The following is a 46,691-nucleotide window of genomic DNA, read 5'->3' as shown; positions in this document are numbered from 1 at the left end:
ATAGCGGGGGTGGCGGGTGATGTCGTATTTCTCGCTGAAAAACGGCCTTACGCCACGCACCTGCAAAATACACTTGCCTCCATCCATCGTTGCAATTTCGTCTTGGCTCATCAGCTCCTTTCCGAGTTTTTGGTAGTTCAGTCCGTGGGAGGTCTGCGCGCCCCGGTTCTCGCTCTGGTTGTAGCTGTCAATGGTTTCCTTGCCCAGCACCTCCGCGATCTCCTTGGCGTTCTTGCCCCTGCCACTAAGGAACAGTGTACAGTCGCAGTTGTCGGAAATGATTTCCGCCGCGTCCTTGTAAATGGCCTTTAGCTGCGACTGGCTCTGCAAAATAATAGAAGCCGAGATCTCCCGGCTTCGGATGGTGGCGATCAGCTTATCAAAGTTTGGAATCTGGCCGATGTTGGCAAACTCGTCCAGAATCAGCCGCACATGGACGGGCAGCCGCCCGCCGTATTTGTCATCGGCCCGGTCACACAAAAGGTTGATAAGCTGGCTTTGCACCATTGCCAGAATGAAATTAAAGGTCGTGTCCGTGTCCGACATAATCAGGAACAGGGCCGTTTTTTTGTCCCCGATGGTGTCAAGTTCCAGTTCGTCGTCCTCCATCAGCTCCCGCACCTCCCGGATGTCAAAGGGCGCTAATCTGGCTCCGCAGCTTATCAAAATGGAGCTGCGGGTCTTGCCTGCCGACAGCAGGAATTTACGGTACTGACGCACCGCAAAATGTTCCGGATCTTTTTCTTCCAGCCGTTCAAACATCTGGTCTACCGGGGATTGAAATTCCGGGTCGTCCTCGCGGGCTTCACTGGTATTTATCATTTCAAGCAGCGTAGTGAAATTCATTTCATCGTCCGGCGCTTCGTACCAGATATAGCCAATGAGGGCCGAATACAGCAGGCGTTCCGATTTGATCCAAAAATCCTCGGCGCTCTTTTCGCCCTCGCCCTTGGTGTTGCAGATCAGCGTGTTTACCAGCTTCAAAATGTCCTTTTCCGAATGGATGTAGCGAAACGGGTTGTAGCGCATACTCTTGGAAAAGTTGATGGTATTCAGCACTTTCACCCGGTAGCCGCACCGCACAAGGAGCTGGCCCACCTCGCCGATCAGACTTCCTTTTGGGTCTGTGATTACGAATGAGGTCGGGTAGTCCTTGGACACGCACTGCATAAGGTTGGGCTTCACAAAGAACCGGGTCTTGCCGCTGCCGGAACCGCCGATCACCAGCACATTTTTATTCCGGGCGGTCTTGGGGTCTTTGGGCCGGTTGTTCATGGTGAGGCGTTCCGTCTGGGTCAGGAGGATGTTGTTGTCAAACACCGGGTCGATGTACGGGGCTATATCTTTGGGGCCGCCCCATGAAGCGTTTTGTCAAGTGCTTTTTTGAGTTATTGACGCAAATTATCGTGAAAGTGCGAAAGTGCAAAGTGCAAAGGGTCTGCGTTTTGCACTTTCAGCTTGCGGGTTCGGGTGGTTGCTTCTTCTTGATGAAGTTATACCATTGACCGCCGACACGCCTTGCGCCTAAAATGCCGCCCATGTTGCGCTTGGCGTTCTGTACCGTCCTTTCGGATATTCCGGCTTCGGCTGCGGCTTTCTCTATGTCCTCGCTGGCAAGCTCTTTCCCGTCTGCCAACAGGTCAAGTATCAGCCGTTCAGCCTGTTCGGTCTTGGTGGCGGTGTTCCCACCCGCGCCGGACAGCAGCTCGTCAGCGGTGATGTCGTATTCGCCTATCCACGAAAAGCCCGTTTCCGGGTCAAGGCAAAAGGCTACGGGCTTTCCCTCCGGCGCAAGGGAAGATTTGTCATGGACGATAACGCGCACATTCGATTCTCGCTTTACGCGCCCAATAAGAAGCACGCTCCGGGCGGCTGCGCGGAAGTCAATAGAACCTAAACCCCGGTATGCGCTCTGTCCTCCGGCGGCTTTGTTCAGGTGTCCGATAAGGATAATAGCGCACCCGGTACGCTCGGCAACTTCGGCAAGGCGGCGAAAAATGGGGCGCACCTCGTTTGCCTTGTTCATGTCGGCTTTGTCGCCCATATACGCCTGTATGGGGTCAAGGATAATCAGACGCGCTCCATTCTGCATGATTGCTTTCTCTATGCGCTCGTCGGACAGGGTAAGCTCCCGTTTTGCTTCATCAATCACAAGTACGCGGTCAAGGTCGGCTTCTGCTTCCATCAAGCGGGGCTTGACGGTATCGCCCAGCCCGTCCTCGGCGGTCTGGTAAATCACTTGGAATGGCGGCAAGGGCTTCATTCCCGGCAGTGTTCCCCCGGTGGTGCAGGCGGCGGCAAGGCGCAGGGCAAAGGTGGTCTTTCCCTCACCGGGGTTGCCTTGCACAATGGTTACTTTCCCGAAAGGGATATACGGCTCCCATAGCCATTCGACGGTCTGTGTGTCAACCTCGCTCATGCGGATAATCTCAACCGTTTCTTCCTGCGGCGGCTCTTTCAGTCCATAGACCGCTTCGCGGAGATACTTCCCGTCTGTGATTTCTCCCCTGCGCGTCTGTACCTCATTCCAGTCTTTGAAAAGAGGGATAAGGCGGTGGACGGTCAAGCCCTCCGGCATAAGCTCCACAAGGCGGCTGCAAGCGTCGTTTCCGGCTTGGTCGCTATCAAGGCAGAGATAGACGGTCTGAATGTCTGGACGGTCAGAGAGGAAACGCAGCAGGGCTTTTTCTCCCACGCCGCCCAGTGCAAGGTAGCTTTGTTTCTGCCATTCCTTTTTGAACAGGCAGAGGAAAGATAACAGGTCTATCGGGGCTTCAAAAACAAACAATCTTTCGCCCTCGCCCCGGTAGCAGAAGTTAAAGGCTTTGTCGCTGCCTTTCACATCAAGCCGGAAGTTTCCCGCCGTTCCCTTGCTGTGGGCGTAGCGCGGTATTCCGTCCTCGTCCCGCCCCACAAATACGGCGTTGTGGTGGGCTGCATCCTCGTAAATATCGCCGCTGGCAAAGAAAAAGCCCGACACATCTTCATCAATGCGGCGGGCGGCTGTGAGGTAGTTCCTCGCTGTGCGGTTGTCGGTGCTGCGGGGTGGCAGTCGGAAGTCAGAAAAGGACGCGGGGATTGGTCTGTCCGGCGGCGGGGCTGCGCCTTTTTCTCCTGTCAGCATCTCAACGGCTTCGGTAAAGCTCTTTCCGTAAAACTCCATGACAAAATCAATGGGTGCGCCGCCCTTGCTCTGGCTGTGGCGATACCATTTGTTTCCCCGGACGGTCAAGCTGTTGTGCCGCTTCCAGCGGTATTCGTTTCCGGCGCGGATAAGCTGCTCGCCCTGTGATTGCAGGAAAGAAACAAGGTCGGCTTGGTTGGCGCGGTCTATCTGTTCTTGGGTGTAATACATAAAAGTTCAACTCCTTTCAGCGGTCTATATCGTGCCGCTTGGTGCGGCTCTGCGTCTGCTCCGGCTGGTCGGCGCGGAGTGCAATATCCACGCACCTGCGGATTTTTTGAAGCTCGGCAACCTCGGCGCGGGTAGCTTTCAGTTTGGTGTAGTCGGTATCTCTCTGCTCTTTGAGGTCGGCGTATTCCTGTTTCCATTTGGAGATAGGCAGCGTCTTTATATCCGTCAGATTTGCATGGAGATAGCGGCTTGCTGCGTTCCATAGGGTCAGCTCGGCGCGGTGGGCTTCCTCATACTTATCCCGTTTGTTCGTCCAGCCATTTTTCAACTTTTTCAGTTCGGCATGAATGGGCTTGTACTGCAAATAATTCTCGCCATTCTCTATCAGCTTTTGCAGTTCTTTCATGCGCTGCTCGGCGGTTTTCATTCCCTCCCGGATAGCGTCGGCCTGTTCGCTGACAGAGGAAAGGGCTGCGTCCAACTCGTCAAGGGTAGAGATACCATGCTCGGAAAGATAGTTGACCGCTGCCGCTATGGTTTTCAGTTCATCGGCTGTGTGCTGTTGTTGCCAACGCTGCGAATACTTCCGGCTCTTTTCTCTCTGAACGCTCAAATACTTCATCAACAGATTTGCAAGGTTGGGAGATTGCGGCGGCTGCTTCGGGGCGGTTTCCCACACTTTGAACAGGTCGGCAATCCATTCTTTGAGCTTCCCAATCTGCGCCCGGATTTCCCGGATAAGGCGGTTTGTCTTTTGAATACTGCGGTTCAGTGCGCCTTTCTCGGTGGCGATACCTTTCTTCTCCATCTGGCAAGCCGCCACGCCCATGTGGACGGTGGGCAGCTCGTCTATGCCGCGCTCGGCGTTGCTGCGGTGGTCGATACGCTCCGGGCTTCCGGCACGCTCAAGATAGTCGTTTGAAATATCAGCCCATGCCTTGCGCCAAACAAGCGCATTCTCTTGGCTGTTCCAGCCCGTGAGGTCAACCTTGTGCGTCTTATATCTGCCGCTTGGCAAGCGGATACGCTCGCCGTTTTCGTCAAGGTCATATTCCTTTTTGGACTTTGCCGCCCACGCGCCGTGCTCGTCAAGTGGTCGCATAGTCAGCATGATATGACAATGGGGATTGCCGCTGTCGGTGTCGTGAATGGCAAAGTCAACGCACATTCCTCTGGAAACAAATTGAGAGGAACAGTATTCCCGGACAAGCCGGATCTGTTCCTCTCTGGATAATTCTATGGGGAGCGCCGCGTCAATCTCACGCGCAAGCTGGGCGTTCCCGGCTTTCTCGTAAAGCTCCACGCTGTTCCACAAGGTTGAACGGTCAGAGAATGAGGGCGGGGCATGGGGCGGCAGCATGATTTCTGTATGGACAACGCCGCCTTTGCGGGTGTAGTCATGGGTCATTCCGTCCCATTCGTTTGTCAGCTTTTCGCCGCTTCGGTAGGCGGCTGCGGCAACGGCTGATTTGCCTTTTCCTCGGCTCACAATGCCGATGTTCCAATGATAAATGGCTATGGGTATCACCTCCCGGATAGGATAATAAAACCCACAAAAATGGTACAGACGCCAACGGCGGGTGTACTGTTTTTGTGGGTGTGCAGGGATAGCCGCGAAGCGGCGCAAGGGGTGCAGCCCCTTGTTGCGGCAAAGCCGCCATATCGGAGCGCGGGGAAATCTCCCTGTGCGGAGATAAAGCCCTCGGCAGAGCGCACACGCCCGCAAGGGTGTATAAGTGCGCCCTTTGTTCCAAAGGGATTTATTCGGCGTTCCCGCTTTCGGCTCGTTTTTTCAGATATTCCCGCGCTGGTTCACTCGTCAATGCAAGCTGGAGAAGTGCTGCGGCTTCCTCGTCGGTCATGTTCTTTGCTTCCGGCACAATGCTTTCAAAGACCGCGCCCCGGACGATAAGGCGGTGGCTGCGTGTCCGGCGTTCCTCTTTGGATAACTTCTGACGCAACATCTTTTCCCGGTTCTCAAACTGCCGGATTTTCTTCTTTCCGTCCTCAATCTCGGCTTGCAGCTCCTCGCGGGTTTTCTCTCTTGGCTTTGTCATGGTTGGTCGCTCCTTTCTGCTTCTAAATGTAACATACGGGCAACCGATTAAATCAGTTGCCCGTATGTTTGGTTATTCTACATTAACATATTCGCTATTTAAAATTGGTACATCTTTTAGCTCTATGCACTTCCAATATGGGTTATTACGATGTTCCAAAGTAAAGCTCCGTCGAAGTATTAACCAGCCCTCATAATCCCCTGTACCATTCAAAGTATATTCCCCCGCGTATTGTTCAGCATCTGTGGCTTTAACGGCAAATGTGAACTCGCCCGACACCGAGGTTTCCGTGGTTTCTAAAAGGGTATGGTCTAACAGCTTATAATCTTCAATCCGATAGCTATTGTCCGACGGAAGGTTTTCCAAATATTCCCCGTAAGTATTTTCTACGAAAGTAATCCCAGCTTCTTCTGCTCCCTCGTCAGTTTCTGCACTAACCCAAATATTTCGGTAATCTTCTTTCGCTTTGATTTTAATGTTGTTGCATTGTGCAATATATGGTTTCTGCGAATAATCAACTTTTGCGGTATTGCCCCTGCCAATTATAACGACATCACCGCTAACAAAATGCAGCACTATATCCTCATTAAATTCGGCTTGCACCATATCGCCAACATTGAATAGATTTTCGTCGGTATTTGCATTATATATATTCTCCTTTGTAATCTCGACGAGAACAGATCGTGGAGAGAACACCTCAACAACTTTGGCCTCAGTAAAAAGCATTACGATACCGCCATTGTTTCCAGCCTCGTTGTAATCATTTGGTCTTAACAAATACATACCACTAATAATAAGGCACAGGCAAGCTACCGCAGCTCCCCACTTAATCCAACCCGGCTTTCTCGCTTTCTTTTTATAGTTGAGGGCTTCGTCAATGTATTTGCTGTCAAGCTCGCTCATGGCCTCGGAAAACTTCTTAGAGTTCATACGAATACCTCTCTTTCTGCTAAATAGCTTTTCATTTTCTGACGGATACGGGTCAGCCGGACGGAGATATTTTTCTCCGAAAGCCCTACAAACTCGGCTATGTCCTTGCAGCTATCGGAAAACCAGTAGCGGCGCATGAAGATAACGCGGTTTTCGAGGGTCAGCGTGTCCAAAAATTCCCCAATGATACGGGCTAATTCTCTGGCCTCAATCTCTGCTTCTACTGTGTTAGGGGCTGCTATGCAGGCTTCGATTTCCTCCATAGCAATCGTGTAATGGCTGCTTCGTTTTGCTGCTTCCTTTCTGTAATAAATCTTCAATGAAATGTTCCGAACTATTTTACAGATATAAGTCAGCAGTGGATTGGGGCGCGCCGGGGGAATCGCGTTCCATGCGCCTAAATAGGCATCGTTTACACATTCTTCCGCATCTTGCCTGCTCCCTACGATATGGTAGGAAAGATTGTGGAAGTCTTTTCCGTATTTTGTGTCCAGTTCCCGTATGCCTTGTTCTGAACGCGCGAAAAACAATTCAATGATATTTTCATCTGTTATCATCACATCGCCTCCTTTCCGGCTTCACCTATATACTACGGTTTTAGCTGCAAATACTACATCAAATCTCAAACTTTTTCAAAAAAATTATATCACACTTTTTTGAATAGTGCGTGACAAGTTATCGGTATGTGCTTTCGCTGCTTTGCTGGCGGCTCTCCGGCGTTCCTCGCTGTATGGGGCGGTCAGACGGAAAGAGAAACGCCCCTTGCGGATTTCAAACTCCATGCAGCCCGTGTCCGGGTCTGCGTCGGTCTGGCGGCACTGGTCGGGGTGCTGTCCGGCATAGGCGGCAAGCCGCTTCTTTAAGTCGGTGTTGTGGGTGCGGATATGGATTAGCGGGTCTTTCTCGTCAAACCAAATATCGGTGGTCTTTTCCTGCTTCGTAAGCCCTGTTCTCATAAACTCTCCTTTCTGCGCCCCTGTTACGCAATAGGGGCATTTTTCGGGTGTTTTTCCCGGCTCTTGACTTGGGGAAAATAAGGATTTTCAAATAGAAACCGCCCGGACAGGGAATGGTTCGTCAGGGCGGCTGTTATCGCAAGATTTCTGTTTTTTCCGGCTCTTGACCGTCAGACGCGGATAAACGTGAGCTGTCGGCAAGCACCAGTTTGAGCAGCTTGTCGCGGAATGTTTCTGTGCTGCTGTGATTGAAAAATAACTCCGCAACAATGGTCTGCCCGTTCCTCTGGGTCGTGATGATACTGTCGGGGGTCTGTTCTGCCATAGGCGGCTCCTTTCTTTGGGCGCAAAAGAGGGATTTCCCGTAGTTCGGAAAATCCCTCTTGGTTGACGGTTATTCTGTTTTACTGTGCGGGCTGTGCGGCTGCCTGTGCCTTTCGCCTTGCCCGGTATTCCCTCGCTTTCATGCGGTCATACTCCCGCTGCTTTTCAAGGTTTCTCGCCCGGTACTCCCTTGAATACTGCCGGTGGTAGGCGCGGCTCTTTTCCTTTTTGGCTTCCTCGATTTCCTCCCGCATTTGCCGGATTTCCTGCTCGGTCGGCTCTGCAAGCTGTGTCACTTCATTCTCAAACTTGCCAATATAATTGAAATATATGCTGATGTGCTGGATTGCGTATCTCGCCCTTTTCTGGTCGCGCTCATGCACTTCAATCCGGCTGATAAACTCGTTGAGAATGGCGGGGGTCAGGTCGGTAAAGGCGGCATGGCGTTCCGTCAGCTTCAAAAACTTCTGCGCCCGTCCTCCCGCGTTCTCGTAAGCGGATAGCTGCTCTTGGAGCGTGGCAAGCTCCGCTTTCAGCGCGTAGTATTCTTCCGAATACTTCTGCGACATCTGCTCATAACGGTCTTGCGGGATCGTGCCGAGGGCGTTGTCCTCATAGAGCTTATTCAGCACCTTGTCAATCTGTTCAAGGCGCGTCGTGATTTGCGGAATACGCTTCTGCTGCTTTTTGGTCTGGTCGGTCTGCTGCATGGCAAGGTTCTTTTTCACTAAGGCTTCAAACTCCGCCCGGTTGCTGATAGAATAGTCCTCGATTTTCTTCAGCACTTCCGCGATGGTCTGCATGAGCAAATCCGCGTCCATGATGTGCGGGGAATGGCATTTGGGGTTCTTGGCTTTCCCCTTGTGGTACTCGCTGCAAAAAGCAACGTGCCGCTTGCCGCCGTTCCGATAATCTATGCGAATGTGCATTTTTGCGCCGCAGTCTTTACAGAAAAGCAAGCCGGACAGAGGGTGGATTTCCCCGTCCCCGTTGGGGCGTTTGACGGGTGCGTTTTCCAAAATCCGCTGTACGGTTTCAAAATCGCTGCGGCTGATAATCGGCTCATGCACATTTTCTGTGATGTGCCACTGGCTCCGGTCTACATAGTGGTTATGTTTATCCCGGAAATGCTTTGTGGTCTTGAAGTTGACCACATCGCCGCAATACTCCTGCCGTGTGAGGATATTGGTCAAGGTGGCTTTGTTCCACTTGCAGCGGTTATCCTCGTTGAGTGTCTTATTTTTACAGGTTCCCCGCCCCCGGTCTTTCATATAGAAAGTGGGGGTAGGGATTTGCTCGTTTTTCAGATGCACGGCGATTTGGTTTCGGTTCTTCCCGCCGATAAACAGACGGAAAATCAAACGGACAACCTCGGCGGCTTCTTCGTCGATTATCCAAAAATCCTTGTTGTCCGGGTCTTTGACATAACCGTAAGGGGCTTCGGTGACAATCGGCTTTCCGCTCATGCCTTTGGTCTTAATGCCTGTTTTCACTTTCTTGCTGATGTCCTTTGCGTACCACTCCGACATGATGTTGATAAAGGGCGCGAACTCCAGCGTGTCGGGCTTCTCGCTGTCTATCCCGTTGTTGACCGCGATAAAACGCACATTGTTCCGTCTGAATATCTCCATCGCGTTGCCGACTTGGAGATAGTCACGCCCCCAGCGGGTAAGGTCTTTCATAATGCAGACACCGATTTTCCCGTTTTCCACATCGTCCATCATGCGGGAGTAGGCGGAACGGTCAAAAAACCTGCCGCTTTCGTCATCGTCAATGTAGTGCCGGATATTGGTTAGGTGCTGCCCTCTGGCATAGTTCTCCAAAAATATTTTTTGGTTCTGTATGCTGTTGCTCTCGCCGCCGTCCCTGTCCTCGTCGCCCACGGAAAGGCGGGAGTAAAGGGCTGTAATTTTGCTATAATCAGTCATGTGCATAACCTCCTGTGCGTCCATGTATGTGTCATTTACACTTAAAATTATGCACTCCAACGGGCGCTGCCGTACTCGACACCCCGGCGGTATTTCTTGGCGTTCTTGCTCTTGCAGTACACCATCAGGCGCAATGCCACCGCACCGGCCACGCCCACCGCCAGATCGAACAGGTGGAAGCTGGGGGCGGCGCTTTCAAAGGCAAGGGAAAAGCCGTCCGCAAGGTGCAGCAGTTTTTCCGACAAGTCCGCCCCAGCCGCCAGCCGGTAGGTCTGTCCCAGCTTGCCGAACAGGTAAACAAACAGCAGGTAGGGCAGGTTGGCAATTATCAGTTTTTTCATTTCCGGCTTCATCGTGACAGCCCCCTTTCCTTGATTTTCTCCTTGGCCTGCTGGCTGCTTCTGGCCGCTGTCTTTCCTTTCAGGACGGCAAGGGTCTTTCGGATGGAGGGGCGTTCCTGCTGTTTGAGCTTCTTGGCCGTAAACTCCTTAAACGCCTGTTCCAGATTGTCCGCCTGCTTGGATTTGAAGATCACGATATACCGGGGCGGATGGGTAGTGCGGTCTTTCCGCAAGGTAAAATCAATGTCGTATTTCTTGGCGCAGGGCTTAAATAAGCCAATGTTGGCGTCGGTGATCTCAATGTTGGACAGGGCGGAACCGTCCTTTTTGAGCTGCCGTAAGCTCTGCTGGCCGTGATGGGCCTTGCCCGTCCCTTTCTGCCGGGCGGCCAGATATTTTCGGATGGCCGCTTGCAGCACTTGGGCGGTGAGCTTGCCCGTCTTAACCGCTAACGCTATGGTTTTCTGGTCTACTTCTTCCTGCAACTGCTATCCCTCCTTGGAAAGTCAGCAGGCAGGCGGATGGCTTAAATCCGCACCCGCAGGCCGGAGAGGTCGTCGGCATGGATTCCCACCAGATACCAGTTCTCGGCCATTTCAATGCGGGTCGGCCTCCATCTGCCGCCCACCATCACATCAAAAGTTTCTCCGCAGTGCAGGCCGCCGTAATAGTCCGCAAGGTCAAAGCGGATGTCGTAGCGGTCTGTCTGCTCGTCAAAAATCAAAGCACCCTGTTTCATAGGGCCGTCCTCCTTTCAGATTTTGCCTGTGTTCATGTCGTGGGCCACCAGCGCCGTGTAATAGCCGTTGATGGTGCTTGGGGCGTTGAACAGAACCGCCAGCAGGTATTTTTTGATGTTCCGTATTTCCGTGGTGTTTTTGCTGATACAGTCAAAGACAAACTCAATGTGAGAACTGTTCAGCTTCATCAGCTTGGATTTCACCAGCTCGGCGGGGTAATCGTCCCCGGCAATGCGGATAGTCTTTCGGGCGCTGCATACGGTTTCCACCAGCAAGTCCACAATCTCGTCCAGCATATCCCGGTCAATCCCCTTGGCGTACTGGCAAAGGTGTTCATACTCAATGTTGTCCTTGATGATCTCCCGATAAATCTCTACGGCGCTCTGTGATTTCGCTCCCGTTCCTTTCCGTTCCGGCGGCGCAGCCGCTTCTTCCCCCAAAGGAGAGGGAGGGGAAAGGATAGGAATGGAATCGGTATTTGATCCATCCGTAATTGATTTCTCTTTACTTGATCTATCTTTATTTAATTGCGTTGGTTTTTCCTGCGTAGGCTTTTCCTGCGTTGGATTATCCAATGTTGGATTTTCCAATGTAGGCGAATCCGGCACAGGCTGGGGCTGTTCGTAAATGATGTAATCCGCCCCACGCAGGCGGCCTTGGCTGTCACGCTCACGGGAACGCACGATATAGCCCGCCTGTTCCAGCTCCTTAACCGCCGCCCGGATCGCGTCGATCTGCTCCCGGTTGATAAGGGACAAGCCTTTCAGCGTAAAATCCCAATCCTCCGGCAAGGACAGCATTTGCGACAGCAACCCCTTGGCTTTCAGGGACAAGTCCTTGTTCCGCAGGTGGTGGTTGGACATCACCGTGTAGCCCCGGTTTTTCTCCACTCGAAAAACTGCCATCTCGTCGTCCACTCCTTTCACTTGAAATTTCACCGCGCCGTCAAGGGCGGTGCGCTTGCCCGGCTGGTAGGGACATTCCTCATACACACAAAACTGGTACTTCCAGTGCGGGCGGTAGAAACGGCAGGTGCCGCAGTCCTCCGGCGCTCCGGCCTCGCCGCTGTCAAAATGATCTGCGCCCGGCCTCGTCTGCATGAGCTGTTCAAAGGCCCGGTCGCTGCCGGAAGTAAAGTACATAGGCGGTCGCCTCCTTTCTGGTTTTGGGCAAAAGAAAAGCCGCAGACTTTTTCAAAATCTGCGGCACAGCCCATAAGAAAAGGACACTGTTTTCACAATGTCCTTTTCAATCAACTATTTACTTTTTTGTGTTCCCACACTCCATATCAATGACTACCGAAACCGTGATATAGTCCTCAATGCGCTTATTGCGGAACTTATCACCCTCGGCGTCAAACACCACATGGCGGGAAAAGTGCCTAAATCTAAGGATTTCTACAAGGTTCCTCTTTGTAGCAACACTATTGTCTCCACATGCGACGTCATCGGAAAGAGATCGACCGGTACGATCGTCCGCACCTGATATCCCTCATGTGTCAGATGCCGCAGATCCCGTGCCTGCGTTGACGGATTGCACGAGATATACACAATCCGATCCGGATTTAACCGGCATAACGACTTCAGGAAACGCTCATCCGCACCAGCCCGCGGCGGATCCATAAACACGACATCGTAAGCCTGCCCTTCCCGCGCTGCCTGTTCCATAAACAAACCCGCATCCGCTTCGACAAACCAAGCATTGCGCAGATGGTTCATGCGCGCGTTTTCAATCGCATTTGTGACCGATACCGGATTGACTTCTACGCCGACGACCTCCTTGGCCGCCTTCGCCGCGACCAGGCTGATCGACCCGATTCCGCAATACGCGTCCAGCACCCGTTCCTTGCCGGTCAGATTGGCCAGCTCCATCGCTTTCCCATAGAGGACCTCGGTTTGGACTGAGTTAATTTGATAAAACGACTTCGCGGCGATCGAAAACTTCAGTCCGCAAAGCTCGTCCTGGATTTTTCCGGTCCCCACGAGCACTCGCTCCTGCGATCCCAGAACGACGCTGGTATTGCGGGAATTCACGTTCATGACGATAGTCGTAATTTCCGGATGCCGCTGACGCAGCCGCTGAATCAGCTGCTTGCGGGCCGGAAAGATCGGCGAAGCGCAGACCAGACACACCAGCACCTCGCGGCTCACATGCCCGACGCGAATCAAACAATGCCGGACCAACCCTGTACGCTGATCCTCATCATACGGTTCGATCCGCAATTCCGTCATCAGCTCGCATACCGTGGCGAGAATTTTCTCTGCGATCGGATCCTGGATCCAGCATGACGAATACGCGACCAGCTGATGGCTGTCCTCCTCATAAATCCCGGCGATGACTTTTCCTTTTTTACTGAGCGAAAACGTCGCGATCACCTTGTTGCGGTAAGCCCACGGTTCTGCCATGCCCAAAACATCATGCACCCGGCCATACCGCCCTAAAAGCTGCTGGACCTTTTCCTTTTTCCAGTCCAGCTGGGCAGGATAATCGACATGCTGGAGCTGACATCCGCCGCAGCGGTCAAACACCCGGCAGCGCGGTTTCACCCGCAGCGGACTGTCCGTCAGCCGAACCGCGGATACGACTCGAACGCCCCTTCCCCGTGTATATTCCAATTCAACTTCCTCGCCGGGAAGCAGATTCTCGATCAAAACCTTTTCGTCTTTTATTTTAACAAGCCCTTTGCCGGAAGCATCAAGCTGAATGCACTTTGTCCGAACTGAAGAGATCGGATCCTTTTTCTTTTCTTTCATTTCTATCACCGGTACCATCATATCATAAAATGACCGCAGACGGCAGTGCTTTGTTTCTGACCACTGCATTGCGGGCATGGTATTTTCACAAAGAAAGTGCTATCATGAGCTTAGAGATGAACTGATTCATCCCGGGCAAGAGAAAAGGAGGGTTTCGCATGAATCAAGAACAACTGAACCGAATGCATTCCGCCAAAGGCTTTATCGCCGCTCTGGACCAAAGTGGAGGAAGTACGCCGAAAGCCCTTCGGCTGTATGGAATCGAGGAAGATCAGTACAACGGCGAGGAAGCGATGTTCGATCTGATCCATCAGATGCGCTCACGAATCATCACCAGTCCGGCTTTCACCAGCGAGCATATCCTGGCGGCTATCCTGTTTGAAATGACGATGGACCGCCAGATTGAAGGCCAGTACACCGCCGACTATCTATGGGAAAAGAAAGGCATTCTGCCAATTCTCAAGGTTGACAAAGGTCTGGCTCCGTTAGAGAACGACGTTCAGCTGATGAAGCCGATCGGCAATCTGAAGGGATTGCTGGAGAGAGCAGGCCAGCGGCATATCTTCGGCACAAAGATGCGCTCCGTGATCAAAGGTGCAAATCCGGACGGCATCCGCGCGATTGTTGATCAACAATTTGAAATCGGCCTGGAAATCGCGAAAGCCGGCTTCGTTCCGATTTTGGAACCGGAAGTCGACATTACCCTGCCGGACAAGGAAAAATGCGAGATCCTGCTGAAAGCCGAAATTGAGCGTCATCTGAAAACACTCGAAGCGGATGTCCGCTTAATGTTTAAGCTTTCAATCCCGACGCTTGATGGTTTCTACAGCGATCTGATGAATGATCCGCATGTCGTCCGCGTCGTCGCGTTGTCCGGCGGCTACTCCCGCAAGGAAGCCAACGAAAAACTGGCGCGCAACCCCGGCTTAATCGCCAGCTTCTCCCGGGCGTTGACCGAAGGTCTTAAGGCGCAGCAGACTGATGACGAATTCAACGCGCTGCTGCAGGAATCGATCCAGACAATTTACGACGCCTCCATCCAATAGACAAACGAAGCTTAACCTCTGCAAACAGGACGGATATGGGAAATTCCCGGATTCCGCCCTGTTTTTTCAATTCTTTCCCTCGTTCTTTTGCCTCTGTTTGTTTTACTTTCTACCGGGAAGCCGGGCATTTCGATATTTTTTTCCAGTCTTCGTGCTTATAATTTAAAGCATCACGTAAAGGAGAAAACTATGCGATTACAAGACAAAGTAGTATTGGTTACCGCTTCGACGCGGGGCATCGGCTTAGCGACGGTGCAGGCGTGCGCGAAGGAAGGCGCAATTGTTTACATGGCCGCGCGGAATTTAGAACGGGCCAGCCAGCGGGCTGAGGAATTGAACGCGATGGGCTACCGCGTCCGCACCGTTTATAACGATGCGACCGATTTAGAATCCTACCGCACAATGATCGAAGAAGTCGTCAAGCTGGAAGGCCGGATCGACGTGCTGGTCAACAATTTCGGCACCTCGGATCCCAAGACGGATTTAGACATTGAGCACACGCGCTGGGAGGATTTCCAGGCCACGGTCGATATCAATCTGGCCAGCGTTTTCGTCAGCAGCCAGGCAGTCATTCCGCACATGAAGAAACAAGGCGGCGGCAGCATCGTCAACATCAGCTCCATCGGCGGGCTGACGCCGGATATCGCACGGATCGGTTATGCCGTCAGCAAGGACGCGATCATCTACTTATCAAAAAATATCGCCGTGCAGACCGCCCGCAGCAACATCCGCGTCAACGTAGTCTGCCCGGGCCAGACCGCAACCGATGCCGTAATGAACAACATGTCCAAGGAATTCCAGGATTTCTTCCTGCGGCATACGCCGATCCAGCGCATGGGCAAACCGGAGGAAATCGCGGCAGCCGTGGTTTATTTCGCCAGCGATGATGCGGCCTACACGACCGGTCAGGTCATGGCGGTGCATGGCGGATTCGGCTTGCCGACACCGGTCTATGCCGACATGATCGATTTGAGCGCTGACCGAAAACACTGATCCGAACGTACAATAATAAAAAACGCTGAAGCCGTGCAGGAGTAATCCTGTTCACCTCAGCGTTTTCTTTTCAATTCGAGTATGCGCTTAATTCATTAACACGGCTTCGGCAAGGCCAGAATCTGTTCCCGCAGCAGACGATAGCGTTTCGTTGTTTCCGGGCACATCTGCGCCTCGCGCACATCGCTGCCAAACGCACCGCGGCTGATCAAAATCAATGGCGGGAACTGGATGCGTTTGAACACCGCGCCCTGCATTGTCCGCAGCACCCATTCCAGATCCTGAACAAAAGCTTGCGGCTCATCCAGCCCATAGTATCGCAGCCACCGTCCGATCTCGCTGGTCTGCAGCCGCCCCTGCAAATAATCGTCCATGATTTCCTCAACCCGGCCGCCTGGATATTCCGTCAGCTGGTTAATGAGCCAGTCGTGATAAAACCACTTCATCGGATCGCGCTGGTCATCTTTCAGCTCGGCTGACGGCGGGAATTCCCAGATCAGGCGGTCACCGTCCATTTCCGGAAGCAGGTTAGCCGGAATGATCTCGCGGCCAAACGCCGCATTAATTTGCTTCGCCAGGTCAAACAGCTGGACCTTCGTGCAGTCGGCAATCGGCGACAGTGCGCCGATCGCGTCGCCATACAGCGTGCAGTACCCCAGCGCCGCTTCCACCTTATTACCATTGTTGACGATCACGCCGCCTTCCATTGAAGCAAAGCTTGACAACAAATGACCGCGCAGCCGGGCCTGAATATTTTCCAGCGCCAGCCCTTCCGCCTGCGGATAGCCATAGTCCTGCAGCGTATCGACCGTCGCGTCGACGATCTTTTCAATGCTGCCTTCGCGGATCAAAATCCCCAGGCGTTCCGCCAGCGCCTTCGCGTTGTTTTTCGTCGTCAGGCTGTTATACCGGCTGGCCATGTTGTAGCCGACAACCCGCTGAGCGCCCAGCGCGTAAACCAGAAGCGCCGAAGTGATGCTGCTGTCAAGCCCGCCGGACAAACCGACGATCCATTTCATCTTCGGTGAAAACATCTGCTTGTCAAACTCCCGGATCGCGCTGACCAACGCGCGCATCAGCTTGGTTTCCGGCTGGCGTGTAAGAACTTCGCGCTCATGCAGGCCGACGATCCGGCACTCCGGCTCAAACTGATCGTTCAGCGAAAGCTGGCGTTCACCCTGTTCATCATAAATCGTGCTGTCGCCGTCAAACACCATTACATTTTTGCCGTTGTTCTGCATCCCGCAGGCATTGACATAAACCAGCGGCACAAAGGCTCCCTGCGCCGAAGCGGCATGCTGGCGCACCCGTTTATCCCGCGAGCGTTCTTTATTCAGCGTCCAGGGGGAGCAGGACAGATTCACGATCAGATCGACGTCCTGCTTTAAATAGGCGTCCGTCACATCCAGCGCATAATCCTCGCTCCACAGATCCTCGCAAATCTCAACGCCGATCCGCCAGGTCTTTCCGTCTTTCTCAAACAGAAACGGCCGCAGTCCTTCCTCAACCGGTGTTTGATTCCGCATTGCGATTTCCATTCCGGACAGAAAATATCGGGAATCGTCGAACACCCGGTAATCCGGATTGAGATGCTTGATATACATCCCATCCAAACTGCTGTTTTCCCGTTTCACCCACTGACCGTCAGCACAGAAATAAGCGGCGTTGTAGCGCACCGGGCGTCCGTCACGCCCACGCTGGGCCTGGCCGATCGGCCGGGTTCCCAGATTGCCGTAGAGGATACCGATCCCCTGTGACAGCGCCAGTAGCTCGTCATTCAGACTTTCCAGATACGCGCACCAATCCTGATCCAGCCATTTGTCCTGCAGACAGTAGCCGCTCAGCGCCATCTCCGGAAAGACGATCAGATCTGCTTTCTCCGCTTTCGCCTGTACGATCATTTCACGCATGGCCGCCAGATTTTCCGTCGGCTGGCCCTGTTTAACGTTAATTTGTCCTAACGCGATTTTCATGTTTCTGCCCCCGCTGCTTCTTTTTTAACAGATCGTTCCGCCGGTAATCTTCACGTCTTCCTGATGCTCGATCATCGCTTCGATCGCCACGATCAGACCCTTTACGATCGTATCCAGCTCCATCGACGGCATGCCTTTTTTTGTCGCCGCCTGCGATGGCAGATACGGAATGTGAATGAAACCGGAGCGTTTGCCCGGAAATTCCGTCTCGATCAAATAACGTACGCCATAGGTCACGTGGTTGCAAACAAACGTCCCGGCGCTGTTGGATACGGAAGCCGGAATTCCAGCCTCCTGCATCGCTTTGACCATCGCCTTGATCGGCAGCGTAACAAAATACGCGTCCGGCCCTTCCGGATAAATCGGTTCGTCCACCGGCTGGTTGCCCGCGTTATCCGCGATCCGGCAGTCGTCGACATTAATGCCGACACGCTCCACTGTGATATCCGGCCGGCCGCCGGCCTGACCGATCGAAAGAATCATATCCGGGTCTTCCTTCCGGATCGCTTCCCGGATCACGGCCAGCGATTGATGAACAACCGTTGGGATTTCCAGCTTGACGATCTGCGCACCGCCAATAACCTCCGGCAGCCGTTTTACCGACTCAATGGCCGGATTGATTTTCTCACCGCCAAACGGATCAAAACCTGTCACTAATATTTTCATCACAACGTCCTCCTTTTTATTTATCCGCGGACCAGGGGAATCCGCTTGCGCCCTTTCCCCTGATCTTAATTTATTAAGCTTAGAAAGCCAATACGAGCATCAGCACGACGTGAACGACGATCATGACCAGCGCCATCGGCAGCTGCGCCTTGATCACCGTGTATTTGTTTTTCGTTTCGAGTACTGCCGCCGGCACGATATTGAAGTTCGCCGCCATCGGTGTCATCAGGGTGCCGCAGAAACCGGCCGTCATTCCCAGGGCACCGACGATTGCCGGATCTCCGCCCTGCAGGATCACAAACGGAACGCCAATCCCCACGGTGATGACGGAGAACGCCGCAAACGCATTGCCCATAACCATCGTAAACAGAACCATCCCGGCGACATAAACGATCACGCCCAATACCACGCTGCCCTGCGGCACAACATTCGCCATAATGCTGGAAATCACCGCTCCGACGCCAGCCTCCGTAAAGACGGATCCCAACGCCCCTAACAGCTGCGGCAGCAGGCTCGCCGCACCGACCGTCATCAATAACCGTGCCGTATCGTCACGCGTTTCCGCGAACTTCGGCCGGGTGATCGCCACACCGATCAAGTACGCCAGGATCGAAGCCAGACCGATCGCCAGCGCCGATGGGAAGGTCACGCCGCCCTCCGCAACTTTGAATTTCAGCTGCGCTAAAATCACCGTGATCACCGCTAAGATTCCACCCGCGATGGCCCATTGTACCGCTTGCCGCTGAGCGCGTTTCTTTTCCTCCGACGGCAGCTTTCTCGCCAGGATTCCTTTCACAGCCGCCAAGATCACACACACAGCCGCGGGAATCATGCCCCATAACATCGGAAAAGAAATTACCGGCGTCTTATCTGAAAATTTCAGCATTGACAAAGCCAGGGCAACAACGCCGATCGTGATCGCCGGCAGGAAAATCTTATTGCCCAGCTTGTCCGCCTGCGCCTTGCGGAACGACGCCTCCGACGGCACAAACTTGCCCATCTGCACCTGCTTGGTCGCCGTCAGGCAGCCCAGCACCAGAAGCAGCGCACCGGTCAGCGCATACGGGATATACGGGCCTAAAATAAAGATCAATCCAAGAATCGTCCAGAACACAAACGTGCCGATCCGGCATTTTTCGTTCTGAAGACCGCGCCAGGCCGCGTTGAAGCTGACCAGACCGCACAGACAGAATACAATCTCGCTGCCCCAGTTTAACAGTGTTTTTAAATCCATTACGCCTGCGCCTCCTTTTTCAGCTTGCGGTCCGCTAACAGAACCTGAATGATCGTAAAGATCGTCACAACGATGCCGACCGGAATCGACGCCTGCGCGATCGAGCCGAGCGTGACCTCATAACCGGCCGCCGCCAGCGTCCCCTGGATCAACAGCACGCCGCTGTTGCCTAAAAAGATATTCTGACCGAAGAAATTGCCGTAGTTTTCAACCGCGGCCGCCAAGCCCTTAATCCGCTCGCTCTGTTTTTCGTTCAGCGTTTTTTTAATCGACGTTTCGCCGGCCGCCTCGCTCATCGGCAGGATCAGCGGACGCACAAACTGCACGTGGCCGCCCAGCCGGATCGACATCGCCGAAGCCAGAATCCGCACGACCATATAAATGGATAAGACCTTGCCTGCCGTTGCGTTTTTAATCTTGCCGATCAATTCCGCCGCGCGTTCCTTCATGCCGTAACGCTCAATCAGCGCAATCGCCGGGAAGCTGATCAAAAAGATCGACATCAGACGGTTGTCGACGAACGCCTTGCCCATGATCTCCAGGATCTGAACGAAGTCCAGACCGGACACCAGGCCGGTGACCAGACCAGAAATCAGGACGACCGCAATGACGTCCCATTTTAAGGCAAATCCGACCACGATGATCAGAATGCCGATGAGTTTCAAATATTCCATAACTGAGTTCCTTTCCCTTTTTGAGTATTCCCATTATACCAGATTTTCACCAGGGCTTGAATGGAAAATTTTCAAGCCCTGTTTTCTCGATTTCCGCGTTTTCTGACTTTTCAGACTACCGGAAAATCTGCTGGACAAGAACCATATAGAACAACGTGCCGCAGCCGATGCTGAGCAGACTGTTGCGCTTCCAGCCATGAATAACACCGGTCACGGCCAGCGCCAAAAGCTCCGGCAGGCCGTGATTGGATCCCAGCCAGTCCGTAGAGCGCAGGCCGTACACCACCAGCATCGCCATCATCGCTAACGGCAGCACCTGCCCCAGATACGCGATGGTCTTCGGGATCGGCTGTCCTGGCCGGAACGCCGCAAACGGCAGCCAGCGCGTGAGAAACGTCACCGCCGCCATCAACAGAATCGCTAAAAACATTGATGAATTCATGCCTTCAGCCCCCTTCTTTCCAAAACCGGGCGCAGGCCGAGCAGACCTGCGGCAATCATCACCAGCGCCGGCAGAATCATCCCGTCCGCGCCGAACAGGACCAGCGCCGCGACTGCGCTGATCAAACCCACCAGCGTCGGAATCGGAGTGACCGCTGATTTCAGCTGATCCAGACAGGTGACAAAAAACAGCGCCGTCATCGCAAAATCGATCCCGGTCGTATCAAAGGGAATGACGGCCCCGGCGGCCGCCCCGATCAGCGTGCCGAGAACCCACCACAGCTGATCCAGCAGCGTAATCCAGAAATACAGGCGCTGCGGCTCCGCTTTGTTCTCCAGCTTCTTCTGACATAACAGACCATACGTTTCATCCGTCAGGCCGAAGATCAGATACAAGCGGCGCACTCCCCGTTCGCCGAACTCCCGCAGAAACGAAAAACCGTAAAACAGATGCCGCAGATTCACCGCCAGCGTCATCAGGATGACCTGCAGCGGACTGGCTGCCTGCGCGAGCAGCTGAATCCCGACAAACTGCATCGAACCGGCATACACCAGCACGCTCATCATCAGCGCCCAGCCCCAGCCGATCTGATGCTGCTGAGCGAGCAGCCCGAACGCGATGCCGACGACCAGATAGCCGGGAAACACCGCCAGCGAAGATGTCAGCGCCTCTTTTTTTGTTTGATCCATACCTTGCTTCCCCCTTATCAAACCTTAACCTTCCATCGTCTCCCTCTCCTTATCCAGATCCTAGCGGGGATACGATAGAGAAAAGCGGAAGTTCCGCATTGTCCTTCCGCTTCCTGATTCATTGTTAGCTTCTATTCCCGCCCGGGCTTTCACCGCGGCGGTCTTTTATGAACGACCTGATTGACTGTCCTTAACGGTTAGAACATCAGAATGGTATTCAGGATCATCATCAGACAGATGAAGCTGACCAGGCCGATCACCATGATTTTCTGAAATGTTTTCTTGGGTTTCGTCATGACACCCTCCTATCCGTATCGCTAGTTTACCGCAAAGAGCGGGCGCTGTCAACTAATCCGCCAGTCCCCGGGCGCCGATATCATGACGATAAAACAGCGCGTCGCAGTCGATTTTTGCGATCTCGGCATACGCCGCAGCCTGTGCTTCCTTCAGCGTCGGCCTCTGGGCGGCGACAAACAAGACGCGGCCCCCGGCGGTAACCAGCTGACCGTCCTTTTCCGCGGTTCCCATGTGGAACACCGTTGCGTTTACCGTTTCCAGATTCCGGATCGGCGCGCCTTTGGTCGAGCTTTCCGGATAGCCCTGGCTGGCCAGAACGACGCCCAGGACTGGTTCCGATGACCAATGCAGCGGCATTTCCTGATGCTTCAGCACCTGCGTGCAGATTTCATACAGGTCGTCCTGCAGCGCGATCATCAGCACTTCCGTTTCCGGATCGCCGAAGCGCACATTGTATTCGATCGTCTTCACTCCGCGCGCGGTTGCCATGCAGCCGGCGTAGAGAATTCCGGTGAACGGACAGCCTTCCGCCACCATCGCCGCAGCCATCGGCCGGACGATCTTGTCGATCGCTTCCCTCACGACTTCCCGCGACAGATGCGACACCGGCGTGTAAGCGCCCATGCCGCCGGTATTGAGGCCTTCGTCATGATCGAAAGCCCGCTTGTGATCCTGTGCGATCTCCATCGGGATCACGGTCGTCCCGTTGACAAACGCCAGCTGCGAGAACTCCTCGCCTTCTAAGTATTCCTCAATGACCACCGAAGATCCAGCCTGATCGAACAGACCCCCGCACATCATTTCTTTCAGCGCAGACTGGGCCTGTTCCTGCGTCTGGGCAATGATGACGCCCTTGCCCGCGGCCAAGCCATCCGCCTTTAAAACGACCGGAACCGGCTGCTTCTCTAAATACGCTTTCGCTTCTTCATAATCGGAAAAGCTGGCATACGCCGCGGTCGGGATGTTGTATTTATGCATCATCGCTTTGGAAAACACCTTGCTGCCTTCCAGCCGAGCCGCCGCCTTGCTCGGTCCAAACACAGCCAGCCCCGCGGCCGCAAACGCGTCCTGAATTCCTTCGCAGAGCGGAACTTCCGGTCCGACGAACGTCAGGTCGATCGCCTTTTCTTTAACAAACGCGATCAGCTTGTCAAATTCCAGCACACCGATGGCTACGCATTCGGCTACCGCCGCCATGCCGGGATTTCCCGGTGCCGCATAGACTTTTTCCACCTGCGGACTCTGCGCGAATTTCCAGGCCAGCGCATGTTCGCGCCCGCCGCCGCCAATCACCAATACTTTTGCCATAGCTTCTTTATTCCTCCACCAGCGTTTTTAACGTTTCCGGATACAGGACATGCTCGATCGCATGCACCTGCGCTTCAATTTCTTCCTTGCTCCACTGCGGCTGCACCGCGAAGGCGCGCTGAGCGATGATCCGGCCTCCGTCCATTGACGCGTCGACATAATGGATCGTCACGCCCATCACCTTAACGCCGTATTCAATCGCCTGCCCGATCGCGTCCTTGCCTTTAAACGCCGGCAAGAGCGAAGGGTGGATATTCACAATCCGCTGATCATACGCTTCCAGCATCACCGGCGACAACAGCCGCATATACCCGGCCAGCGCGATCCACTCCACACCGTGAGCCTGACAGCGGGCGATGATCTCACGTTCGTAATCCGGCTTGGACGGATAGTCCTTCGGATTAAACGCAAACACGTCAATGCCGCGCTTCTGCGCCTTTTCAATGACCGGTGCGCCTGGCTTATCGACGACGACCAACGTGATTTCCGCGTTCAGCTGACCGGCTTCGATCGCGTCGGCGATCGCTTCAAAGTTCGTGCCGGTGCCGGAAGCGAAGACGGCGATGCGCTTCATTGAATGTCAATCCCTTCTTGATCGGTCACCACCCCGATGACCGTGGCCTTTTCACCCTGAGCTTTTAAGATTTCCAGCGTCGCGTCCGCATCCGCCGGATCGACGACCAGAATCATGCCGATCCCCATGTTGAAGACGTTGTACATCTCTTTTTCTTCCATGCCGGAAAGCTGCTGCAGAACATGGAAGATCGGCAGCACTTCCCATGTGCCGAGATGAATCTCAATGCCTAAGCCCGGGTTCAGACAGCGCGGCATGTTCTCGTAAAATCCGCCGCCGGTGATGTGCGCGACGCCGTGGACATCAACCTGCTTCAGCACCTCCAGCACCGGACGGACATAAATCCGTGTCGGCGTCAGCAGCGTATTTCCCAGGGAGTCCTGCAATTCGTCAAACTTCGTGTTCAAATCAAGGTGGTTATCTTTCAGAACGATCTTGCGGACTAACGAGAAGCCGTTGGAGTGCACGCCGCTGGAAGCCAGACCGATCACCACATCGCCCGCTTTGGTTTTCTCTCCGGTGATCATCTTGGATTTTTCCACCGCGCCAACCGTAAAGCCCGCGATATCGTAATCGTCTTCATCATACATATCCGGCATCTCCGCCGTTTCCCCGCCGACTAACGCGCAGTTGGCCAGCACGCAGCCCTCGGCCACGCCCTTGACGATCTGCTCGATTTTCTCCGGATGGTTTTTACCCACCGCGATGTAATCGAGGAAGAATAACGGTTCGGCGCCCTGCGCGATGATGTCGTTGACGCACATCGCGACGACGTCCTGTCCGACCGTGTCGTGTTTATCCATCATAAAGGCCAGCTTCAGCTTGGTGCCGACGCCGTCGGTACCGCTGACCAGCACCGGTTCCTTCATGTTCAGTGCGCTTAAATCAAACATGCCGCCGAAGCTGCCGATGCCGCCCATCATGCCGAAGCGGCGGGTTTTCTCAATGTGTTTCTTAATCAGCCGTACCGATTCATACCCCGCTTCCAGGGATACCCCGGCCTTTTCGTACTGTGTGCTCATGCTTTTCCTCCCTTGCCCCGGATGTAATTTACCCCGTTGGCGAAAATATTCTGTTTCTTTTCTCCGTCAATATTTTTAAAGACATCCGTGAAGTAACGCTCGGAATGACCCATTTTTCCCAATACCTTGCCATCCGGGGAAACCAGGCCCTCGATCGCCCAGTCGGAACCGTTGAGGTTGGCTGTCGGATCCATCGTCGGCGTGCCGGTTTCATCGCAATACTGGAACGCAACCTGGCCGTTGGCAAACAGCTGCTCGATCATCGCCTCGTCCGCGACCAGCCGGCCCTCGCCGTGGCTCACCGGAATTGAATAGACTTCGCCGCATTCCAGGCCCTGCAGCCATGGGGAGCAGGTGCTGGCGACGCGGGTTCTGACGACGCTGGAGATATGCCGGTTGATGTGGTTGCGGGTCAGCGTCGGACTGGTTTCGTCCAGCGTGCGGATTTCGCCATACGGCAGCAGTCCGGATTTGATCAGCGCCTGGAAGCCGTTGCAGATGCCCAAGATCAGACCATCCCGGTCCAGCAGGCGGGTCACCGCCGCTTTGATCTTTTCATTCTGCAGAATGTTGACGATGAACTTCGCCGAACCGTCCGGTTCGTCGCCGGCAGAGAAACCGCCCGGAATCGCCAGGATGTGACTGTTGTCCAGCAGCGCGGCCATCTGATCGATGGAATCGAAGATCGCCTGTTCGTTCTGGTTGCGGAACACGAAGATCGTAACCTTCGCGCCTTCTTCCTCAAACGCCCGGCGGGTGTCGTATTCGCAGTTGCTGCCCGGGAAAACCGGAATCAGGACGCGGACCTCCGCGCTGGACTGACGGCAAAGGTAATCTTGCTTACGCTTTTGATCGCGGATCGGCAGCGTCTGTGCTTCGCCCTTGCTGTAAACCGGATAGAGCGACCCGAGCGTCCCCATCCAGGCGGCCAGCACTTCGTCCTGGCTCAGCTTCAGTTCATTGATGCGGTATTGCGGTCCGGCCTTCACTTCACCGATCACCGCCGCGTGCTCATCCGCAAACTGCGGCGTGACTTCCGCGACGATCAATCCCGGCTGCAGCTGCAGAAGCTCCTGACCGCCCTCGATGGCAAAGCCCAGGCGGTTGCCGAAGCTCATCTTGAACAAGGCTGCCAGCGCGCCGCCTTCTTCCCCGACATAGGCGGAAACGATCGTGCCCTGACGGATCCCTTCGCTGACCGCCGCAAACATCGTCTTATAGCTGGACAGCTCCGGCAGTCCCTCCTCGCTGATCTGTGGTTTGAAGACAACCAGGCGGTTGCCCGGGGTTTTCAGCTGCGGGGTAATGATATTGTTTGTCTTCGCATCGCTGCAGGCAAAGGAAATCAACGTCGGCACGACGTGCTTGTCGTTAAACGTGCCGGACATGCTGTCCTTGCCGCCGATCGCGGCCTTCTGGAAATAGTCCTGCACCTGCATCGCGCCTAACAGCGCTTCAGTCACCTTACCCCAGCGCTGCGGATCCTGATTCAGCCGTTCAAAATATTCCTGGAACGAGAAATGGATTCGTTCCCAATCGCCGCCGCAGGCCACCGTTTTGGCCATGGATTCCAGCACGCTGTCCATCGCTCCGACATAGGTCGAGTATTCCATGATTCGCGGATTGAAACCGTAGGTCAGCACGCTGCAGGTCGTCGTCTTGCCGTCCAGAACCGGCAGCTTCTGAACAGACGCCTGAGCCGGCGTCAGCTGCGTCTTGCCGCCGTAAGGCATTAAGACCGTCGTCGAGCCGATCGACGCGTCAAACATTTCGCCCAAGCCCTTCTGGCAGCAGACGTTCGGTTCCGCCATCGTTGCCAGGATCGCCTCTTTGGTTAACGGCTTATCGCAGCCAAACGGATTGGCGCCTTCCAGCGTGGCAATCTCCACGTTGGCTTCCTGACGCACGCCGCTGGTGTCGATAAACCGGCGCGCCAGATCGACGACCGTCTGATCGTTCATTTTCATGACCAAGCGGGCGGTATCGGTGACTTCCGCCACACGGTAAGCTTCGAGATTTTCTTCCGCGGCCAGCTGAATGAACTTCGCTTCATCCGCCGCCCGGACGACAACGGCCATTCGTTCCTGACTTTCGCTGATCGCGATTTCCGTCGCATTTAGGCCGGCGTATTTCGTGCGGACCTGATCGAGATGGATTTCCAATCCGTCAGCCAGTTCGCCGATCGCGACACAGACGCCGCCAGCACCGAAATCGTTGCATTTTTTGATCAGACGGGTGCACTGCGGATTGCGGAACAGCCGCTGAATCTTGCGTTCTTCCGGAGCGTTGCCCTTCTGAACTTCGCTGGCGCAGACTTCTAAGGATTTTAAATTGTGTTCCTTCGAGGACCCGGTCGCCCCGCCAATGCCGTCGCGGCCGGTCTTGCCGCCTAACAGAATGACGACGTCGCCTGCTTCCGGAGACTGGCGCACGACGTTTTCCGCCTTCGCCGCCCCGACGACCGCGCCGACTTCCATGTGCTTGGCAACGTAGCTCGGATGGATGATTTCGCGGACATGCGTCGTCGGCAGACCGATCTGGTTGCCGTACGAAGAATTGCCGTGTGTCGCTTTCTTGGAGATCACTTTCTGCGGCAGCTTGCCCGGGATCGTGTCTTCCAGTTTCTCTAAAATATTGCCGCAGCCGCTGACGCGCATCGCCTGATAGACGTAGCTGCGTCCGCTTAACGGATCGCGGATCGCCCCGCCGATGCAGGTGGAAGCACCGCCGAACGGTTCGATCTCAGTCGGGTGGTTATGCGTTTCATTTTTGAACATCAGCAGCCATTTTTCAGTCTGGCCGTCATGATCGACGTCGATAAAAACACTGCAGGCATTGATTTCCTCGCTGACCTCAACCTCCGGCGATTTTCCCTGACGGCGCAGGTCGCGCGCGTTGATCGTCGCCATGTCCATTAACGTCTGCGGCTTCTCATCCCGGTTGCACCCGTGCCGCAGCTGCAGATAGCGGTCATAGGCCTGCTGGATCTGCTCGCCAAAGCGGTCGGTCGTGATCGTTACGTTCTTTAAGCAGGTTTCAAACGTCGTATGCCGGCAATGATCGGACCAATAGGTATCGAGCACGCGGATTTCCGTTTCCGTCGGATTGCGCTTTTCTTCTTCGCGGAAATAGCGCTGGACCAAGGCCAGGTCAGCTTCGCTCATCGCTAAGCCATGTTCTTTCACAAACGCCTGAATCTGTGCGGCGTTCATCTCAATGAAATGCGGGAATTGTTCCAGCGGTTTGACGTCGACATTCTGATCGACCGCCAGGCGGGACAGATCCTTGACACGGGATTCGATCGGGTTGATGACGTAGGCTTCGATTTTCTTCAGCATTTCGCCGTCGACCTCCCCTTCCAGCATCATCAGCTTTCCGGTCGTAATCCGGCAGGCGGAAGCGGGATTGAGCAGCTTGACGCACTGCATCGCGCTGTCGGCGCGCTGATCATATTGACCCGGCAGAGTTTCCCAGACGACAACCGTCTTGCCCTGGCAATCCAGTGTTTCGTAAAGCGTGTCGGTCATGACCTCGGTAAAGACGGTTTTCTTAGCCTTTTCATAATCTTCGCTGTCAATATCGAAGATATCGTAAATATTGAACAGCCGCAGACCTTCGGCGCTCAGCTGCAGATTTTCCTTTAATTCGTTATACAGATCCTGGGCCTCCGTGCGGAAGCGGTCTTTCTTTTCTACAAAGATACGCTTGTTTATCAAACTCATGGTCTTCTCCATTTCTAGAATTTCATATTTTCTAAGACGTTTTTCTTCATGTCCGCTTTGTGCGCTTCGATCTTCTTGTGCATTTCCGGATCAAACGCCCCCAGCATCGTCGCCGCCAGCACAGCCGCGTTTTTGCATCCGGCCTTGCCGATCGCAACCGTCGCTACCGGAACCCCGGCCGGCATCTGAACGATGGAAAGCAGGCTGTCCAGACCATCGAGCGTGCTGGTCTTCATCGGGATGCCGATTACCGGCAATGTCGAGCAGCCGGCGATCACACCCGCCAGGTGCGCCGCGCCTCCGGCCGCCGCGATGATCACCTTTAACCCGCGGTCATACGCCGTTTTTGCGTATTCGATCGTTTCATCCGGTGTGCGGTGCGCGCTCAGCACGATCTTTTCATACGGAATACCGAAGGATTCCAGTGTTTCACAGGTGAATGAAACGTTTCCCTCATAATCGCTCATTGAACCCATGACGATCCCAACTACTGCTTTTTCTTCCATTTTCATACTCCTCCTTGAATTTAGAAATAGAAAAAGACATCAGAGAACCTCCAATGTCTACAAAACAAAAACAAAAAAGCCTTCGTTTTGTAGTCTTGCCGTTTACGGCAGCAAGGTAGAAACTTGTGAGCCTTATTCCCACGATTATACAAAATCACCAAGACGTCAAAAAGAAAACACAGGTGCAAAACACCCATGCTTAATTTTGATTTTTATGAAAAGTATCCTCCATGGAAATGCTCATCTTTGTCATTGCTCACCAGTCACCTTTCACGCGGATATAATACCATAAACGCGCAGGCAAAAAAAGGCTTTTTCTTCGGTTTTGTTGAGATTTTACCTAAAATCAGGGCAAGCTTCAGGCCGCTGCTGCCTCAGCGTCGGCAAAGCCGCCTCGATCTTCCCGCTTTGCCGCGTCATCGAAAGAAGCATACTGGATCTTAAGCCACCGTGTGTCGGCGACGGATATGGCTGCTTCTGCCGCAGAGTTCGCTGCCCTATAATATAAGGATAGAAAATCAAAGCTGAAAAGCTCAGATGACAGCGCCGCAATCCCCACAGAAAAAAAGAAGCGAGAGCCTTAACGCTCCAGCTTCATCCGGCGGTATTTTTTGCCGATCGCCACTTTTAAACGATTGGCGACCTCGTCCTTCTGTTCTTTCTTAAAGTCAAACGTCAGCTGCGTCAACGAGGTTTTGCCCTTCTTGTCCACTTCCTTGACCGTCATCACAACCTTGCATTTATTCTTGACTTCCTTCACATCATACTCAGTAATCGCGTCAAATGGCACCGCGCTGCCCATATACATGAAGCCGTCGCTGCCTAAACCGTCGCTGATCAGCGCAAACATGATAATGACCACCGCCATCAGGACCGAGCGCAGAACCGTCATCGGGCTGAAGTCCATCGCCAGAAACGGCAGAAAGCAAAGTGAAGCAGCGATCAGGATCATTATCCGCGACGCCGTCCAGAAGCAGCAGTAAATCTGAATCGCTTTCTTCTGCCGCAGCAGAATCCGGATCAGCCAGACGCAGGCTCCGGCAAAAAAGAGGAGTAAAATAAGATTAAAAATTTCCATAGAGTTCCTTCCTTGTGTTGTAATTTTATTGGATGGCCGCGGTTTATTAAAGCAGCTCGATTCCGTTATCGTGGCACAGCTTGCGCATGATCGGCGGCCACAGCGAAGCCTGGACTTCACCGATGTGCGCCTTATGCAAAAGGAGCATACAGATTCGGCTCTGACCGATGCCGCCGCCCATCGTTAACGGCAGATCCCCCGCCAATAACGCGCGGTGAAACGGCAGCACTGAACGTTCCGGACAGCCGGCCTTGTTCAGCTGATCGATCATGCTGGCCTCATCGACACGGATGCCCATCGATGAGATTTCCATCGCCCGATTCAAAACGGCGTCCCAGATCAGCAAGTCGCCGTTGAGCTTCCAGTCGTCATAGTCCGGCGCCCGGCCGTCATGCGGCTGACCGTTGCTCAGCTGACCGCCGATCTGTTCAATAAAGACCGTACCGTATTCCTTCGTGACCGCGTCTTCCCGCTGCTTCGCCGTCAACGACGGATAGTGGTCCAGCAGTTCCTGCGCGGTAATAAACTTGACTTTTTCTTCAATGATCGGCGTGATCTGCGGCACATTGGCGCACAGCACCTCGTCGGTTTCCTTTAAGCTGCGCACGATCAGGCGCACGGTTTCTTCCAGCTGCTCCAGCGTCCGCTGAGGCCGCAGGATGATTTTTTCCCAATCCCACTGGTCGACGTAAATCGAGTGCAGATTGTCCAGATCTTCGTCGCGGCGGATCGCGTTCATATCGGTATATAAACCCTCGCCGGGACCAAAGTCATATTGTTTAAGCGCCAGCCGTTTCCACTTCGCCAGCGAATGAACGATTTCCGCTTCCGTCTGCGTTTCCTTGACGTCAAAGTGAACCGGGCGCTCCACGCCGTTGAGGTTGTCGTTAAGACCGCTGGCGGCTTCGACAAACAGTGGAGCGCTGACGCGGATCAGGCGCAGGTTGTCCGCCAGCTTGCGTTCAAAGGTATCCTTGACGAATTTGATCGCCATCTGGGTTTCTTTCTGGTTAAGCAGCGAGCGGTAATGCTCAGGCAGTATGCAGTGTTCGATCGACATGGTATCCCCCATTTCAAAACTGTCTTTTATTATACCAGCATCCTCGTCATAACAAAAGTAAAAGACAGGAATTTCTCCTGCCCTTAATCAATCTTTTGAACGATTTCCAGCGAAACGCTGACGCGCCTCGGCTGACCGCAAAGCTCCAGTTCCAGCACAGCTCTCCGCTTATGCCGGTCGATCTTCACGATCTGCGACTCGAAGCCTTGCAGCGGACCTTCGGTTATGATGACCTGATTGCCCTGAATCAGACCGGTGGAGTGTTCCAGCACCTTATTTTTGCCCAGCAGCCGCTCGAGATAGTCCTTCTCCTCGCTGCGCAGCGCCGGGGTTCCTTCTTTATCAAATTTCAACAGCTTGACGATTCCCGTTTTCTGCATCCGCAGTTCCTTAATCTGCTCGTCCATCGCCGCTTGTTCCAGCTCGCTTTCAATGAACAAATAACCGGGAAACATAATCTTCTCAACGAGTTCGGAGATTCCCTGTTTTCTGAAGACGACCTTCATCTTCGGAATGAAGGCGTTCAGTCCCTGGCTGAGAAAAAAATCGCGGATTTTTTCTTCCATGCCGCCGCGGACAAACAATACATACCAGTTCATTCGATCTCCCCTTTCGACAAGAATCTTTTAAAGGATACAAAGTTCACCCGGAAATGTCAAGAAACAAACCCTATTGTTTCTACTTTCACAAAGTGTTTCTGGGAAAGAAAGACTTCGCTATAGCTTTTAAAGAATGATTCTCAACGGCTTTGGCAGACTTCTATTTCCTTTTTTAAAGTGTCGGATTCAAAAAGAAAGGCGGCCGAATTCGACCGCCTGAAGAGTATTGAATTAATAACCGAGATCTTCGTTGATCAACAAGACATGAATGCGTCCTGGAACATGGCTGCGCTGCAGCGTGACTGCGGCGGAACAAATCCGGGTCGGTAATTGGCAATCGGCGCAATAGCCGATCTTTGTGCACGGGTTATCCTTATTTAAACGGACACAGTTCGCCGGAGCCGCAAGGGTCTTCACACGATCCTGAGCTGCCTGCAGATCCTTGACGAGCTTGTTGGAGCCGGCGATGACCAAAACGTGTTCCGGTCCATAAATCATGGCAGCAACACGGTTTCCATTGCCGTCCACATTGTATAATTCACCGGTCATCGTAACGGCGTTGGTACTGGTCAGAAAATAATCGCAGGACAGCGCCGCGTGATAAATCTCGTGCGGATGATCGCTGTGATAACGATCCAGATAGTGTATGTCCTGATTGTTTTCAAGAAAATCAATAATGCCAGTTTCAAATAACGTCATGGACCCGCCGACGCTGACCGATACCTGATCTTTCAGCAGTCCCTTCAAATATTCAAGGCATTCTTTTTGTGTCGGAAACAGATCGACTTGAAACTGATGGTCTTCGAGTTTTTTCTTCGCCTGCAGCATCTGCGTCCACCGCAGCGTTTGCGTATGCTTATCCATTATCACTCCACCCTTTCCCGCAATGATTCTTTCAGCACTTCTATTTTAGCACCACTCAGGCCGATCTGTCTTAAATATTTTTCAGCCGACCCATACGTTTTCCGCAAGTGGTCCAACGTGCGGATCATATTGGATTTTGGCGATCCCAAAACGGCGTCAGGATCCTGAATTCCCATCTTTTTCAGCATTGCCAGCTGATCCTTCAAATGTGGATTCAGATACAAGGCGGTTGCCGCGTAATCCTCGACGATCAGGTCTTCGTCAGCCCCGGCCAAGTCCAGCAACAGCATTGCCGTTACGCCCGTGCGGTCCTTTCCTGCGGTGCAATGGAACAGGACGCACCCTGCGGTGTCTGCCATCGCTTCAAATACTCTTTTTATCGTATTCTGACTGTGATCCAGCAGGCCGATATAAACCTGGCCCATATCAGAGGGAAAACCCGATGCGCTCATCCCGGAATTCACCTGATCCAACAGCGGAAAGCTCAGATGCTCTACGCCCAACTTCGGATCCGGCGCTTGTTCCTGTTCAAACTCAGAGCGTAAATCAATGACTAACGATAATCCTTTTTCCTTTAAAATCTGCCGGTCTTCCAGCGTTAAACCGCATAAAGAGTCACTGCGAAGAAAACGATCTCTCTTTGTCTGTCCACCATCCTTAAGTGGATAGCCGCCTAACTCGCGGGTGTTGTGCGTTCCTTGCAGGATCGGTTTATTTACCATATTGCCATCCCTTTCTGTATCTAGGGAATATTGTAACGTAATCGAAGAGTTATTACTATTAAAAAAGATTTTGAAGAAGATTTGTTATTTTATATAAACTAACGATATATACTTTCATTAATCAATGTCGTACTCATTCTGAATTGTAATTTTTTATGCTTAACGAGATTAAACGTCTTTCATCATAACCTCACTAAATTGAAGCAATAAGGTTGCAACGAATACGACGATACGGCCAGTACTAACAACAATAATTTTCATATAATACTCCTCGACTCTTAAGTTATTTCTGTAAAAAACTTATCTTCAAGCATCAGACATAGACAGTGATAAATAGGCAGATGAAGTTCCTGAATCATATAAGTTTCAATCTGTGGAACTCGGATACAAACATCACTCATATCTATCAGTTTGCTTTCTTTTGCGCCTGTTAAACCAATAACTTTCAAGCCTTTAGCGTGTGCTGTTGTTGCTGCATACAGAACATTCTTACTATTACCACTCGTGGAGATACCAAGGAAAACATCTCCAACTTTGCCATATCCATTTACTTGCTGTGCAAAGCAAAGCAACGGCTCACAATCATTCATGTAAGCTGTTGACAACGCTGGATGACCATCCAGTGCAATTGCGGGTAGAGCTCCCTGTAGGTTTTCAGCCAAGACAGTGCCTAGTTCCTGATTTTCTGCAACAAGTTTCTCTGCAAAATTAATTTTCAACTTTCGTGGCATTTTAAAACCTTTCATCAGTTCGCCAACGATATGCTCTGCATCTGCAGCGGATCCACCATTGCCAGCCACAAGCAATTTGCCGTGATTTTCATAACATTCTTCTAACAGGAGATATGCACCAATGATATCATCTTTTACAATTTTCAGAGATGGATATCGTTCTAACAACAGTTCAATATGTTTCAACAATCGTTTTTCCAGTTCAAGCATTTTAATAATCCCCCTCTTATATCAGATGCTGATCTACAAAGTCTTTAAGTGAAGAAACCGTTACTGTCTGACCATAGGGCTCACTTCCAATCAAAGCAGTTCGGCAACCAGCATTTAGTCCCGCTATAATGTCATTTTTACTATCGCCAACCATCCAAGATCGCGATAAGTCAATGTTGAAATCCTTTGCAGCTTTTAGCAGCATTCCTGGCTTTGGCTTGCGACAATCACAATCAAACTTCAACTCTGGACGTTCCCCCACATATCCTTTATGCGGATAATGAGGACAAAAGTAAATAGCATCCAAATATGCACCTTCTTTACCTAGAAGAGTCTCCATTTTGCTGTGTATATCTTCTAATTCCTTAAAAGATACTTCTCCTCGCGCAATTACAGGTTGATTGGTGACGACAATAGCCAAATAGCCTAATGTGTTGATTTTTTTGATTGCATTCGCTACATCGTCTATTAACTCAAAATTATCGATATTTCGAAGAAAACCTACATATTTATTGATGGTTCCATCACGATCAAGGAATACCGCCTTCTGCATATTTTTTAAATTTTTTGCTAAAATACGTCCTGTTTTGAAATCATCACAGATTAAATAATAGCGATCCGGTGTTCCCATATCCTTAACATATTCAGGGCTGTTATAACAGAACATCTTTCCTGTACCTGCAAGTGGCTTTAGTAGTTGGCGATCCAAATCAACTTTGTAGTTTTTTCCATTATCAGTCATTGCTCCAACATCGTCTCCAATAATTCCACACTGTTCCAAAACACTCGGATTAATGACATGAAGCCCTGCATTGACACGATTATGATAGTATTTTGGACGATTATCCTCCTTTGCCAACCATTTCTCAACCATATTGTTTTCGTCAGCAACAATTAGTCCGCTATCATAAGGATGACTATTAGGATGTGTAAAGAGAGTAACTAGCCCACCATGCTTCTTGTGAAAATCTACAAAGCGATTAAAATCAACACTAAATATAGAATCTGCATTTAGCAAAAGGAAATCTGAATCCAACTTGTTCTTGATTTTAAAAAGTGCACCGGCATTACCTAGTGGTCTTTCCTCAAAGTAGTACTCAATATGAACTCCAAAGGGTTTTCCTGTTGCGGGAGAAATGACTGAACCATCCCCAAAATAGTTCATAATGATGTTGCCAAGGTGAGAAATAGTCAAAATAATATCCGTAAATCCTTGATCCCTCAGGCATTCCAGCGCATGTTCCAGAACTGGTTTCCCTTCTATTTTTATCATTGGTTTTGGTATATCACTAGCGACAGAAGAAATACGTGTTCCTTTGCCACCTGCCATTATTACTGTTTTCATCTTAGCTTTTCCTCACTCAGTTTTTTTAATATCTCTTTTTCATAAAAATATAGCCCTCAAGCAGGCTAAGTCTTCTTTGTTGTAATATTAATATTTGTTTGATTCGCATTGATTTCTTTCTCGCATAAGTCACGAAAGAAACTTGAAAAGGGTTCGTAAAAGTATTATAACTTAGCATCCCCAACAAATTTAAACAACTTACGGACACTTCTGTTACACACTCACATCTGAAACTGGAATTACGGACTTTTGAAACATAAAATTAGACTCTTAGTTTTTGCTTTGAATCATATTCAAAAAGTGAGTCATATGCATCCGTTGCGACAATCCATTATTTTTAATCAAAACAAAATAACTAGTTCTCAAGAAATATCTATACGGCAATTAGCTTACAATTCAAAAATTTCAAATAAGTCCGTATATGATCGATGTTTTCCTTGGCTTAAAAACTCTACGCTAAAACAATTGGAACGCTCTTTTTATGCAAAGATTTGCACAGGATAAACCCATCACAAAAAGTTATCCTGAAACGACTTATATACGAAAATAATATGAAATTTCTTTTACTTTGTAAATTTCATTAATACATATTATAACTTCAAGCATCAAATCCTGAATTTCACTTAATTCTATTACTTAATGCGTTTCCTAAGTACTCTGCGCTTCTATTTCAAGGTTTTCGTGTCTCTTTCAGATCTTCTCTCTAATATGCTTTATTTAGACAATACAGCCTCTAATTGAGCAAATGCTTCAGATGAGGATGCAATAAGGTCTTCCCTATGTATCGCAATTTTTCTCTTAACATCACTTATGTTAAAATTAAGCATGTTAACTTTTTTTATTATTTCTTCCGAGGAGATATCAAAACTTCGCCCAAAATATTCACTTTGATATGTATTCCAAACCAATGTATAAATTTCCAGTCCACATTTTTCTGCCAATATAAATGTTTTGTGACCATAAGCAATAGGAATAGCTGGAACATCATTTAAAATTGATAAAACAAGCGAGTGAAAACGCATGCATATCGCAAATTTATACTTATTCCAGCTTCTTACAGCTTTGGCCGCTTCTTTGTAGTATATTGGTCTTCCCCCCTCCATTTTGAGGGTGGATAATATAGCATCAATCATTTTATCATCTGCTTCTTTCGTAAACGCTATTAGGTCAACAAGAAAACCTTTTTTAATGAGTTCATTCACTACGCTACTCCATTTTTCAACAGCATTTTTAAATGCTTCATTGTTATCATTTTGAAGGTTTGCTACCGATATCACTACTCTGTTTCTTTCATTACATTTGTTTTCTTGAGCCGCCTCAGAAGCGAAAACGCAATCAGCCATCGAATGAATTGTCTCTGATTCAGGTAATCCAAGCCGTTCTAGAACTTTCTCACTTCTAGGAATAAAGAGATCAGCAGTTCTCGCCATTCTACGCCATAAGAATGCGCTTAGATCACTCATTTTTTCCGAAATACCAATGCCGAAAAAGATTACCTTTCGTCCCATCAAAATCCACAGTTTTGTTATTATATAATAGAGTAACACTTTAAATTTATTATCAAAGGGGAACAATCCTCCTGGCCCAATGATCACTACATCATGTTGAAATGCCCCTAATGCAAATACTCTGTAATTTCGTGTCACTTGATTTACATTTGGCAATGCATATGGAACTTTCATAGGAATTGTGATATCTCCATTCAGATGATTTATCATCGTTTCAAGAAGAAGGTCATCACCAAGATTTTCAAATCCATACCACCCCCAGAGCATAATCCCGCCCTTGCTCGCCGTGGTTACCCCAGATCGCTTATCCCTCATCTGTCGACTTATCCTATTTTTTCTCATTTTCACACCCTCTTATTTTGTTATTTTTTCATCTTTTCTATGATTGCTTTTTTTATCATTGGATCTTGCATAGCAAACGTTGCATTCCATACAAGCACAGCACACGTACTTAAAATAAGTACAACAAAAGAATATTGCCATCCAATTACATCAACAACAATTCTAATAACTCCCACCGGAAGCCACAAAAGTACATAATTTTTTACTGGAACAATATTTTTTTTGAATCTCTTACAAACAGAATAATATTTCATTCCCCCCTCTATAATCGCCTGAATACATAAGCCATACACTGCAAATAATGATTCTTTACGAAAGAAAAACCATACTGTTATCATTGCACCGATAGATATCCACTGATTTCGGTTGCAAATCCTCTCTCCGCCCGTCATTTGCAATATGCCTGTTACCGGCCCTATACCTGCCACTAGGAGCAGACTGCATGCGGCTATAGTAAAAACAGACGAATACTGAATTAAATCTGGACTAAACATTTTTAAAATAAGGTTAGGAAACCCAATCAAAACACAGCCAATAGTTCCAATAAAAACCATCTGGATACGTACAATCATCAAATAGGATTGTTCCAATTTTTCTTGCTGTCCAGTTTTGTACAATCTAGAGAATTCCGGCAAGAATACCTTTGTTGTTGGTCCTGAAATGAAATTTATGAAACGCTTAACAATAGAAATAATCCCTGTAAAACCAGCAGTGAAAGCACCACCAACAAAATACTGCAAAATTGTCGGCGAATAGCTAATGAGACTATTAGCGACGTCTGAAATTTGATATTCCATTAATTTTTTTAATGATACATCTACTTCATCTCTACCCAATTGCAACTTTTTCTTGTAAGGTGTGAACCACAAAAGCATCGTAATAAACTGCAAACCATAAAGCATTAAAAGTATCATTCCAGATGCCATATTTAACTTCATAACTGCAAGCATCCCGATTAATAAAACAATCCTTCCTAACAAATATTCTCCTACCAATGCTGGAAGTTGTTTTCCCCTTGAGAAGAACACACTACTTGTATCAAAAGCAAAATAATAAATATAAAGAATAATCCCCGCTAGTATACCATATGGGTTTTTCATCAGCGCATATATCGTAACAATTGCGACAATAATGGGAGTGACAAAATACAATCTATATTTCTTTTTAAACTTTGACAAGTTTATAGATGGCGTTGACAGATAAAATGTATTTAGTTTTATGCTCCCTGAAAATAGTATGAAATATGCTCCTTCAATCAAACTAACAAAAAATGTATACTCTCCAAATTCTCTCACACCCACTCCATTTGTTATGAGCATTTGAATAGCAATTTCCACTATTGCGGAAATTGCCTTAATTCCAACGCTTAATATCATTGCAAATACAATATTCACTATACACCTCTGCGATCTTTTCGCTAATCAATATTACAATCTTTTAATTTACATTTTCATTTAAACTATGGAAGATTCTTAGAGTTAAGAGCTTCTCCAGTGTGAATTTCCTCGCATTCAATTCGCACTAATCATTAAAATCTTTTGACTCTTAATATATGACTGTCTATGCCTGAAAATAAAAACCAATCAATATTCTGTTATCTAAATTATCAAAAAAAACTTAAGATGCCCATTGGCTGATAATAACAAAAGAATAACCACAGTTCATTTTTATTTACTATAAAAACTTCATCAAACAGATTTTGATAAGACCAAGAAATTCCAGTTAGTAGGTTTATTCAATACAACTAAACAGCTCCTCACGCAAGAAAAATCGCATACCTATACATCCACTTCTTGGAATTTCATTTCTTTGAAATTATGTATTTTAATATTCTATCCGATCAGCATTTAGCCAGTAAGATATACGATACTTTTATTAAAGTATTCTCAATCTCTTCGTCTTTCATGACAACAGAGTTATATATTTTCTAACAGCAATGCTTAAACCTAATATTCCTTGCAGAACCTATTGTTTCTTTTTAAGAATATTAACTATTCTGTCTGAACTATCACCAATGACTACTACTCCATAATCAGCCCCTATTTAGTATAGTGACTACACTTTTGACGAATTCGCCGATTATTATAACTGGTACTATACTACTAATTTCCCATCCCGCTCTCCTTATTCCAAATTTTGTTCCATCGTATCGTTCTTTAAAAGCTTAAGAACCAATGCAAATATAATCATTTCAGAAATTCCGCAAACAGCTGACCAACGATAATAATTCACAAATAAAAAGCTTAATTGAAATAAATGCATTATTCTTCTAATCCAAGCACTGCTTTTACATGAATATGTAATTCGCTTCCACAGTGCTATACTTATAATTATCAAAATAAATAATCCAGAAATGCCTAAGCACATAAACACATTCGCATACAGATTATGAAATAATGCACCACTATCACTTAGATAATGATTTCTATTCCACATACCAAGATTGAATTGTCTATATAGTGCCTCCTGCATTTCTGGATAGCTTCCACCTTGTCCGCCTAATCCAATTCCGAACACTGCTGCAAAAAATGACGCATTTTTCATAAATTCTATTACAGCAGCATTTTCAAAAGTCCGTATCCCAACAGAAGATTTCAGTCTCAATATGTCTTGGACTTTCTCAAAAATTTCAGGCACAGCAACAGTACTAGCAAAAATCATTATTACTAACAGAACAATTGTGAGTATCCGATTTTTTTGTGAGATTCGTCCAACTTTTCCATTTGTAAAGTAATCATAGAAAATCAATGCCATTGATGCAGCAAATTCGATAGTATATCCTCTTGTACCTGAGAGGACAATCCACACTAGCATAATTAAACTAACAGACATAAACCACTTTGTTCTTTTGCTATTCTCTCTATTTTTCAAATAGTAATATACCGATATCGGTAAAATTACCGTTGAAATATTTCCTGTAATTGGTTGTGCATTTGACACTAAACGAACCAGTCCATTTGCGTCTACAATTGTACTAGTCATCATCAAATAAAATCCTAATAAAGTTTCTGTGATTACTGACATCTTTATGATTTTTTTATAATTTTCTTTTTCAAAGACTATATCAGAATCATATACTATAAAGAACACGATAAATTGCCATATTTTTGCAATGAATGTAACAAGTGTTCCTATTGTATTTTGAACTATTAATCCATACATCAAATATAAGCCAAAGTATAGTATAATCATTCCCGTAAAAAAAGATATTTTTCTTATATGTTTTATAAAAGGAAATAATGAAACGACAAAATATATCGGAAGCAAAACATCCAATTCACCTACAATTGCCAATCCAATAAGATAAATAATCAAAAATATTATCTGTTGTTCAAGCCATTTTTTTTTAAGCTTAAATAATGAAATTATATATGCCAAAATAGAAATAATACTTATAATAGTCACCATACATAAACCTCCAGTGAATGGATTCGCGCGAACTGAGCCTTATTTTATTGAATATCAATACAGTTTATTTCAGTTTCAGTATATTCCACCTAATGCTAGAGACACCCAAGCATAACTATACTTTTGCTATTTAGGTTTATTCTGTATTTTAATAGTTCTGGAATCCAAACTATTAAATATAATCAAATATTGTCATTCTTTTTTTATCGCAGAAAAAACATTATATTTGATGAAAAAGAGCAATATCTCGAAAACAAATATTCAATATCTTACCAGCTCTTTTTGAATACTATATTTCTTTTGGTGCACACTAAAAACATTGTTGTAATTAAAAAGCACAATAAGAAATACATCAATAATAAAATTTTCATACCTCGATATGTTTTCCTCAAATCTTAATTTCTAGTATCATGCAAAAAAGTATTAGAACACGCTCTATTTTTGCTGGCTTCATTTTTGTAATAATTCAATACAATGGTTTTATAATAAATAAAAAAGGCATGAAATAGATATTTAAAAAATTCACATCAAAAATCTTGTTAACTTGAGATTTCAACGTATTCATGCCCAAGCTAGTATACCAGAACACCTAATTACATTTCACGTACTATTCCTTTACTTTAAGAAATTTCCAAGGATTATATGCGTAAGATGTTAGAACTCCATATTGATAATTGTCGAAACCTAAAATATATTGAATTATATCAACTAACCACTTACTGCTCTTTAGCTCACAAATCCGTAAATTTATATTATAACTTATCCAATACACTAATTTTTATTAAATTCCAGACATTAGTAACATATAACTTTTAAAATCATAAAACTCACTTATAATACATTCTTTATAATCTTCAAATTTTAATAAAAATATCATTACTAATATATCGACTTTTCCGTTGTGAATAGTCTAATTTTTTCTATAAAGCTAAACACAAGCACAGTTATATCGCTTTTAACAAAAGTTATACCACTCACTATTTTAACATTGCTTCTAAAACTTATTAAATATAATTTTATTCTAAAATTCCACGGTCACAAATAGGTTCTTAATCGATTTTGGGCAAAGGAAAATGGTCAGACAGGATAAAGCTTTAGTTAGCGTTTTATTCTACATGCTTCTTTGTATAGATATTCTATATCTACCCTAAACCGAGTAAGAACCCGAAAATAACAAGGTTCTCTTTAAATAGACTTTTTTCATTAGAAAATAAGCCTTTTTATATCTGCCTCGAACAATCAGTTAAATCATTTAACTAGGCCTTTTCAATATTAACCTTCTGAATATCAAATGAAAAGCGCGTAAACCCCATAAAGAACATCATCAAGATTTTTGTTATACTGCATTCTACTCATTATTATTAATATCCTTTCGGTTCATATATTTCGGGTGTATAGTAAATCACCTTTGTACCGTCATTTTCAAACTCAAATGGAATGTGCATTAAATCTCGCATTGCCAAGCGCACAGAGTCCTGATAATCAGGCTGTACATAAAAAACAAGAAATCCACCGCCACCAGCCCCCAGCAACTTCCCTCCCAACGCACCGGCACCTATCCCCTTATCGTACAGTTCATCAATACTGCTATTAGACACTGCAGAACCAATCTGTCGCTTCAACTTCCAAGTGTAATCAAGCATTCGTCCGAAATCATCAAGATCTGCATTTACATCTGTCAAAACACGTTCAGCTTCATCAACTAACGTCAGCATTTCTTTTAACTGTACAGTTTTATCCAACGCTCCTAGCGCATTTACCTTCTGAACATCAGATGAAAAGCGGGTAAACCCAGTAAAAAACATCATCAAATTATTATTAAGCTGCCTTTTACGCTCTGGAGAAATGATGACTGGCAGTACCTCATAACCATTAGCACTAAAGTTAATGCGATTGAATCCGCCAAAAGAGGCTGCAATCTGATCCTGCCAACCACCAGCTTCCTGACAAAGATTTCGTTCGAGATAAATTGCTTCATCGGCCAGCTTTTTTTTATCTGCATATTTTCCTTTTAAGGCATAGAATGCATTCAGCATTCCAACTGCAAAAGAGCTAGAAGTTCCCAAACCCGAACGCGCTGGAAGATCTGCTTCATATGTAAGACGAATTTCATGCATATCAAGCAATTTCATAGCATTACGAATAGCGGGATGTTGTATATCGTCAATATCAGTCACTCGCTCTGTCTTCGAGTAGGAAAGTTCTGTAGAGTAGTTAAAAAAATGTGGCAAATGACGAACATTGACATAACAATACTTATCGAATGTTGTTGATAGAACTGCTCCACCATATTCTTTAAAAAAACTTTCCATATCAGTACCACCGCCAAAAAAAGACATGCGGAAAGGTGTTTTTGTAATAATCACTTACTTTTCCTCCAACAATTTAACAAATCTTTCTACAGCACCAGGTGTTGCATACTTTTTGCTACCATACTGATAAGCATATCGACTCATCGCATTATACTCATCTATATTCAGATTCATAGCTTTTTTCAGAATATCTGCAAACTTTTTATTATCGCCTGCTCTCACGAGATATCCACTCTTATGATTATCAACTTGTTCAGAAATTGCACCAACGACAAAAGCAATTACAGGACGACTATATTTATAAGCATCGATAATAATCCCTGACTGCGAAGCTGAATTGTATGGCACAATTACCCAGTCACAATTAATAAATGCTTTTCGCATTTCTTCATCAGTGACATAATCATTGTTTAGCTTCACATTCATTTCTTTGGCAAGCTGATCCACAACATCTTGCATCTGTGGATCAACCCGTCCAATCACATTGAATTGAATTTCTGGACACAGCCTGACTATTTCTAACAAGTTGTCAACACCCTTGTATGGATTGATTCTCCCAAAGAATAAAACACGACCGCTATGTACAGGAGCTATATATTCAGGATATCGACGCCATAATTCCAAATATTTTACACGATCAGGACTGATATCATATCTGTCAATCATAGTTTGAATGTATTTCTTATTCCGTAGAACAATCGTATCTGCAAACTTGACCACTGCCTTGTTCATCAGATTAATCATCTTAACTTGACTGTCCCCTTCGTGTGGAATAACCTCATGGATCACCTGAAAAATCTTAACTTTGCCGGACATCATCATAATAGGTAGATTCCACGTATGTAAACTTTCAAAATAGATTGCATCAAAACGTTCTTTCTGAATATGACGAACTATTGAAAACAACATTAGGAGATCGAAAGTTTTTTTAGTTATACCAGGACGATCTGGACAATCAACCAGCCATGTATGATCCGACATCTGAAGTTCGACCTTTGGAGTTTTAATACAAAGCAAATAAGCGTCCCACGTACTCTGCTTTTTCATTTCTTCATACATTCCAAATAATGTATCTTGATGATCCGCATTATCTGAAAATGTCACAAGAAGCACTTTCTTCATTTCTAATTCCTCTCCTACTAAAAACCATTTATATTCTACCCAAGGAGTCCGATCCGTTCTTTTTCTTAAATTAAAAAAACTTCTCCACCAAGTTTAGAAAAAAATTATAATATTAGTGTTTTTCTCGAGATGATAATCCTCAGCTTTATATTCAATATACATTAGATAAAAGTTATCATATCCTTATCACAATTATCTCCAAAACAGGGCTACAACTCCAAATGGTATGCCTATCGAAGACCTACATTCATTTCTAGCTACACTTAAAGCCAATATCTATCCTCTATACTATTAGATAAAAGGAAGATTATTTACCTATTTCAGATATACTTTGTGTTGCTGTTATTTGCCCTTCTGAAACCCCTTCTGTACTCTCAGGAATAAATAAAATTTTAACTGTCGCCAATATTAATTTTATGTCTTTAATAATACTAGGATGAGCAATATAAAGAAGATCCATCATTAGCTTGTCTTTAGGCGAAGTATTATACTTTCCATATACTTGAGCATAACCGGTTAATCCAGCCTTCACCTGCAATCGTAAAGCAAAATCAGGATTTTCCTTACAATACTGTTCCGCAATCTCTGGTCTTTCCGGTCGAGGTCCACAAAGTGTAAGAGTTCCTTGTAATATATTGAACAATTGTGGTAACTCATCAATTCTGCATTTTCTAATTATTCTTCCTACCTTAGTAACACGATTATCTTTATCTCCAGTTGATAATCTGGCGATTCCATCTTTTTCAGCATCCACCCGCATACTTCTAAACTTTAATATGGAAAATACCTTTGCATCTTTTGTTAGCCGTGTTTGTTTATAAAAAATAGGTCCTCCATCAGTAAACTTAATTGCTATAGCTGTTCCAAGCATGATTGGACTTGTTAATACGATTCCTATTACAGATAATAAAATATCCATGACACGTTTTACTATCAAATACTCCACTGATGGTTTATATCTTCCTACTCGAAACATTGCTGAATGAAACATTGGAAATGAAGCAGCTCCACACATGATTACATCTTCCGTAAAAGGCATGACATAAACATTAATTCCTTTAGAAACACAATATTTCAAAATTTTATTCCGCGCTGGCTCTTGTATTTCATCTAAAAAAACAACCTGAATTCCTGATAATGCAGCTAAATCTTGAATACATTCACTCACATTAATTACACGTTTCACATCATACCTTTTACTTAATCCATAATCATGAATTAAATTTCCTACTTTATTGCATTGCTGATAAATAATTGCAGTTGTCTTAGGTGGAAAGGTACGAAAATACCATTGATGCACAAAATAAGCCCATAAAATAGCCATTAATACTTGCTCAATAAACATAACGATCATTGGCAAAATATTATATAATTGATTAGATATCAACAATATAATGATAAACATAATAAAGTCGCAGAACAGAATCGTTATAATTTGACTATATACAAGTTCTGATATTCTCTGCGTGGAAATAGTAAAACTATCGTAAACTTTTCCTAAAATGACAAAGAGAATGGTAAAAATTAATATTATCAAAAGCAGATTTTTTATGTAGTATTTTGATGTTATTCCGTCTGCATAATATGCGAGCCAATTTATAACAAAAGGAATTGTAACCATAACAACATTCATGATTTTGACAAATTGAAGTAATAAATCTTGTTTAAACTTAGCCATAACCTTCCCTCCAAATTCTATTTACTTACCCCTTGAAACTCAACAATATTCGTGATATTCATTTCCAAAATAAAAAAGATTTTTTCTTAATCTTTTTATATTCTGAATTTCTTAATTTTTGATTATTAATCACAGCTTTCGGGTTTTCCTTAAATAAGAGTCTCGCTTTTTCTTCTCCTAATTCATTGGTAATCAATTGTATTGCACTCTTTAGCATCAAATTTCTATGTTGATTATGAGCGTCACTAGCAATAAAACTAATGAAACCATGTTCAATCATCGGAATAAGAGTTTTGTTTGTCTCTTTCTTGAATAAACTATTTTGATTTGCTTGTAAAAGATAGCCCTCATTCAGCCATCGAAGACAAAAGTTCGGGTTATCCTGAACATAACTGTACCGTTCTGGATGCGCGATAATGATTCGATATCTTAGTGCCAGCTCATAAAGAATTTCATCATATTCATCTTTGTAGTCTTGGAATGGAAACTCGACTAGGATAGTTTCTGATTCCGCAAGTGTTAAGACTTCACCCTTTTCTAACAGTTCTGGTAAGTCTGGATGAATATAGAGCTCATTCCCTAAATGAAGCTTAATCGGCCCTTTGTAAACTTGTTTTAGTTCATTGAATCGTTGTACAAGCTCAGGTGCTTTCATCCGGAATTCTCCATTTTTCATGAAATGTGGTGTTGTAATCAGTTCTGTGATGCCGTCCTGTTCAGCTTGCTTTAACAAAGAGAGCGATTCTTCCAAACTTTGACTTCCATCATCCACTCCTGGTATCAAGTGACTATGAATATCGATCATTTCTTTTTATCACTCTTTTTCGTAATGGATGAAATGATTGAATTCTTCTTTTTCTTCTGTGTTATCTTTTTTTGAGTATCACTATATCGATAGCCATAGCTGTTATAGTATTTTCGCTGAACAGGCATCATGGTCATGACGATTCCAATAACATTCACTTGTGTCTGTTCTAACTGATCCTTGACTCGAAGCAATTCTTTCCGGTCATTCCGATTTGAGGCGCAGACTAAAATCGTTCCATCACAATACGAAGCTGCCACGATTCCATCGGTCACCAATCCAACCGGAGGGCAATCCAAAAGAATTAAGTCGTATTCTTTCTTTCTCTCCTCAATAAATTCTTTTAGCGCATTCGACTGGATAAATTCGGAAGCGAA

Annotated in this window: 42 protein-coding genes, 1 pseudogene and 1 riboswitch; of the genes and pseudogenes, 3 read left to right on the top strand and 40 right to left on the bottom strand. The window is 47.8% G+C overall.

Going from position 1 to position 46,691, the window contains the following annotated elements; translation table 11 throughout:
- The 14 genes and pseudogenes from HOLDEFILI_RS13990 to rlmD form a co-directional block, all read right to left on the bottom strand.
- Positions 1-1,368: pseudogene (locus tag HOLDEFILI_RS13990) on the bottom strand (VirD4-like conjugal transfer protein, CD1115 family); the annotation flags it as partial.
- 85 nt (positions 1,369-1,453) lie between these two features.
- Complete coding sequence (locus tag HOLDEFILI_RS13985; protein WP_006060450.1) at positions 1,454-3,355, bottom strand: AAA family ATPase; 1,902 nt, start codon at positions 3,353-3,355, stop codon at positions 1,454-1,456.
- Between the two features lie 16 nt (positions 3,356-3,371).
- Entirely contained in the window at positions 3,372-4,982 is a 1,611-nt protein-coding gene (gene mobQ / locus HOLDEFILI_RS13980; RefSeq protein WP_244264336.1) for a MobQ family relaxase, read from the bottom strand.
- Positions 4,983-5,115: 133 nt separating this feature from the next.
- Complete coding sequence (locus tag HOLDEFILI_RS13975; RefSeq protein WP_006060448.1) at positions 5,116-5,412, bottom strand: DUF3847 domain-containing protein; 297 nt, start codon at positions 5,410-5,412, stop codon at positions 5,116-5,118.
- 72 nt (positions 5,413-5,484) lie between these two features.
- A complete protein-coding gene (locus HOLDEFILI_RS13970; protein ID WP_006060447.1) occupies positions 5,485-6,342 on the bottom strand; it encodes a hypothetical protein in 858 nt (285 codons plus the stop codon).
- A complete protein-coding gene (locus HOLDEFILI_RS13965) occupies positions 6,339-6,899 on the bottom strand; it encodes an RNA polymerase sigma factor (protein ID WP_006060446.1) in 561 nt (186 codons plus the stop codon). Before HOLDEFILI_RS13965 ends, HOLDEFILI_RS13970 begins: the two co-directional genes overlap by 4 nt.
- A gap of 84 nt (positions 6,900-6,983) precedes the next feature.
- On the bottom strand, positions 6,984-7,298 hold the full coding sequence (locus HOLDEFILI_RS13960; RefSeq protein ID WP_006060445.1) for a hypothetical protein: 315 nt from the start codon (positions 7,296-7,298) through the stop codon (positions 6,984-6,986).
- 133 nt (positions 7,299-7,431) lie between these two features.
- Complete coding sequence (locus HOLDEFILI_RS13955) at positions 7,432-7,623, bottom strand: transposon-encoded TnpW family protein (protein ID WP_006060444.1); 192 nt, start codon at positions 7,621-7,623, stop codon at positions 7,432-7,434.
- A gap of 79 nt (positions 7,624-7,702) precedes the next feature.
- A complete protein-coding gene (locus HOLDEFILI_RS13950) occupies positions 7,703-9,550 on the bottom strand; it encodes a recombinase family protein (protein ID WP_208854978.1) in 1,848 nt (615 codons plus the stop codon).
- Between the two features lie 47 nt (positions 9,551-9,597).
- Positions 9,598-9,903, bottom strand: a complete 306-nt coding sequence (locus tag HOLDEFILI_RS13945) for a hypothetical protein (protein ID WP_006060442.1) — start codon at positions 9,901-9,903, stop codon at positions 9,598-9,600.
- On the bottom strand, positions 9,900-10,376 hold the full coding sequence (locus HOLDEFILI_RS13940) for a PcfB family protein (protein WP_006060441.1): 477 nt from the start codon (positions 10,374-10,376) through the stop codon (positions 9,900-9,902). The genes HOLDEFILI_RS13945 and HOLDEFILI_RS13940 overlap by 4 nt, the downstream gene beginning before the upstream one ends.
- A gap of 41 nt (positions 10,377-10,417) precedes the next feature.
- Positions 10,418-10,630, bottom strand: coding sequence for a DUF5348 domain-containing protein (locus HOLDEFILI_RS13935; protein WP_003819042.1), 213 nt, complete (start codon positions 10,628-10,630; stop codon positions 10,418-10,420).
- Positions 10,631-10,645: 15 nt separating this feature from the next.
- Positions 10,646-11,773, bottom strand: a complete 1,128-nt coding sequence (locus HOLDEFILI_RS13930) for a DUF6017 domain-containing protein (protein WP_006060440.1) — start codon at positions 11,771-11,773, stop codon at positions 10,646-10,648.
- A 255-nt stretch (positions 11,774-12,028) separates the two neighbouring features.
- Entirely contained in the window at positions 12,029-13,384 is a 1,356-nt protein-coding gene (gene rlmD, locus HOLDEFILI_RS13925) for a 23S rRNA (uracil(1939)-C(5))-methyltransferase RlmD (protein ID WP_156788953.1), read from the bottom strand.
- Between the two features lie 158 nt (positions 13,385-13,542).
- On the opposite strand from rlmD, the gene HOLDEFILI_RS13920 reads away from it, so the two are divergent.
- Positions 13,543-14,430 carry a fructose bisphosphate aldolase gene (locus HOLDEFILI_RS13920; protein WP_006060438.1) on the top strand — a complete coding sequence of 296 codons (888 nt, stop codon included), beginning with the start codon at positions 13,543-13,545 and terminating at the stop codon, positions 14,428-14,430.
- 189 nt (positions 14,431-14,619) lie between these two features.
- The gene (gene hdhA / locus HOLDEFILI_RS13915; protein ID WP_006060437.1) at positions 14,620-15,423 is read left to right on the top strand and encodes a 7alpha-hydroxysteroid dehydrogenase; all 804 of its coding nucleotides are present in this window, start codon (positions 14,620-14,622) and stop codon (positions 15,421-15,423) included.
- A gap of 95 nt (positions 15,424-15,518) precedes the next feature.
- Here the strand turns inward: hdhA and nadE are convergent, their stop codons facing one another.
- From nadE to purE, 11 genes are all read right to left on the bottom strand, one after another.
- Positions 15,519-17,396, bottom strand: a complete 1,878-nt coding sequence (nadE, locus tag HOLDEFILI_RS13910; RefSeq protein WP_006060436.1) for an NAD(+) synthase — start codon at positions 17,394-17,396, stop codon at positions 15,519-15,521.
- A 24-nt stretch (positions 17,397-17,420) separates the two neighbouring features.
- Complete coding sequence (pcp, locus tag HOLDEFILI_RS13905; protein WP_006060435.1) at positions 17,421-18,062, bottom strand: pyroglutamyl-peptidase I; 642 nt, start codon at positions 18,060-18,062, stop codon at positions 17,421-17,423.
- 79 nt (positions 18,063-18,141) lie between these two features.
- Positions 18,142-19,296 carry a DUF979 domain-containing protein gene (locus HOLDEFILI_RS13900; RefSeq protein WP_006060434.1) on the bottom strand — a complete coding sequence of 385 codons (1,155 nt, stop codon included), beginning with the start codon at positions 19,294-19,296 and terminating at the stop codon, positions 18,142-18,144.
- Positions 19,296-19,970: a DUF969 domain-containing protein gene (locus HOLDEFILI_RS13895; RefSeq protein WP_006060433.1), complete on the bottom strand. Its 675-nt coding sequence runs from the start codon at positions 19,968-19,970 to the stop codon at positions 19,296-19,298. Before HOLDEFILI_RS13895 ends, HOLDEFILI_RS13900 begins: the two co-directional genes overlap by 1 nt.
- 115 nt (positions 19,971-20,085) lie before the next feature.
- Positions 20,086-20,412 (bottom strand): branched-chain amino acid transporter permease, encoded by a 327-nt coding sequence (locus HOLDEFILI_RS13890; RefSeq protein ID WP_006060431.1) that lies wholly within the window; start codon positions 20,410-20,412, stop codon positions 20,086-20,088.
- Positions 20,409-21,101, bottom strand: a complete 693-nt coding sequence (locus tag HOLDEFILI_RS13885) for an AzlC family ABC transporter permease (RefSeq protein WP_006060430.1) — start codon at positions 21,099-21,101, stop codon at positions 20,409-20,411. Before HOLDEFILI_RS13885 ends, HOLDEFILI_RS13890 begins: the two co-directional genes overlap by 4 nt.
- A 348-nt stretch (positions 21,102-21,449) precedes the next feature.
- A complete protein-coding gene (purD, locus tag HOLDEFILI_RS13880; RefSeq protein WP_006060428.1) occupies positions 21,450-22,706 on the bottom strand; it encodes a phosphoribosylamine--glycine ligase in 1,257 nt (418 codons plus the stop codon).
- Positions 22,707-22,713: 7 nt separating this feature from the next.
- Entirely contained in the window at positions 22,714-23,280 is a 567-nt protein-coding gene (purN, locus tag HOLDEFILI_RS13875; protein WP_006060427.1) for a phosphoribosylglycinamide formyltransferase, read from the bottom strand.
- Positions 23,277-24,302: a phosphoribosylformylglycinamidine cyclo-ligase gene (gene purM, locus HOLDEFILI_RS13870; RefSeq protein WP_006060426.1), complete on the bottom strand. Its 1,026-nt coding sequence runs from the start codon at positions 24,300-24,302 to the stop codon at positions 23,277-23,279. The genes purN and purM overlap by 4 nt, the downstream gene beginning before the upstream one ends.
- A complete protein-coding gene (locus HOLDEFILI_RS13865; protein ID WP_244264335.1) occupies positions 24,299-28,024 on the bottom strand; it encodes a phosphoribosylformylglycinamidine synthase in 3,726 nt (1,241 codons plus the stop codon). Before HOLDEFILI_RS13865 ends, purM begins: the two co-directional genes overlap by 4 nt.
- Positions 28,025-28,038: 14 nt before the next feature.
- Positions 28,039-28,536 carry a 5-(carboxyamino)imidazole ribonucleotide mutase gene (gene purE / locus HOLDEFILI_RS13860; RefSeq protein ID WP_006060424.1) on the bottom strand — a complete coding sequence of 166 codons (498 nt, stop codon included), beginning with the start codon at positions 28,534-28,536 and terminating at the stop codon, positions 28,039-28,041.
- A 64-nt stretch (positions 28,537-28,600) separates the two neighbouring features.
- Positions 28,601-28,702, bottom strand: a riboswitch (purine riboswitch).
- A 23-nt stretch (positions 28,703-28,725) separates the two neighbouring features.
- Here purE and HOLDEFILI_RS19380 point away from each other — a divergent pair.
- Positions 28,726-28,974 carry a hypothetical protein gene (locus HOLDEFILI_RS19380; protein ID WP_156788952.1) on the top strand — a complete coding sequence of 83 codons (249 nt, stop codon included), beginning with the start codon at positions 28,726-28,728 and terminating at the stop codon, positions 28,972-28,974.
- A gap of 136 nt (positions 28,975-29,110) precedes the next feature.
- Here the strand turns inward: HOLDEFILI_RS19380 and HOLDEFILI_RS13850 are convergent, their stop codons facing one another.
- From HOLDEFILI_RS13850 to HOLDEFILI_RS19895, 15 genes are all read right to left on the bottom strand, one after another.
- Positions 29,111-29,608 carry a hypothetical protein gene (locus tag HOLDEFILI_RS13850; RefSeq protein WP_006060422.1) on the bottom strand — a complete coding sequence of 166 codons (498 nt, stop codon included), beginning with the start codon at positions 29,606-29,608 and terminating at the stop codon, positions 29,111-29,113.
- A 46-nt stretch (positions 29,609-29,654) separates the two neighbouring features.
- Positions 29,655-30,668 (bottom strand): aspartate--ammonia ligase, encoded by a 1,014-nt coding sequence (gene asnA, locus HOLDEFILI_RS13845; RefSeq protein ID WP_039865067.1) that lies wholly within the window; start codon positions 30,666-30,668, stop codon positions 29,655-29,657.
- An 83-nt stretch (positions 30,669-30,751) separates the two neighbouring features.
- Positions 30,752-31,267 (bottom strand): antiterminator LoaP, encoded by a 516-nt coding sequence (loaP, locus tag HOLDEFILI_RS13840; RefSeq protein ID WP_006060420.1) that lies wholly within the window; start codon positions 31,265-31,267, stop codon positions 30,752-30,754.
- A 231-nt stretch (positions 31,268-31,498) separates the two neighbouring features.
- Complete coding sequence (locus HOLDEFILI_RS13835) at positions 31,499-32,131, bottom strand: lactate utilization protein (RefSeq protein WP_006060419.1); 633 nt, start codon at positions 32,129-32,131, stop codon at positions 31,499-31,501.
- A 2-nt stretch (positions 32,132-32,133) separates the two neighbouring features.
- Positions 32,134-32,853: a tyrosine-protein phosphatase gene (locus HOLDEFILI_RS13830; RefSeq protein WP_006060418.1), complete on the bottom strand. Its 720-nt coding sequence runs from the start codon at positions 32,851-32,853 to the stop codon at positions 32,134-32,136.
- A 278-nt stretch (positions 32,854-33,131) separates the two neighbouring features.
- Positions 33,132-33,794 (bottom strand): D-sedoheptulose-7-phosphate isomerase, encoded by a 663-nt coding sequence (locus tag HOLDEFILI_RS13825; RefSeq protein ID WP_006060417.1) that lies wholly within the window; start codon positions 33,792-33,794, stop codon positions 33,132-33,134.
- Positions 33,795-33,810: 16 nt separating this feature from the next.
- Positions 33,811-35,139, bottom strand: coding sequence for a D-glycero-beta-D-manno-heptose 1,7-bisphosphate 7-phosphatase (gene gmhB / locus HOLDEFILI_RS13820; RefSeq protein WP_006060416.1), 1,329 nt, complete (start codon positions 35,137-35,139; stop codon positions 33,811-33,813).
- A 713-nt stretch (positions 35,140-35,852) separates the two neighbouring features.
- Positions 35,853-36,989, bottom strand: a complete 1,137-nt coding sequence (locus HOLDEFILI_RS13815; RefSeq protein ID WP_006060415.1) for a polysaccharide pyruvyl transferase family protein — start codon at positions 36,987-36,989, stop codon at positions 35,853-35,855.
- Between the two features lie 20 nt (positions 36,990-37,009).
- Positions 37,010-38,383, bottom strand: coding sequence for a lipopolysaccharide biosynthesis protein (locus HOLDEFILI_RS13810; RefSeq protein WP_039865066.1), 1,374 nt, complete (start codon positions 38,381-38,383; stop codon positions 37,010-37,012).
- Between the two features lie 730 nt (positions 38,384-39,113).
- Entirely contained in the window at positions 39,114-40,397 is a 1,284-nt protein-coding gene (locus HOLDEFILI_RS13805; protein WP_006060413.1) for an O-antigen ligase family protein, read from the bottom strand.
- Positions 40,398-41,758: 1,361 nt separating this feature from the next.
- Complete coding sequence (locus tag HOLDEFILI_RS13800) at positions 41,759-42,763, bottom strand: GHMP family kinase ATP-binding protein (RefSeq protein ID WP_039865065.1); 1,005 nt, start codon at positions 42,761-42,763, stop codon at positions 41,759-41,761.
- Positions 42,764-43,831 carry a glycosyltransferase family 4 protein gene (locus HOLDEFILI_RS13795; protein WP_006060410.1) on the bottom strand — a complete coding sequence of 356 codons (1,068 nt, stop codon included), beginning with the start codon at positions 43,829-43,831 and terminating at the stop codon, positions 42,764-42,766.
- A gap of 307 nt (positions 43,832-44,138) precedes the next feature.
- Positions 44,139-45,509 carry a sugar transferase gene (locus HOLDEFILI_RS13790; RefSeq protein ID WP_006060409.1) on the bottom strand — a complete coding sequence of 457 codons (1,371 nt, stop codon included), beginning with the start codon at positions 45,507-45,509 and terminating at the stop codon, positions 44,139-44,141.
- A 58-nt stretch (positions 45,510-45,567) separates the two neighbouring features.
- Positions 45,568-46,314 (bottom strand): tyrosine-protein phosphatase, encoded by a 747-nt coding sequence (locus tag HOLDEFILI_RS13785; protein ID WP_006060408.1) that lies wholly within the window; start codon positions 46,312-46,314, stop codon positions 45,568-45,570.
- Positions 46,311-46,691, bottom strand: a 381-nt coding sequence (locus HOLDEFILI_RS19895) for a tyrosine-protein kinase family protein (protein ID WP_006060407.1), incomplete at its 5' end; no start/stop codon positions are given. The genes HOLDEFILI_RS13785 and HOLDEFILI_RS19895, both read right to left, overlap by 4 nt.

Origin of the sequence: Holdemania filiformis DSM 12042, assembly GCF_000157995.1 — a bacterium.
GTDB lineage: Bacteria > Bacillota_I > Bacilli_A > Erysipelotrichales > Erysipelotrichaceae > Holdemania > Holdemania filiformis.
Note: the sequence above shows the minus strand (reverse complement) of the source record. Positions and strands in the feature narration are given on the sequence as shown.

Excerpts from the sequence above, each read along its gene's own strand:
- HOLDEFILI_RS13985 (WP_006060450.1), bottom strand. The coding sequence starts at position 3,355 with ATGTATTACACCCAAGAACAGATAGACCGCGCCAACCAAGCCGACCTT.
- HOLDEFILI_RS13975 (WP_006060448.1), bottom strand. The coding sequence starts at position 5,412 with ATGACAAAGCCAAGAGAGAAAACCCGCGAGGAGCTGCAAGCCGAGATT.
- HOLDEFILI_RS13970 (WP_006060447.1), bottom strand. The coding sequence starts at position 6,342 with ATGAACTCTAAGAAGTTTTCCGAGGCCATGAGCGAGCTTGACAGCAAA.
- HOLDEFILI_RS13965 (WP_006060446.1), bottom strand. The coding sequence starts at position 6,899 with ATGATAACAGATGAAAATATCATTGAATTGTTTTTCGCGCGTTCAGAA.
- HOLDEFILI_RS13960 (WP_006060445.1), bottom strand. The coding sequence starts at position 7,298 with ATGAGAACAGGGCTTACGAAGCAGGAAAAGACCACCGATATTTGGTTT.
- HOLDEFILI_RS13955 (WP_006060444.1), bottom strand. The coding sequence starts at position 7,623 with ATGGCAGAACAGACCCCCGACAGTATCATCACGACCCAGAGGAACGGG.
- HOLDEFILI_RS13950 (WP_208854978.1), bottom strand. The coding sequence starts at position 9,550 with ATGACTGATTATAGCAAAATTACAGCCCTTTACTCCCGCCTTTCCGTG.
- HOLDEFILI_RS13945 (WP_006060442.1), bottom strand. The coding sequence starts at position 9,903 with ATGAAGCCGGAAATGAAAAAACTGATAATTGCCAACCTGCCCTACCTG.
- HOLDEFILI_RS13935 (WP_003819042.1), bottom strand. The coding sequence starts at position 10,630 with ATGAAACAGGGTGCTTTGATTTTTGACGAGCAGACAGACCGCTACGAC.
- HOLDEFILI_RS13930 (WP_006060440.1), bottom strand. The coding sequence starts at position 11,773 with ATGTACTTTACTTCCGGCAGCGACCGGGCCTTTGAACAGCTCATGCAG.
- rlmD (WP_156788953.1), bottom strand. The coding sequence starts at position 13,384 with ATGAAAGAAAAGAAAAAGGATCCGATCTCTTCAGTTCGGACAAAGTGC.
- HOLDEFILI_RS13920 (WP_006060438.1), top strand. The coding sequence starts at position 13,543 with ATGAATCAAGAACAACTGAACCGAATGCATTCCGCCAAAGGCTTTATC.
- hdhA (WP_006060437.1), top strand. The coding sequence starts at position 14,620 with ATGCGATTACAAGACAAAGTAGTATTGGTTACCGCTTCGACGCGGGGC.
- nadE (WP_006060436.1), bottom strand. The coding sequence starts at position 17,396 with ATGAAAATCGCGTTAGGACAAATTAACGTTAAACAGGGCCAGCCGACG.
- pcp (WP_006060435.1), bottom strand. The coding sequence starts at position 18,062 with ATGAAAATATTAGTGACAGGTTTTGATCCGTTTGGCGGTGAGAAAATC.
- HOLDEFILI_RS13900 (WP_006060434.1), bottom strand. The coding sequence starts at position 19,296 with ATGGATTTAAAAACACTGTTAAACTGGGGCAGCGAGATTGTATTCTGT.
- HOLDEFILI_RS13895 (WP_006060433.1), bottom strand. The coding sequence starts at position 19,970 with ATGGAATATTTGAAACTCATCGGCATTCTGATCATCGTGGTCGGATTT.
- HOLDEFILI_RS13890 (WP_006060431.1), bottom strand. The coding sequence starts at position 20,412 with ATGAATTCATCAATGTTTTTAGCGATTCTGTTGATGGCGGCGGTGACG.
- HOLDEFILI_RS13885 (WP_006060430.1), bottom strand. The coding sequence starts at position 21,101 with ATGGATCAAACAAAAAAAGAGGCGCTGACATCTTCGCTGGCGGTGTTT.
- purD (WP_006060428.1), bottom strand. The coding sequence starts at position 22,706 with ATGGCAAAAGTATTGGTGATTGGCGGCGGCGGGCGCGAACATGCGCTG.
- purN (WP_006060427.1), bottom strand. The coding sequence starts at position 23,280 with ATGAAGCGCATCGCCGTCTTCGCTTCCGGCACCGGCACGAACTTTGAA.
- purM (WP_006060426.1), bottom strand. The coding sequence starts at position 24,302 with ATGAGCACACAGTACGAAAAGGCCGGGGTATCCCTGGAAGCGGGGTAT.
- HOLDEFILI_RS13865 (WP_244264335.1), bottom strand. The coding sequence starts at position 28,024 with ATGAGTTTGATAAACAAGCGTATCTTTGTAGAAAAGAAAGACCGCTTC.
- purE (WP_006060424.1), bottom strand. The coding sequence starts at position 28,536 with ATGAAAATGGAAGAAAAAGCAGTAGTTGGGATCGTCATGGGTTCAATG.
- HOLDEFILI_RS19380 (WP_156788952.1), top strand. The coding sequence starts at position 28,726 with ATGCTTAATTTTGATTTTTATGAAAAGTATCCTCCATGGAAATGCTCA.
- HOLDEFILI_RS13850 (WP_006060422.1), bottom strand. The coding sequence starts at position 29,608 with ATGGAAATTTTTAATCTTATTTTACTCCTCTTTTTTGCCGGAGCCTGC.
- asnA (WP_039865067.1), bottom strand. The coding sequence starts at position 30,668 with ATGTCGATCGAACACTGCATACTGCCTGAGCATTACCGCTCGCTGCTT.
- loaP (WP_006060420.1), bottom strand. The coding sequence starts at position 31,267 with ATGAACTGGTATGTATTGTTTGTCCGCGGCGGCATGGAAGAAAAAATC.
- HOLDEFILI_RS13835 (WP_006060419.1), bottom strand. The coding sequence starts at position 32,131 with ATGGATAAGCATACGCAAACGCTGCGGTGGACGCAGATGCTGCAGGCG.
- HOLDEFILI_RS13830 (WP_006060418.1), bottom strand. The coding sequence starts at position 32,853 with ATGGTAAATAAACCGATCCTGCAAGGAACGCACAACACCCGCGAGTTA.
- HOLDEFILI_RS13825 (WP_006060417.1), bottom strand. The coding sequence starts at position 33,794 with ATGCTTGAACTGGAAAAACGATTGTTGAAACATATTGAACTGTTGTTA.
- gmhB (WP_006060416.1), bottom strand. The coding sequence starts at position 35,139 with ATGAAAACAGTAATAATGGCAGGTGGCAAAGGAACACGTATTTCTTCT.
- HOLDEFILI_RS13815 (WP_006060415.1), bottom strand. The coding sequence starts at position 36,989 with ATGAGAAAAAATAGGATAAGTCGACAGATGAGGGATAAGCGATCTGGG.
- HOLDEFILI_RS13805 (WP_006060413.1), bottom strand. The coding sequence starts at position 40,397 with ATGGTGACTATTATAAGTATTATTTCTATTTTGGCATATATAATTTCA.
- HOLDEFILI_RS13795 (WP_006060410.1), bottom strand. The coding sequence starts at position 43,831 with ATGAAGAAAGTGCTTCTTGTGACATTTTCAGATAATGCGGATCATCAA.
- HOLDEFILI_RS13790 (WP_006060409.1), bottom strand. The coding sequence starts at position 45,509 with ATGGCTAAGTTTAAACAAGATTTATTACTTCAATTTGTCAAAATCATG.
- HOLDEFILI_RS13785 (WP_006060408.1), bottom strand. The coding sequence starts at position 46,314 with ATGATCGATATTCATAGTCACTTGATACCAGGAGTGGATGATGGAAGT.